Consider the following 46,429-nt stretch of genomic DNA (forward strand, 5'->3'; position numbering starts at 1 on the left):
CGACCCGGAGCACGTCGGCCCCGCCGAACTCCTCGTACACGACAGCTCTCATACCGGTGCGAACGGGCCGCCGGTCCGGGGCATTCCGGGCCGTGGCGCGGGTCACGGCTCATCCCGACCGGGTGGTCCGGCCCGCGACCGCCCGTCCTAGCGTGCGGGGCAGGGGCGCCGTCCGGCGCCGCCCGCCGTCCCGGCCGGATCGCCGGCCTGTCGCACGAGGAGCGTGGTGGCGGTGGAGTTCTGGTCCGACTTCTGGGACATCATCTGGTGGTTCGTGTGGGCGTTCGTCTTCATCGCCTACCTGTTCGCGCTGTTCTCGATCATCACGGACCTGTTCCGGGACCGGGAGCTCAGCGGGTGGTGGAAGGCGGTCTGGCTGATCTTCCTGCTGGTGCTGCCGTTCGTGACCGCGCTGGTGTACCTGATCGCGCGTGGGCGCGGGATGGCCGAGCGCAGCACCCGGGCCGCGGTGTCGGCGCGGAAGGCGGGCGACGCCTACATCCGGGAGGTCGCCGGCTCGGGGTCCCCGGGCCAGCAGATCGCGCAGGCCAAAGCGCTGCTGGACGAGGGCGCGATCAGCGCGGAGGAGTTCGCCGCGCTGAAGGACCACGCGCTGGGGCAGGCGCGGGCGGCGACGACGGGCGCGGACGGGACGGGCGCGCACCGCGCACCCGCCTGAGGCCGGCGCAGGCCCGGGCGCCGGCGCGGGCTCGGTCGGCGCGGACGCGCGCTCAGGCGCCGCTCGCCGGCGGCGGGCCCGGGGGTGGCGGGCCGCCCGCGCCGTCCTGCCCGTCCTGCGCGCGCCGGACCGCCGCCAGGAACTCCCGCCCCACGAGCGCCGCGAACGCGAACCCGCACACCATCTGGAGGGTCACGACCATGCGCGCGGGGCCCGTGACGGGCGTGATGTCGCCGAACCCGACGGTCGCCAGCACGGTCATCGTGAAGTAGATCGCGTCCAGCCGGTCGACGGGCTCGGTGAAGGAGCCCGGCGTCGACTCCGACAGCGAGGTGTACCCGGCGGCGAACAGCACGACGAACAGCACCGTCGCGGTCACGAAGGCCTCGATGGCGCGCAGCACCGGGTACGGGGACCGGACGACGCTGCGGATCTGCCAGCCGAGCAGCAGCACCAGCAGCGTGAGGCCGGCGACGAGCAGCACGAGCGTCGCCGGCGTCGCGCGGTCCAGCGGCCGGCCCAGGTACAGGCCGACGATCAGCGCCGTGCTGCCGACGGTGCGCAGGGCGGTGCGCAGCCGGGCGCGTCGGCCGGACGGCCGCGTGGCGTCGTGCGGTCGGGACGGTGCGGGCGGGGCCGGCTGCGCCTCCATCCGGCCATCGTGGTGTCGCTGGGGCGGTGGCGGCATCGCCCGCCGCGGGCGGTGTCGTCAGGCGGTCAGGCCGTCAGCCCGTGCGTGCTCGCGGGGGTCTCGAACCAGACGGTCTTGCCGCGCCCCGGGTGCAGCTCGATGCCCCACGCCGTGGCGAGCGCGTCGACCAGGCGCATCCCGTGGCCGCCGATCCGGCGCGCGTTGCCCGGCTTCACCAGCGGCAGCGTGGGGTCGGGGTCGGTGACCTCGACCCGGACGCAGTCGTCGTGGCACTCGGCGGTGAGGGCGATGTGCCGGTGCGCGCGGGTGTGCACGACGGCGTTGGTGAGGATCTCGCTGGTCAGCAGCTCGACGGTGCGGGCCGCCTCGGCGGTCGCGTGGCCGAGCTCGGCCTCGTGCGCGGCCCAGCGGCGGCCGGTCGCGACGGAGCCGGGCTCGGGGTCGAGCACGAGGCGGTGCGGTCGGTGGCCCACGCGCGCTCCCTCCTCGTCGTGCCCGGTCCCGGCAGGCTGGCAACAGGGTGGGGCACGGAGGCGCCGCGCGCATCCCGGACGCGGGTCAGCCGCTGATCTCCCCGGGCCCGCCCGGGTCCGGCGCCGCCGGCTCCTCGGGCGGCGGCACGACCCGCACCCGCGCGATGCGCCGGCCGTCGACCGCGGTGACCTCGACCCGGTGCCCGTCGACGTCCACGGCGTCGCCGACCTCGCCCAGCCGGCCGAGCCGCGCGATCACGAACCCCGCGACGGTCTCGTACGGCCCGTCGGCGAGCGGCACCCCGGTGAGCTCGGTGAACTCCTCGATGGTGATGCCGGCGTCGTAGGAGCCGGGCGCGCCCTCGCGGGCCTCGGCCCCCGAGGACCCGGGCATGTCGTACTCGTCGCGGATGTCGCCGACGAGCTCCTCGACCAGGTCCTCGAGCGTCACGATGCCGTCGGTGCCGCCGTACTCGTCGACGACGACCGCGATGTGCACGCCCTCACGGCGCATGGACGACAGCGACGGCAGGAGCTTGTTCGTGCCGGGGAGCACCACGATCTCGCGCATGACGTCCCGGACCCGGACGCCGGTGCGGTCGGTGGCCTCGAGCAGCTCGCGGATGTGCAGGAACCCCAGGACGTCGTCGAAGTCCTCGCCGATGACGGGGTACCGGGACCAGGGCTGCTCGCGGACCTGGTCGAGCGCGTCGGCGAGGGTGAGGTCGGCCTCGAGGAAGTGCACCTCGGGCCGCGGGCGCATGACCTCCGCGACCGAGCGGTCGGTCGCGGCGAACACGTCGCCGAGGATGCGGCGCTCGTCCTCGGGCAGGCCCTGGTGGGCGATGACGAGGTCGCGGAGCTCGGCCTCGGACATCTCCTCGCTGGTGGCGTGCGGGTCGCCGCCGAACAGCCGGACGAGCAGGTTCGTCGACTTCGAGAGCAGCCAGATCACCGGGCGCATCAGCGTGGCGAACCGGTCCAGCGGCGGGGCGACCGCCAGCGCGACCCGCCCGGACTGCTGGAGCGCGATGCGCTTGGGGACGAGCTCGCCGAGCACCAGCGACAGGTAGGCGATCACGAGGGTCAGGGCGACGAGCGCGATGGTGCCCGCGAGGCCCTCGGACACCCCGAGCGCCTCGATGACGGGCGCGAAGTCGGGGGCGATCGTGGAGGCGCCGTACGCGGCGGAGAAGAACCCCGCGACCGTGACACCGATCTGCACCGCGGCGAGGAACCGGTTCGGGTCCCTGGCGACGGACGCGACCCGCGCGCCCCGGGCGCTCTGCCGCTCGAGGTGGTTGATCTGGCTCTCGCGGAGCGAGACGAGCGCGATCTCCGTCCCGGCGAACACGCCGCCGATCAGGATGAAGAGCAGGACGAGGGCGATGTTGCCCCAGGTCTCGGAGTCCATCAGCGGCGAGCCCCCGGGCGGTCGGCGCGGGCCGTCGGGCCGGTGCGCGGGGTGGTGCGGGCTCGCCGCACGGGACTGCAGGGCTGGTCGGGAGGCGACATCGCACCATTCCAGAAACGTCCGGGGCTGTCGTCAACCGCTGGCGGCGCGGGACCCGGTGCGCACAGGACGCGCACAGCACGTCCCCGGATCGGCACGCGGAACGGCCCGTCCGTGCAGGTCGGGGTCCCTAGGCTGACGGTGCCGGCGGCGCGTCGCCCCCGGTGAGGCGGCGGACGACGGGGTGAGGCGTGTGAGGTCGGTGCGGGTCGCAGGGGGTCGGGGCGCCGCGCGGCGCGGGGTGGCGGTCGGCGTGCTGCTCGCGCTCGTCGGGACGCTGGGGGCGTGCTCGGGCGGGCCGGACGACCGGCAGCGGACCGCGGACGCCCTCGCCGACGCCCTCGCCTCGGGCGACTTCGCGGACGTCCCGCTCGACGGCGCCACCGCCGCGGAGGCGGGCGAGGCGCGCACCGCCGCGTACGCGGGCCTGGACCCGTGGCAGCCGGAGGTCGCGGCCGGCGACGTGGTGGCGGCGGACGACGACGCGGCGGCGTCGGTCGAGCTGACCTTCACCTGGGACGTCGGCAGCAGCGCCACCGCGTGGACGTACACGACGCACGCGAACCTGGCGAAGGTCGACGACGAGTGGCGCGCCCGCTGGTCGCCGATGCTGCTCGCGCCGGACCTGGCCGCCGGCGAGGCCCTGCAGGTGCACCGGGTGCAGGCGGAGCGCGCGGACGTGCTCGGCGCCGGCGACGCGGTGCTCGTGGAGTCCCGGCCGGTGTTCCGGATCGGCATCGACAAGACCCGGGTCCCGGCGGAGCAGGCGGACGGGGCGGCGCGCGAGCTCGCGGCGGCCCTCGGCCTGGACGCCGACGCCTACGCGGCCCAGGTCGCCGCGGCGGGCGAGAAGGCGTTCGTCGAGGCGATCGTGGTGCGCGCGGACGACCCGGCGTACGACCGTGGCGCGCTCTCGGTGGTGCCGGGCGTGAACATGATCGAGACCGCACTGCCCCTGGCGCCGAACCGCGCGTTCGCCCGCCCGGTGCTGGGGACGGTCGGCCAGGCGACCGCCGAGATCGTCGAGGACTCGGACGGCGCCGTCGTCGCCGGCGACCTCGCGGGCCTGAGCGGCCTGCAGGCGCAGTTCGACGAGCAGCTGCGCGGGGAGCCCGGGCTGACGGTCGTCGCGACCGCCGGCGGCGCCCAGGAGCGCGAGCTGTTCCACGTGGAACCCCAGGTGGGTGCGCCGCTGCGCACGACGCTCGACCCCGCGGTGCAGCAGGCCGCGGAGGACCTGGTGGCCACCGTGGCGGGCAGCGCGAGCGCGATCGTGGCGATCCGGCCGTCCACCGGCGACGTGCTCGCGGCGGCGAGCGGGCCGGGAGGCGGCGGGATGTCGACGGCCACGCTGGGCCTGTACGCGCCCGGCTCGACGTTCAAGGTCGCGACCTCGCTGGCGCTGCTGCGCGCCGGCCTGACCCCGGACAGCACCGTCACGTGCCCGGAGACCGCCACCGTCGACGGCCGGTCGTTCCAGAACTACCCGGGCTACCCGGCGGACGCCCTCGGCGACATCACGCTGCGGACGGCGGTCGCCGAGTCGTGCAACACCGCGTTCCTCACCGCGGCGGACACGGCGCCGCAGGAGGCGCTCGCGGCCGCCGCGGAGTCGCTCGGCCTGGTGGCGGGCGCCGACCTCGGCTTCGCGGCGACGCTCGGCGAGGTGCCGGCCGAGGCGACCGGCGGCACCGACCACGCCGCGTCGATGATCGGGCAGGCCCGCGTCCAGGCGACGCCGCTCGGCATGGCGACGGTCGCGGCGTCGGTGGCGGCCGGCGCCCGGGTCACGCCGCGGCTCCTGCTCGACGCGGCGGCGGAGACCGCGACGGCCGTGCCGGAGCCCGCGCAGCCGCTGACGTCCGCCGAGGCGGACGCGCTGCGGTCGATGATGCGCGCCGTGGTGACCGAGGGCGGCGGCGACTTCCTGCAGGACGTCCCAGGGCCGGAGGTCATCGCCAAGTCGGGCACGGCCCAGTACGGGTCGGGCGAGGACCTGCAGAACCACGCGTGGATGATCGCGGCGCAGGGCGACCTCGCGGTCGCGGTGTTCGTCGAGACCGGGGACTTCGGCTCGACGACGTCGGGGCCGCTGCTGGAGTCGTTCCTGCGGGCGGTGGCGGTGCCGGCCGCCTGAAACGCGGTGTGACCTGCGCATTCACCGGAAAGCGGCGTCCCGCCGGCGGGGTACGTGCTCGCCGCGCGTTTTGTCCGCTTTGGCCCGAGTGGGTGAAATGCGTGTTCTGGGCTGAAGTTTCCCGTCCGCCCCCTTCCGCTCGGCCCGGCGCCGGGCCTACAGTCGCCGTGTCAGCGACAAGGGCAAACCCTCCGCGAGGAGGGGACGCAAAGCCACGGGACCCCCGCAGGTCAGCCGGGCTGCCGAACGAAGGATCTGCCATGGAACAGCGCGGCTTCTACGAGCCGGCCGAGCGTGAGGGCTCCGACCTCCGCTCCGACGTGACGGGGCGCAGCGCGACGCGCCTGTCCTCCTGGTCCCGCATCGCGGCGACCCTCGCGACGCACGGGGACCTCGTGCCCGCGCAGCGCGAGTGCACCTCCGCCTCCTGATCGCACGCCCCACGGGCGCCCGCGCCGCCGCGCGCCGGGCGCCCGTCGGCGTGCCCGGGGGCCGGACGCCGCGAGCCGGCGCGCCAGGTCAGAGCTCGCCGACGCGCTGCATGTACCGCATGGACGCCCAGCCGACCGGGATGCGCAGCCAGTAGGTCAGCACCCGGAACAGCACCGCCACGGACGTGGCCACACCGGGGTTCACGCCGATGACCGTCAGCGCGCCCGCGAGGGCGATCTCGGTGGTGCCGATGCCGCCGGGCGTCGGGGCGATCGAGCCGGCGGTGTTGCCCGCCAGGTAGACGATCGCGACCTGCACCAGGGACAGGTGCTGGTTGAACGCCAGCAGGCACACCTCGAAGGCGAGGATGTAGCCGAACGTCGTGATGAGGTTGCCGGCCAGGCCGACCGCGAGCCGGAACGGCTGCCCGACCACCTCGATCAGCCGGGGCCAGGTCTGCTGCACCGTCGGCAGCGTCTTGGCGGCGACCCACTGCCGCACCTTCGGCACGAGCAGCGCGGCGCCGATCACGGCGGCGAGCACGCCGACCACGACGACGACGGTCGGGGACACCGTGAACCGCTCGAGCTGGTTCGTGCCGGACGCGACCGACAGCACCAGCAGCATCGGCAGCGTCACGACGAAGTGCGACACCTGGACGAGCGCCACGGTCGCCGTCGCCAGCGAGGTCGAGGTGCCGCGGCGGGTCAGCAGCCGCAGGTTGATCGCGGCCGGGCCGATGCCTGCGGGCGCGGCGAGCGCCACGAACGTCGACGCCGACTGCGCGACCGAGGCGCGCCACAGCGACAGCTTGACGGGCGAGAACGCCACCAGCGACAGCGCCGCCCCGAACAGCGTCGCCATGCCGAGCAGGAACGCGAGCACGCTCAGCCGCCAGTCCGTCGTCGACAGGGCGTCGAGGATGGTCTGCAGGTTGATCGACGTCAGCAGGATGATGACGGCGGCCGTCGTCAGCAGGATGGTCAGCACGGCGCGCGCGCCGAACCGGACCAGCTGCACGGGCTCGACGTCGGCCTCGGGCAGCCGCGCGACCAGGGCCGACCGGAGCTCGGCGAGCACCTCCTTGTGGACGCGCAGCTCCTCGCGCGTGCGGCGGGGGAGGGTGATCGTCTGCAGCAGCGGGCCGATCGCCGCGATGTCGCCCTCCGGCAGCACCGCCACGGCGGACTCCAGGGCGCGGGCGGGCCCGACGCGGAGCGCGAGGAGCGCGACCATCTGGGTCCGGTCCATCCGCTGCGCCAGCTCGGAGGAGGCGACATCGCCCTGGTCCCAGCCGACGAGCCACACGGTCGGGTCGTCCGGGCCGTCGGCCACCAGGATCACGTCGCTGGTCAGCGCCCGGTGCGCCAGCCCCGCCTCGTGGGCGGTGCCGAGCTGGCCCCAGATCGCGCGGAGCACGTCGTCGGTGATGACCTCGGGGTCGAGGTCCGCGAGCGAGGTGGCGGCCGGCACGGGGTCCTGCACGAGCAGCATCGACGAGTCGGCCTCGGCGATGCCGCGCAGCGCGGGGTTGTGGACGCCGGCCGCGGTCGCGGTGTACGACAGCAGCGCGGCGCGCTCGGCTGCCTGCCGCAGCGAGACCACCGACCGGCCGTCCAGGCCGCGCAGCCGGAGCGACCGCCACAGCCGGCTGAGGAAGCCGATCACCTGGCGGTCGCCGTCGAGCACGAGCACGTCGAGCTCCTGGCCGTCCTCGGTGACCATCTCGTACGCACGGTGCTCGGCGTACCGGACCGCGGCCCGCGCCCCGGCGCTGGCCGCGACGGCGGGGGTCCCCGGGGTGGCCTGCAGCGCGGCGGGGCGGTGGTCGGCGTCGTCCGCCGCGTCGTCGTCCTCGTCGGGCACCCGCACCAGGACCCGCGGCTGCCAGCCCGCGCGCCGCACGCCCGCGACGAGGCTCGCGCCGTAGGCGCGCTCCGAGCGGACGCCGGACACGTAGCGGACGGCGAGGCCGGACGCGCGGCCGAGCAGCAGCGCGACCGCCACGCCGGGCAGCGAGGCACCCGCGGTGATGACCATGACGCCGACCGCGACCCAGACCAGGTTCCACGACCAGGAGACGGTCCGGCGGCGGCTGCGCGGGCCGGTCGCCGTCAGCAGGCCGGCGATGAGCGCGAGGTACTCGGGGATGGACAGCGTCAGCTGACCGTTGAGCCGGACGGAGAGCCCGGCGACGAGCTGGTCCGAGCCGAGGTGCTGGACCAGCCACGCCACGCCCGCCGCGGCGAGCACGGCGACGATCGCGGCGATCGACGCCTCGACCATCTGCCGCCCGAGGCGGCGCAGCGCGAGCTCCGCCAGGACGGCGATCGGCACGAGGTAGGTGACGACGGTCTCGAGCAGGGTGACCGGCACGACGAGGATCTGCCGGAGCAGCGAGGCGAAGCCCTGCACGTCCTCCGCGACGCCGGACGTCGTGTTGTGCGCGTAGGTGGCCAGCGCCATGACCGCGACGGCGCCGACGAGGCTGAGCACCACGCCCAGGAGGTCGCTCGGGTGGTGCACCCGGACCGCGGGGGTGTCGAGCACCTGCGGGCGGCCGAGCCCGTCGAGCGGCACCTGCGTGCGCGCGCCCGCGGCGGGCCCGTCGGGTCGACCGGGCGCCGCCGGCGCGCTGGTCGAGGCGTCGGGCATGGTCGCGAGTCTAGGCAGCGCGGGTCGCCCCCCGGGGCCGCTGCACGCGTGCCGTGCGGATTCCGTCCGGGAGGATGACCCCCGGCGGGCGCCGTCTCCGTCGCGAGGATGACCCCCGGGGGCTAGCGTGACCGGCGAGGACGCCGCCGGACGGGCGGCGCCCCGACCGCACGACGACCGGGAGGCGCGCGTGGCTCAGGACGTGGAGGGCCGGGTCGCGGCGGTGCTGCGGTCGGTGTGGTGGCTGCCGGTGCTCCGGGGCGTGCTCATGGTGGTCCTGGGCCTGCTGCTCCTGGTCGAGCCGCTGGGCACCCTGGTCGCGCTCGTCTGGGTGTTCGGCGTGTTCGCCGTCGTCGACGGGGCCGTGGTGCTGATGCAGGCGCTGCTCGCGCGCGGCCGGCCCGGGTTCGGCTGGCTCGTCGCCGAGGGCCTGGTCAGCATCGGGTTCGGCGCGCTCATCATGCTGTGGCCGGACGTGACCGCGCTGGTGCTGTTCTACCTGCTCGCGCTCTGGGTGCTGGTGCTCGGCGTGACCGCCGTGGTCGTCGCGGTGACGCAGTACCGGGCGCGGGACCTGGCCTGGTCCGGGACCCTGGTGTTCGGGCTGATCGGGTTCCTGTTCGGCCTGCTGCTGGCGATCAAGCCGCAGGGCACCGTGGACGTGATCCTCACGGTGTACGGGCTGTTCGCGTTCGTCGCCGGCGTGGTGATGCTGGTGTCGGGGTTCGCGACCCGGTCGCTGAGCCGGCAGCTGGCGGCGGGCGGCCGGGCGCCCACGGGGTCGACGTCCGCCTGAGGCGTCAGCGGATCCCGAGCGCCTCGCGCCACGCCGCCGGGAGCAGCGCGTAGCCCACGAACGCCACGACGTCGAGCACGGTGTGGGCCACCACGAGCGGCATGGTGCGTCGCCTCCGCCGGTAGTACTCGGCGAACACCAGGCCCATGACGACGTTGCCGAGGAACGGACCGATGCCCTGGTACAGGTGGTACGAGCCCCGCAGCACCGCGGAGGTCACGAGGATCGCGGGGGTCCGCCAGCGCAGCTCGCGCAGCCGCTCCATCAGGTAGCCGACGACGATCACCTCCTCGAGCAGGGCGTTCTGCAGCGCGGAGAGGATCAGCACCGGCACGGTCCACCACGCGGCGTTCAGCGCGGCGGCCTGCACCTCGACCGTGATGCCGACCGCCCGGCCGACCACGTACAGCGCGAGGCCCGGCAGGCCGATCAGGGCGGCGAGCCCGAACCCGACGCCGAGGTCCCGGCCGGGGCGCGACCCGTCCAGGCCGATCCGGCGCGCGGCGCTCCGCCCGTTCGCGGACAGCAGGTACAGCGCCAGGGCGACCGGCACCAGCGCGAACCCGATCGACAGCAGCTGGTACGTCAGGTCGAGGTAGGGGCGCGGGGAGCGGCTGGCGTTGAGCGTGGTGCTCTGCGACGCCAGCGGGGTGCCCGCCGTGAGCCGCGCGGCGATGTTGACCACCGCGTACACGGCCGACTGGCCCAGCGAGAGGCCGAGGACGATCCAGATCTCGGCCGTCAGCCGGCGGCGCCGGGCGCGCTCGGAGACCGGCGGGGTGCCGGGGGGCTGCGGCGCCGTGGCGGCGACGCCCCCGGGTGCGATGGCGTCGGGTGCGAAGGCGGCGGGCGCGTCCGGGGCGGTCTCGGCGGGCGGGCGCGGGTCGCGGGCGGTCACGACCGGCAGCGTAGGCCCCGTCGCTGACCGTCGGCTGGACGTCGTCTGAGCGGGCGGCTCTTGTGCGCGCGGTCGTCGTGGCACTAGGTTTGCGGCGCAAAGTAGTTGGTGAGTCGCTCCCGCCCGGGTCCACCGCCGCCGAGCCGCACCGAGGACAGCCGCCATGCCGCACCCCGCCGACGCACCCGACGCACGCCGCGCCGCCACCGCGCCCGACGTCGCCGAGGCGCCGGACGCCCCCGACGGCCCCCTCGACCCGGCGCTCGCCCGGGCGATCATCGACGCGCAGCGCACCCGGGTCCGCACCACCGCCTACACCGACGACCGCGTGATCTTCGGCGTCTGGTCCGTCGCGTGGCTGGTCGGCTACGGCGTGCTGTGGGCCACGAGCGGCGACGGCGTGACGGCCATCCCGTGGTGGGCGTGGGCGGTGTTCGGCGTGCTGATCCTCAGCGGCGTCGCCACGACCGTGCTGCACTCCGTCCGCCGGATGTCCGGCATGGACGGCGTCAGCCGCCGCACGGGGCAGCTCTACGGCTGGTCCTGGTTCGTCGCGTTCGTCGCGGGCCAGACCCTCGTCGGCGGGCTCGCGGGCGCGGGCCTGCCGGACGAGGCCGTGACCCTCGCCGCGAACGGCATCTCCGCGCTGATCGTCGCGGTGCTCTACATGGCGGGCGGCGCCCTCTGGCAGGACCGTGCGCAGTTCGCCCTCGGGGTGTGGATGGCCGTGGTCGCCGCGGCCGCCACCGTCGTCGGGCTGCCCGGCACGTTCGTCGTCATGGGGCTGGCGGGCGGCGGCGGGATGGCCGTCGGCGCCCTGCTCGCGCACCTCGCGCAGCGGCGGGGCCGCGCGGCCCGCCGCGGGGCGGTCGCGTGACGGACGCCGACCTCGACCCGGTGATCCACGCGCAGTCCCGGCTGCGCGTCGTCGCCACCCTCGCGGCTCTCGCCCCCGGCGACCGGCTCGCGTTCCCCCGGCTGCAGCAGCTCCTCGAGATGACGGCCGGCAACCTGTCCACGCACCTGCGCAAGCTGGAGGAGGCGGAGTACGTGACCGTCGAGAAGACCTTCGAGGGCCGCACACCGGCCACCTACGTCGAGCTGTCGCCGGAGGGCCGGGCCGCGTTCGCCCGGTACACCCGCGCGCTCACCGACCTGCTCGGCGGTGCCCGGTGACCGGCGCCCTCGTCGAGCTGGACGGCGTCACCCGCCGGTACGGCGACGTGGTCGCGCTCGACGACGTGTCGCTGGCCGTCGGCGCCGGGGAGATGGTGGGCCTCCTGGGCCCGAACGGTGCCGGGAAGTCGACGCTGCTGTCGCTGGTGAGCGGCCTGCGCCGACCCGACGCCGGCACGGTGCGGCTGGCCGGCCGCGACCCGCGGGACCCGGCGGCGCGCGCCGGGCTCGGCACCACGCCGCAGGAGACCGGGCTGCCGTCGACGCTGCGGGTCGGCGAGGTCGTGGACCTCGTGGCCGGGCACTACGCCGACCCGATGCCGCGCGGGGAGGTGCTGGAGCGGTTCGGGCTCACAGACCTCGCCCGCCGGCAGACGGGCGGGCTGTCCGGCGGGCAGCGGCGCCGGCTGGCGGTCGCGCTCTCCCTCGTCGGGCGCCCGCGGGTCGTGCTGCTCGACGAGCCGACGACCGGGCTCGACGTCGAGGCGCGCCACGTGCTGTGGGACGCGCTGCGCGACTACCAGTCCGGCGGGGCGACCGTGATCGTCACGAGCCACTACCTCGAGGAGATCGAGGCGCTCGCCCGCCGGGTGGTCGTGGTCGGCGGCGGCCGGGTGCTCGCCGACGACGACCTGCCGACGATCCTCGCGATGGCGGCCGCGCGGCGGGTGCTGGTCGAGGTGCCCGAGGCCGAGGAGCCGCGGCTCCGCGCGCTGGCCGGGGTGCTGGACGTCCGGCGCGAGGGGCGGCGCACCGTGCTGCTCGCCGGGGACGCCGACGCCGTCGTCCGGGCGCTGGTCCGCGAGGACGTGCCGTTCCGCGACCTCGAGGTCCGGGGCGCGTCGCTCGAGGAGGCGTTCCTCGCGCTCACCTCGTCGGCGACGGGCGAGCCGACGCCGCCCACGACGTCCACCAGGACCGCCACCACCGACCGGGAGATCCGATGACCGCCGACGTGCCCGCCGCTGCCGCCGTCCCCGCGTCCGCCGGGACCCGGTCCTGGCTCTCGCTCGCGCTGCTGCACACCCGGTTCCAGCTGCTGGAGTCCGTGCGGGTGCCGATCGCCGTGATCGGCAACCTGCTGTTCCCGTCGCTCGCGCTGCTGTTCTTCGTGGTGCCGCAGCGCGCCGTGGCCGACGACCCGCTCGCCTCGGTCGCGGCCGTCGCCCAGCTCGGGACGTTCGCCGTGATGTCGGCGTGCCTGTTCACGCTGGGTGCGGGGGTGTCGGAGGACCGGCAGCTGGCGTTCGACCCGTACGTCCGCACGCTGCCCGCGGGCGCCGGGCCTCGGCTGGCCGGGCGGATCGTGAACGCGATCGTGTTCTGCCTCGGCGCGCAGGTGCCGGTGATCCTGATCGCGGTGCTGCTGACCTCGGCGTCGGTGACCCCGGCCCGCGGCCTCGGCGGGCTCGCGATGGTCCCGGTCGTGGCGGTGCCGTTCACCCTGCTCGGCCTCGCGATCGGCTACGCGCTGTCGGCCAAGGCGGCGATCGCGGTCGTGCAGGCGGTGCTGTTCCCGCTCGCGTTCGCCGGCGGGCTGTTCCTGCCGCCGGAGGCGTTCCCGTCCTGGCTCGACGCGCTGTCCCAGGCCCTGCCGTCCCGCGCCGCCCGCGACCTGGTCGTCGAGGTGACGACCGGGATCGAGGGCTCGCCCTGGGCGCTGCCGGTGCTGCTGGCGTGGACGGCGGCGTTCGCCGCCCTGGCGGTCCTGGCGTACCGCCGCGACGAGGGCCGCAGATTCCGCTGACCCGGTGCTCGCGGCGGTGGCCGGGTCGGGGTCAGGCGCGCGCGAGCGCGGCGGCCGCCTGGGCCACGAGGTCCGGGTCCGTGACCGTCCAGCCGCCCGCGGAGCCCCCGCCGCCCGGTCCGCCGTCGCCGGCCACCGCGCGGCTCGCGGACAGGTGCACGGCGTCCACACCGGCCGCGACGAGCACGCCGACGTCGACGGGTCGCACGCCGCCGCCGGCCATGACCTGCACGGCGCCCGCGGTGTGCTCGACCATCGCGGCGAGGCGCCGGACGCCGTCGATGCTGCGGGCCTCGCCGCCCGAGGACAGCACGCGGGTCACGCCCGCGGCGGCGAGGGCGTCCAGGACGGCGAGCGGGTCCGCCACGGAGTCGACGGCCCGGTGGAACGTGACCTGGCGGCCGTCCGCGGCCGCGACCAGCGCGGCGAGCGCGGGCTCGTCGACCCGGCCGTCCGCCGTCAGGGTGCCGACCACGACGCCGTCGACGCCGAGGTCGACCGCCGCGCGGACCTCGCGGACCTGCACGTCGAGCTCGTCGGCGTCGTAGACGAACGACCCCGGCCGCGGTCGGACCAGCACGTGCACGCCCGTCGGTGCGGCACCGCCGGCGGCGCGGGCCTCGCGCTCGGCGACCAGCGCCGCGAGCAGGCCGGCGCCCGGGGTCAGCCCGCCGGTCGCGGCGAGCGCGGCGCACACCTCGACGCGCGCGGCCCCGGCGTCGGCGGCCACGCGGTAGCCGGCCAGGTCCTGGACGGCGATCTCGAGGACGGGTCGGGACACGCTCACGGGCTCCTCCTGGGCGGCGGGGGTCGGTGCCGACCGTAGCGCCTCCGGGCGCCACCTCCTCGGGACGTCCGCACCGGACGCCTCCGAGGAGGTGGGCCGCCGGGTCAGACGAACCGGCGCAGCCGGAGCGAGTTCGCGACCACCAGCACCGACGAGAACGCCATGGCGGCGCCCGCGATCATCGGGTTGAGCAGGCCGAGCGCCGCGAGCGGGATCGCCGCGACGTTGTACGCGAACGCCCAGAACAGGTTCTGCTGGATGACCCGCAGCGTGCGGCGCGCGAGCCGGACCGCCTGCGGGGCGGACCGCAGGTCGCCGCGGACGAGGGTCACGTCGGCGGCCTCGATCGCCACGTCGGTCCCGGTGCCCATCGCGAGCCCCAGGTCCGCGGTGGCGAGCGCCGCGGCGTCGTTCACGCCGTCGCCGACCATCGCGACCCGCCGGCCCTCGCCCTGCAGCCGCCGGACCACGTCCACCTTGTCGGCGGGCAGCACCTCGGCCACCACGTCCGCCTCGGCGATCCCGACCGACCGGGCCACCGCGCGGGCCGCGCCCGCGTTGTCGCCCGTGAGCAGCACCGGCCGCAGCCCGAGTGCGCGCAGGTCCTCGACCGCGCGCCGCGAGCCCTCCTTGACGGGGTCCCGCAGCACGAGCACGCCGCGGGCGGCGCCGTCCCACGCGACCAGCACGGCGGTCGCGCCGTCGGCCTCGGCGGCGGCGAACCGCGCGCCCAGGTCGCCGTCGGCGGGGACGCCCTGCTCGGCGAGCCACGCGGGACGGCCGACGAGCACCCGCCGGGACAGCCCGACGCCGGCGTGCGCCGCGCGGACCACGCCGCTGACGCCGCGCCCCGCCTCGGCCCGGAACTCGTGCACCTCGTCGGTGCCGATCCCGACGCCGTCGTCGCCGACGCCCGCGGCCACCGGGCCGAGACCGGTGGCGGCCTCGGCGACCGCGCGGGCGATGGGGTGCTCGGCGAGCGCCTCGACAGCCCCGGCGTACCGGAGCACCTCCCGCTGCGCGTCGTCCCGGGCGGGACCGTCGGCCAGGGGGTCCGCGTCCCCGTCGCCGGGGGTGAGCACGGCGACGAGCGCCATGCGGCCCTCGGTGACGGTGCCGGTCTTGTCCAGCACGACGGTGTCGACCGCGCGGGTCTGCTCGAGGATCTCCGGGCCCTTGATGAGCACGCCGAGCTGCGCCCCGCGGCCGGTCCCGACGAGCAGGGCCGTGGGCGTGGCGAGCCCGAGGGCGCACGGGCAGGCGATGATCAGCACCGCGACAGCGGCGGTGAACGCCGTCTGCGCGGAGGCGCCCGACAGCAGCCACACGGCCAGGGTGCCGACCGCGAGCACGAGCACGATCGGCACGAACACCGCCGAGATCCGGTCCGCGAGCCGCTGCACCGGCGCCTTGCCGGTCTGCGCGGCCGCGACGAGCCGGCCGATCTGCGCCAGCCGGGTGTCCTCGCCGACGCGCGTCGCCCGGACCACCAGGTGGCCGCCCGTGTTGATGGTGGCGCCGGTGACGTCGTCGCCGGGGCCGACGTCGACGGGCACGGGCTCGCCGGTCAGCAGGCTGGTGTCGACGGCGCTGGTGCCGGACACGACCACGCCGTCCGTGGCGACCTTCTCGCCCGGGCGCACGGCGAACTCGTCGCCCACGCGGAGCCGGTCCACGGGGACGCGCTGCTCGGTGCGCCGGCCGTCGGGGCCGGTCACGAGGAGCGCCACGTCCTTGGCGCCGAGGTCGAGCAGCGAGCGCAGGGCGTCCCCGGCCCGGCGGCGCGAGCGGTGCTCGGCGTACCGGCCGGCCAGCAGGAACGTCGTGACGACGGCCGCGACCTCGAAGTACAGCTCGGGCATGTGCGTGCCCATGCCGTCGTCGGCGGCGGGCCAGAGCGTCGGCGTCATGGTCATGCCGAGCTCGCCGGCGCCGCCGAGCAGCAGCGCCCAGAGCGACCAGCCCGTCGCCGCGACGATGCCGATCGAGACGAGCGTGTCCATCGTCGACGCGCCGTGCCGGGCCGCCCGGACCGCGGCGCGGTGGAACGGCCAGGCCGCCCACGTCGCGACAGGGAGCGCGAGCGCGGTGACCAGCCACTGCCAGCCGGTGAACTGCCACGCGGGCACCATCGACAGCAGCAGCACGGGGACCGTGAGGACGGCCGCGACGCGGAGCCGGCGGCGCAGGTCGGTGCCGCGCGCGTCGGTCGGGGCCGAGGTGTCCTCGTCGGGGTCCATGTCGTGCCCCGGGGCCATGCTGTGGCCGGACAGCGCGTGCTCGGTCGGGTCCATGCCGGCCATGTCGTGCCCGGCGTGCTCCGCCCCGTGGCGCGCGGCCGTGCCGTGCGCGGCACGCTCGTCCGTCGCCGTCGCCGTCGCCGTCGCCGTCGCCGTCGCCGTCGCCGTCGCCGTCGCCGTCGCCGAGGGTGCGGTCAGGTCGCGGCTCCCGGTCACCGTCGCGTCGTACCCGGCGGCGCGCACGGCGGCGACCAGCGCGTCGACGTCCGGCGTGCTGCCGTCCTCGGCGGGGGACACCTCGACGTGCGCGCTCTCGAGCGCGAGGTTCACGGTCGCCCGGGCGCCGGGGACGCGGTTGAGCCGCTTCTCGACGCGCGCGACGCAGGACGCGCAGGTCATGCCCTCGACGGCGAGGTCGACGGTGCCGACCGGCGCGACGGGCGGGTCGGCGGTGGTGCGCGGGTCGTCGGCTGTCACAGCAGCGACTTCCGCGGGGTGACGGCGTAGCCGGCCTCGTCGACGGCGGCGGCGATCGCCTCGTCGGTCAGCGGCGCGTCCGAGGTGACGGTGACGGGCGACGACCCGCCGGCGACCAGGTCGACCTGCACGTCGGTGACGCCGGGCAGCGCGGTGAGCTCCTCGGTGACGTGACGGACGCAGTTGCCGCACGTCATGCCGTCGACGGCGAAGCTGGTGGTCTGGCTCATGGTGGTTCCTCTCGCGGTGCGGGTCGGGGGGATCAGGAGCGGACGAGCCGGGCGATGGCCTCGGAGGCCTCGCGGACCTTCTCGGCGCCGGCCTCCTCGGACTGCCGGGCCGCGTCGACGACGCAGTGGCCCAGGTGGTCCTCGACGAGGCCGATGCTGACGGCCTGCAGCGCCTTGGTCACGGCGGCGACCTGGGTCAGGACGTCGATGCAGTAGACGTCCTCGTCGACCATGCGCGCGATGCCGCGCACCTGCCCCTCGATGCGCTTGAGGCGCTTGAGGTAGTCGTCCTTGTCGCCGCTGTACCCGTGCATGTCCGCTCCCTCCGGGCGAGGCGCGACCGCACCCCGTCACGAGACGGAACGCTATACCCCGTGGGGGTATTCCGTGGGGACCGAGGTCCCGGTCAGCCGAGGGCGAGGAAGTCGCGGAGGTACACCGCCACGGCCGCCGTCGTGGCGTCGTCGGCGTAGCCGGCCCTCCCGGTGATCCGGGCCCGGTCGATCGCCCGGACCTGCTCGGTCATCGCCCAGCTCGGCGCGGGCAGGCGGAGAGCGCCCCGCACCGGGACGTGGTTCGGCCATCCGCGGTGCGCGGTGGTGAGAGGCACGACGACGGCCAGGGTGGTGACGACGCGGAGGTACGGCTCGGACGCCACGACCAGCACCGGCCGGTGCCCATCCTGCTCCCGGCCCCTGACGGGCCCGAGCGCGGCCCACACCACCTCGCCGGGGACGGTCGCCACGTCCTCGGCTCCGGCGGCGTCCGGCGTCATCGGGCGTCGTCCTGCACGGCTCCGTAAGGCGGCTCGTCGGCCAGCCCGTCCGCCGCGGTGGTGTCCCAGAGCGCGACCTCCCGGCGGTACGAGTCCAGCTGCTCGGTCGGCGTCCGCGCCATCGCCTCGCGCATCGCGGCGAACCGCTGGTCCCGGAGCCACCGCTCGAACAGCAGCTCGACGAACGACCCCGCCGTCACGCCCCGCTCGCGCGCGGCGCCGTTGATCCGGTCCCGCAGGTCCGAGTCGATCTTGATCGTCGTCATGGTCATGCGCCGAGGATACGATCGGTATACCGGGCGCGGAAGACCCACCTCCCCGGCCGGGGGACCGCCGGCGTCCTAGAGACCGCTGCGGCGGGCGAAGGCGCGGGCGTCGACGCCGCGGAGGTCGCAGAACTCGCGCACCGGGCCGGTCAGCAGCAGGTCCACGTGCCGGAGGTCGGCGACGGTGCGGGCGCCGAGCAGCGTCATGATGTCGCCGACCTGGGTCAGCCAGGACTCGATGCGCGCGACCAGGGCGGCCTCGCCGTCGGTGAGCAGCGTGCGGAGGAACCCGCCCGCGACGCCGACCGCCGTGGCGCCGAGCGCGAGCGCGCGGACGACGTCGAGCGGGTGCCGGACACCGCCGGACGCCAGGAGGTCGACCCCGTCGACCGACGCGGCGTCGAGCAGACCCTCCACGGCGGACTGGCCCCAGGACGCGAGGTAGTCCATGCCGCCGTCGGTGCGGCGCGCGGACTCGATCGCGGTGAAGTCGGTGCCGCCGCGGCCGGAGACGTCGACGGCGGCGACGCCGAGGTCGCGCAGCCGCTCGACGGTGCCGCGGCTCATGCCGGCGCCGACCTCCTTGACGACCACGGGGACGTCCACGCCGTCGACGATGGCCGCGATGTTGTCGGCCCAGCGCGTGAAGTCGCGGTCGCCCTCGGGCATGACGATCTCCTGCGCCGGGTTCACGTGCACCTGGAGGCCGTCGGCGCCGAGGATCTCGACCGAGCGACGCGCCTGGGCGGGCGTGAGGTTCGCGTTGACGTTCGCCAGCACGAAGCCGTCCGGGTTGAGGTCGCGCAGCACCCGGAACGACGGGATCGCGGCGGGCTCGCGGTGCAGGATCCCGGTGGAGCCGGACGCGATCGGCACGCCGGTCTCCCGCGCGGCGACCGCGAGGGCGCGGTTGATCGTCGCGGTGTGGGCGGTGCCGCCGGTCATGCCGTTGATGTAGAGCGGCACGGGCCAGTCCAGCACCCGGCCGGTGGTCCGCAGGGACACCTGCGCGCGGTCGCCCGCGGCGAGCGGGTGGTTCATCGGGCGGACGTGGTCGAAGTCGCTCGGTCCGGGCTCCGCGTGCTGGGCGACGGCCAGGCGGACGTGGTCGTCCTTGCGGCGCGCGTCCTGCTCGGCGGGGGTCGCCACGTCGGCGTCGGCGACGGGCTGGTCCTGGCCCGACAGGGGGGCCTCGTCGCGGCTCATCGCACGTCCTCGGCGTCACACGGCTGCTGGACCCGCAGGGACAGGTGCCGCACGTCGGACAGTGCCCAGTCGCGCAGCATCGGCTCGAGGTCGGTGTCGGCGTCGACGAGCACGATGCCGCAGTCGCCGCCGCCCGCCCCCGAGGACTTGGCCGCCGCGCCGACGCCCTCGGCGGTCTCGCACAGGGTGCGGAGCGCGGGGGTCTCGATGTCGACGCCGGCGGCGCGGGCGAGCGAGGTGAGCAGCCCGCGCGCGCGGTGGATCTGCGCCTTCGCGGCGGGGGCGTCGTCACGCTCGATGGCGTCGGCCAGCGCGTCCACGCACTCCCGGGAGGCGGCGAGGAAGTCGGGGTAGTGGGCCTCGGCGGCACCCTTGCGGGACTGCATGCGCTCGACCAGCCGGGTGGTCGACGCGGGGACCCCGGTCCAGCCGACGACGAGCCGCATGGTGCGGGGTGTCGGGAGCCGCCGGACGGACAGGCCGGGCCAGTCGGCGTCGAGCAGCGCGGACAGGGGCCGGCGGGCGCCCGAGGACTCGGCGGCGGCCTGGGCGGTGCGCAGCCAGTCGCGGTCGAGCGCGGCGTACCGGATCCACCCGCCGTACAGGCTCGCCGCGACGTCGCCGCCGGAGCCCATGGGGTTCACCGCCACGGTCGCGAGCAGCGCGAGCCGCAGGAGCCGGTCGGTCGGCAGGTCGAGCGCGTAGAACCGGTCGAGCGCCCGCACGGTCGCGGCGGTGACGGCCGCCGACGACCCGAGGCCGAACTTCCGGCCCGACTGGTCGTCGAGCTCGGAGGTGATCGTGATGTCGTAGAAGCCGAGCTCGCGGCCCTGCTCCGCGGCGAACCGCTCCACGACGTCGATCGCCGCGAGCACGTAGTCGAACGGGCGGCTGTCGTGGTCGAGCACGACCCGGCCGCCGTCGCGGCGCCACACGACGGGCAGCCGGCCGTACTGGTCGGACGCGATGGACCCGGCGCCCTCGGCGCGGGCCAGCCGCACGGTCACGTGCCGGTCGACGGCGACGAGCACCGCGGGGTACCCGGCCTCGACGACGGCGTACTCGCCGGCGACGAACAGCTTGCCGGGGGCGCTGACCTCGATGGGGGCCTCGGTGGGCGCCGGGGCCCAGGCGACGGGCGCGGTCACGCAGCACCTCCGGCGGTCACGCGCAGGTCCGGCCCGGGGCGCGCGGTCACCACGCGGCGGGTGCCGCCCTCGGACAGCGCCTCGGCGACGGCGGCCAGGTCGCGGCCGGCGCACAGCACCTTGACGTTCGGGCCCGCGTCGATGGTCGCCCAGCACGGCAGGCCGTCCGCGCGCAGCGTCTGCACCTGGTCCAGCACGCCGACCGTGTGCGCGGTCCAGTACCGGACCGGCGGGCGGGCGCCGAGCATCGTCGCGTGCATCCGCAGGGCGTTCGACTCGGCGAGCGCGCCGAGGGTCGGGAGGTCGCCGGCGCGCACGGCGTCGAGCATGAGCGCGACGTCGACCTCGGTCGACTCGGTCCAGGACGGGAAGAACGGAGAGGTCTCGACGGTCCGGCGCATGGCCTCGCGCGACGAGATCGACTTGGGCCCGGCGTCGAGCACGACCACGGCCATCGCCGGGTCGAGCGGACCGCCCGCCTCGCCGCCCGGCACGGGCTCGGCGAACGACGAGGCGTCGTCGGTGCCCGCGTGCCAGACCACCAGGCCGCCGAAGACCGAGCGCGCCGCCGACCCGGAGCCGCGGCGGGCCAGCCGGGAGAGCGCGCGGGGGTCGAGGTCCAGCCCGTACGCGGCGGCCGCGGCCCCGGCGAGCGCGGCGAACCCGCTCGCGGACGACGCCAGGCCCGCACCGGTCGGCACGGTCGAGACGGACGTGACCGAGGCGCGCACGGACGAGCCGGCGAGCGAGCGCACCAGGTCGAGGAACCGCCGGACCCGCACGACCTCGCCGTCGGACATCGGCCGGCCGTCGAGCGTGCCGGAGTCCTCCGACGCGGCGGCGTCGAGCGTCACCGTGGTCGTGGCGTGGAACGCGTCGAGCGTGAGCGACAGGCTGGAGGTCGCGGGCAGCGCCAGGGCCTCGTCGCGCTTGCCCCAGTACTTGGCGAGCGCGATGTTCGCGTGCGCGACGGCGGTCGCGGAGTCAGTCATCCGAGGGGCACCTGGGCGGAGGGGGCGGCGGGGCGCCGCGCGTCGGTCCGGTGCAGCCACGTGCGCGCCGCTCCCGCGCGGCGCAGGGCAGCGGCGATCGTACCAGCGGAGGCCGCGTCGGCCGCGAGCGCCAACATGCATCCGCCCTGGCCACCGCCGGTGAGCTTGGCGCCGAGGGCGCCGGCCGCGAGGGCCGCGCCGACCAGGCGGTCCAGCTCGGGGGAGGAGACGCCGAGCTCCGCGAGGGCGCCGTGCGCGCGGGTCATCCGGGCGCCGAGCTCCGCGGGCCGGTCGAGGGCCAGGTCGTCGACCACGTCCCGCGTGATGGCGCCGAGCTCCGCGATCAGCTCCGCGCCCCGCGCGGGGTGCCGGTCCCGGAACGACCGGACGTCGGCGACCGCGACCCGGGTGCGCCCGTGCACGCCGGTGTCGGCGACCACGAGGTGCGCGCGCAGCGCGAGGTCGAGCGGGCGGATCTCCCCGGCCTGGAACCACACGGGCTCGGTCGAGGCGGTGGTGCGGGCGTCCAGCCCGCTGGGGTTGCCGTGCGCCACCCGCTCGCCGACCTGCACGAGGTCGAAGTGCTCCTGCGGGGTCAGCGTGCGGCCGGCGAGGTCCGCCAGCGCGAGCGCGAGCGCCCCGGCGGTGGCGGCGCTGGACCCGAGGCCGCGCGCGGCGGGGATCGTCGACTCCGTGGACAGCACGATGTCGCGATGCGGCAGGCCGAGGTGGTCGAGGGTGGCCTCGACGGCGGCGACCGGGGCGGCGAGCTGCTCGGGGGCGTCGGACAGCGCGCCGGAGTACAGCACGGACTCGAGCGACAGCGGCCCCTCCTCGCGCCGGGCGACGGCGCGCATCGGCAGGCTCGCCAGCGGCAGCGCGATCGCGGGCTCGCCGTACACGACGGCGTGCTCGCCGACCAGGATCGCCTTCGCGCGGGTGTGCCCCGTCCCGGTGGCGCGCGGGGCGCCCGGGCCGGTGCTGCGCGGGTTCGAGCTCGAGATGGTCCGACTCCTCACATCAGGTGCGCCACGAACCACGGGGCCGCGTACAGCGACATGAACTGCACCCCGAAGTTGACGCCCAACCGGTTCAGCGTGCCGCAGGTCAGCCCGACCAGCAGCACGGCGAAGACGTTGACGAGCCCTGCGTCCAGGTAGGCGAGGAGCAGGACGAACACGATGAACAGCGCCAGCACGGCCTCGTGCGGCACGTACCGGGTCACGAGCGCGGTGAGCCGGAACGAGTACCGGACGGCCAGCACGTAGGACAGCACCAGCGCGAGCGCCCCGCCGACCAGCACCGCGACCACGAACTGCGACGTGGACAGCAGCTGGTGCAGGTTGTTGTCGAGGGTCAGCACCGGCGGAGCGTTGAACAGCGCGTTCGCGGGGCCGACGGCGACGGGCGACAGCGGCAGCCCGACCGCCAGCAGCGGGATGATCACGCCGGCCAAATACGTCGAGTGCGCGAGCGCGGCCATCGAGGTGATCGCCCGCGACGACCGCTCGACGGGCTGCTGGGCGCGGGCGCCCGACGCCTCGCCCATGAGCAGCGTGAGGGCGACCGGGCTGAGGAAGAACAGCGGCGTCGACGCGGCGGACACCGTGGCCGAGGCGCCGAGCTCGGCGCGGGTCAGCAGGCGCCGCGGGTTGAGCGGCGCGCCCTTCAGCTCCGACCGCGTGATGACGACGGGCGTCCGGCCGGCGCGGGGGAGCGCGGCGCGCAGCGTCGGGTTGAGCAGCGTCGCCAGGCTGAGCAGCAGCGGGCCGGCGGTGATCGACAGGAAGAACGACACCGTGATCGTGCCGTCCTCGGGCAGCACGCCGGTCTGCCGGTACAGCGCCTGCACGCCCTGGAACAGCAGGCCGAGCGGGATGATCGCCAGCAGCGACAGGACCTTGTTCTTCCCGATCAGCGCCAGGACCACCGCGCCGCCGACGAACAGCAGCGACCCGTACTCCCGCAGCTGGTCCGCGAACGGCGTGATCGCGCTCGCGATGAGCAGCGCCAGCGGCACCGAGATCAGCGTGCCGACCACCGACCCCGCCGCCATCTTGCGGATCGTCTCCGCGGCGCGGCCCTCGCGCTTGAGCAGGAGGGCGTGGTCGATCATCGGCGCGGAGAGCACGCCGCCGGGCAGGCCGACCAGCGCGGTCGGGATCGAGTTCGTGAGGTTCAGCGTCACGACCGCGGCGATGAAGAACGCCAGGACGACCTGCGGGTCGGTGCCCGCCAGGACGAGCGCGAGCGTCACGGGCAGCAGCACCGAGGTCTCGTCGGTGCCGGGGATGAACCCGATCAGCGTGTACAGCGCGACGGCCGCGAGGGCGGCGGCGACCATCGGCAGCAGCAGGGAGAGGTCCACGGAGGTCTTTCGGTGCGGGGCGCCCGTCCGGATGGGTGGCGGCGGGCGCGGCGGCTGGCGCGCGGGGGGTGCGGCGCGCGGCGGGGTGCGGGCGGCGTCAGGCCGGTGGCGGCCCCGCGTCCACGTCCTCGTCGGCGACGATCCGCACGTCCCGCTTGGGCCGGATCAGCGCGACCGCGGCGACGAACCCGACCACGGAGCCGCCGAGGCCCCAGAAGAACTCGGACGAGCCGAGCGCGCGCCCGACGACGACGGCGCCGACCGTCGCGGCGGCGGTGATCGCGAGCGCCAGCAGCAGGTCGCGCATCGACACGCGGTCGCCCCAGATCTCGACGTACTGCTCGTCGCCTTGGCTCACGTTCCTCCTCAGGTCCGGACCGCCACCCTAGGACTCCCGCTGCGGGGAGCCTGTGCGGCGGTTGTGCGCGCGACGTGGACGTGCGGGTCGGAGCGCGGGTGGCCGACGGCCACTGTGGGGTGACCCGGCCCGTGGGGGCAACTCGGGGCGACGCGCCGGGGGCCGACACGCCGACGGTTCACCCGCTCCGGTGGCGGTCCGCCGCGGGGTGCGGACGATGGATGAGCATGAGCGACCAGACGACGCCCCAGGACCCGCAGACCCAGCACCCGGAGCCCGAGCAGCCGGCCCAGAACATCCCGCACCCCGGCCTGACGGACGACATGCCGCAGCAGCCCGACCACGGCGAGGAGTCGTACGTCGGCTCCGGCCGGCTCGAGGGGAAGCGCGCGCTGATCACCGGCGGCGACTCCGGCATCGGCCGCGCCGTCGCCCTGGCGTTCGCCCGCGAGGGCGCGGATGTCGCCATCTCCTACCTCCCGGACGAGGAGGAGGACGCGCAGGAGACGGTCCGGCTGATCGAGGACGCCGGTCGCCGCGCCCTCACCCTGCCCGGCGACATCCGCGACGAGGCGTTCTGCTCGGAGCTGGTGCAGCGCACCGTGTCCGAGCTCGGCGGGCTCGACGTGCTCGTCAACAACGCGGCCTTCCAGATGTCCCAGGACAACGGGCTGCTGGATCTCACGACCGAGCAGCTCGACCGCACGTTCAAGACGAACCTGTACGCGATGTTCTGGATCACCAAGGCCGCGCTGCCGCACCTGCAGCCGGGGTCGAGCATCATCAACACCACGTCGGTGCAGGCCTACGAGCCCAGCCCGCAGCTCATCGACTACGCCACCACCAAGGCCGGCATCCTCAACTTCACCAAGGCGCTGGCGCAGCAGGTCGCCGAGCAGGGCATCCGGGTCAACGCGGTGGCACCCGGGCCGATCTGGACCCCGCTGATCCCCGCGACGATGCCGGCGGAGAAGGTCAAGGAGTTCGGCGCGGACACCCCGCTGGGCCGCGCGGGCCAGCCGGCGGAGCTCGCCCCGGCGTACGTGTTCTTCGCGAGCCAGGAGAGCAGCTACATCACCGGCGAGCGCATCGGCGTCACCGGCGGCCGCTCCCTGGCCTGACCTCGGCGTCACGCGGCCAGGGCGCGGGCGCGGAGCAGGACCGCGTCGAGCATGTCCTCGGTCAGGCGGCCGGTGAAGGTGTTCTGCTGGCTGACGTGGAAGCAGCCCAGCAGGGTCAGCCGATCACCGGTCGCCGGGCGCTCCAGCACCACCTCGGCGCCGTGGCCGAACCGCGGGCGCGGGCGCGGCACCGCCCAGCCCTGCTCGGCGAGCGTGCGGAGCAGCGCGTCCCAGCCGAACGCCCCGAGCACGAGCGCCACCCGCGGCCGCACGATCTCGAGCTCCCGCGCCAGCCACGGCCCGCAGCGGTGCCGCTCCTCGGGCAGCGGCTTGTTGTCCGGCGGCGCGCAGTGCACGGGCGCCGTGATCCGGACGCCCGTGAGCGTCAGCCCGTCGCCGACGTGCGTCGAGTTCGGCTGAGAGGCCATGCCCACGCGGTGCATCGCGGCGAACAGGAAGTCGCCGGACCGGTCGCCGGTGAACATCCGGCCGGTCCGGTTGGCGCCGTGGGCGGCGGGCGCGAGGCCCACGACCAGCACGGGCGCGTCGGGGTCCCCGAAACCGGGCGCTGGGCGGGCCCAGTACTCCTGGTCCCGGTAGGCGGCGCGCTTCACGGTCGCGACGTGCTCCCGCCAGGCGACCAGCCGCGGGCAGGCGCGGCACTCGACCACGGCGCCGTCGAGCTCGGCGAGGTCGCGCGCGCCGGGCGCGGTCGCGGCGGGGAACCCGGGGTCGTCGGGCAGTGCGGACGGGACCACGCGCGTCAGGCGAACCGGTCCGGGTCGCCCGCGCCCGCGCGGACCACCTCGGGGTAGCCTTCCGACCAGTCGACGACCGTCGTCGGCTCCGCGGACACCTCGCCCGCCTCGATCACCGCGTCGACCACGTGGTCGAGCTCCTCCTTGACCGTCCAGCCGTCGGTCTGCGGCTCGGTGTCGCCCGGGAGGATCAGGGTCGAGGACAGCAGCGGCTCGCCGAGCTCGCGCAGGATCGCCTGCACCACCCGGGAGTCCGGGATGCGCACGCCGACGGTCTTCTTCTTGGGGTGCGCCAGCCGCCGGGGGACCTCCTTGGTCGCCGGGAGGATGAACGTGTACGGCCCCGGCGTCGCGGCCTTGATCGCCCGGAACGGCGCGTTGTCGAGCCGCACGAGCTGCCCGAGCTGGGCGAAGTCGGTGCACATGAGCGTGAAGTGGTGCTTGTCCGTCAGGTGCCGGATCGCGCGGATCCGGTCGGCGCCGGTGTGGCTCTCCATCCGGCAGCCGAGCGCGTACCCGGAGTCGGTGGGGTAGGCGATCAGCGCGTCGTCGCGCAGCAGCTGCACGACCTGGCCGATCGACCGGGCCTGCGGGTCGTGGGGGTGGACGTCGAAGAACCGGGCCATGCGGTCGAGGGTGGCACGGCGCCCGCGAGCCGACCACCCCGGGATCGGCGGCCGCGGCTCAGCCCAGCACCGCCACCAGGAAGTCGGCGTCCGGCCCGAACGGCCGCAGGTCCCAGGTCGCGAACCGGTGCTGCACGACGAACCCCGCGGCCGCGGCGTCGGCGTCGAGCGCCTCGAACGCGTACCCGCGCCCCGCGCCGAACCCGACGACCAGCCGCCCGCCGGGCGCGAGGTGCGCGCGGATCCGCCGCAGCACCTCGGCCTCCGTCCCCGGTGCGACGAACGTCAGCACGTTGCCCGCCATGACCGCGACGTCGAACGGCTCGGCGACGCCCGCCGCCGGCAGGTCCAGCTCGGCGAGGTCGCCGACGTGCCAGTCGCCCTCGGGGTGGTCGGCGCGCGCGGCCTCGACGAGCAGCGGGTCGACGTCGACCCCGACGACGGTGTGGCCCCGGAGCGCGAGCTCGCCGCCGACCCGGCCCGGACCGCAGCCGGCGTCCAGGACGCGGGACCCGCGGGGCACCATCGCGTCGATCATCCGGGCCTCGCCGGCCAGGTCGGCGCCCTCGGCCGCCATGGTGCGGAACCGGTCGACGTACCAGGCGGACCGGTCGGGGTTCTGCTGGCCGATCTGCTCCCACCGGGTGGGCTGGCGCATGACGCTCCTTCGGACGCGGCGGACGCGGGGCGGCACCGAGCCTAGGGCCAGGGCCGCCCCGTCGTCCGGGACCGCCGGGACGTCAGCGGTGGACGGCCCTCGTCGCCTTCTTCGCCGCCTTCGCCCCGGCCTTCTTGGCGGACGACGTCAGGGTGTCGATGAGGTACGACGCCGCGGCGCCCAGGATGACGACGTCCTTCGCGATCCCGACCCCGTCCGGGTTCGGCCGCGGGTCGCCCTCGCCGCGGTGCAGCGCCGGCGTGCGGAGGTACATGCCGACGAGCGCCGCGGAGAACGCGGTGAACCCGGTGGCGACGACGACGCGAGGCAGCACCGGGACCAGCAGCGCGGTGCCGAGGCCGACCTCGGCCGCGGCGAGCCCGGTCGTGAACGTCTTCGGGTCCACGCCGGACAGGAACGGGTACGCGCCCGCGGCGGTGCCGTGCAGGCCCTTGGCGGTCTCCTCGTCGGCGCCGAGCTTGTCGAGGCCGGAGTTCAGGATGTACGCGCCGGCGCCCAGGCGCAGCGGCAGGTGGCGGAGCTTCACGCGGTCCTCCTCGGGGGTGGGTGGTGCCTCGACGCTACGACCGCGCGCCGGGAGCCGCAGGGCGACGCCTTGACTTCGAGCGCACTCCAAGGAGGACCGTCGCGGACATGAGCCTCACCACCCGCACCCTCGGCAGCGCCGCGCACGGCACCGCCCTCACCGTCTCCGCCCTCGGGCTCGGCTGCATGGGCATGTCCGAGTTCTACGGGGCCACCTCCGCGCCCGGCTCCGACCAGGAGCGCGAGTCGGTCGCCACGATCCACCGCGCGCTCGACCTCGGCGTCACGCTGCTCGACACCGCCGACATCTACGGCCCCCACACCAACGAGCGCCTGGTCGGCCGCGCGATCGCCGGCCGTCGCGACGAGGTCGTGCTCGCCACCAAGTTCGGCATCGTCCGCGACCCCGACCCGACGGTGACCCGCCGCGGCGTCGACGGGCGGCCCGAGTACGTCCGCGCGGCGCTGGACGCCAGTCTGCAGCGGCTCGGCGTCGACCATGTGGACCTGTACTACATGCACCGGATGGACCCCAAGGTCCCCGTCGAGGACACCGTGGGCGCGCTCGCGGAGGCGGTCCGGGCCGGCAAGGTGCGGCACCTCGGGCTGTCCGAGGCGGGACCCGCGACGATCCGTCGCGCGCACGCCGTGCACCCGATCACCGCCGTGCAGACCGAGTACTCGCTGTGGACCCGGGACGTCGAGGCGGAGGTGCTGCCGACGCTGCGCGAGCTCGGCATCGGCCTGGTGCCGTACTCGCCGCTGGGCCGCGGCATGCTCACCGGGGCCATCGCGGCGCCGGACGACCTCGCGGCCGACGACTTCCGGCGGGCGAACCCCCGGTTCGCCCGGGAGGCGTTCGACGCCAACCGCGCGCTCGTCGAGCGGGTGCAGGCGCTCGCGGCCGAGCGCGGCGTCACCGCCGCGCAGCTCGCGCTCGCCTGGGTGCTGGCCCAGGGCGAGGACGTCGTGCCGATCCCCGGCACCCGCCGGGTCCGCTACCTGGAGCAGAACGTCGCGGCCGCGGACGTGCGGCTCACCGCCGAGGACCTCGCGGCGCTCGCGGACGCCGTGCCGCCGCAGGCCGTCGTCGGCGACCGGTACCCCGACATGTCGACCATCGGGCGGTGAGCGGCGCATGCTGAGGGGCGTGACCGAGGAGAGCCGCACCCTCACCATCGCCGAGGCCGCCACCGCGACCGGGCTGACCCCGCACACGCTCCGGTACTACGAGCGCGACGGGCTGCTGCTCGACGCGGTCGAGCGCGCGTCCTCGGGGCACCGCCGGTACACCGAGCGCGACCTCGGCTGGATCCACCTGCTCACCCGGCTGCGCGCCACCGGCATGCCGATCCGGGAGATCCGGGAGTACGCCGACCTGGTCCGGCAGGGCGAGGGCACCGAGCCGCAGCGGATGGCGCTGCTGCAGGCGCACCGGGACGCGGTGCGGGCGCAGCTGGCGGAGGTGACCGAGCACCTCGCGGCGATCGAGATGAAGATCGACGTCTACGCGGGGCGGCTGGGGTCCGGGGCTCCGGTGCCGGAGGCGGCCGCGGCGGCGGGCTGAGGGGCGCCGCCGCGTCACACCGGCGCCAGGTGCCCCGGCCGGACCTCGTAGTCCCCGGGCACCAGCACCACCTCGCCCCGCCCGCCGGTCAGCGCGCGCAGGTCGAGCGCGTACCGGACGACCTCCGCCTCCGGGACGACCGCCTCGATCCGCACCCGGCCGTCGTCGGTCGTGCTGCTCGAGCTGATCCGCCCGCGCCGCCCGGAGAGGTCGCCGAGCACGTCCCCCTGCGCCTCGGGCGGCACGACGACCGTGACCCGCAGCGTCGGCTCCAGCAGCACGGTGCCGGCGGAGGCGAGCGCGGCGCGGACGCCGGCGGCGGTGGCGGTGCGGAACGCCATGTCCGAGGAGTCGACCGCGTGCGCCTTGCCGTCGTGGACTTCGACCTGGACGTCGACGACGGGGTGCCCGAGCGGCCCACCCGCGGCGAGCGCCTCCGCGGCGCCGCGCTCGACGGCGGGCAGGTAGGACCGCGGCACCGCGCCGCCGACCACCGAGTCGACGAACGCGAAGCCGGAACCCGGAGGCAGCGGGCTGAGCCGCAGCTGCACGACGGCGAACTGCCCGTGCCCGCCGGACTGCTTCTTGAGCCGGCCCTCGGCCTCGGCGGCGCGGGCGATCGTCTCCCGGTACGCGATCCGCACCGGCTCGGTGGCGACGTGCACGCCGAACACCCGGGCCAGCCGCTCGACGGCCACCGCGAGGTGCGCGTCGCCGAGGCCCCGGAGGACCGCCTGGTGCGCGGTGCGCTCCACGACCAGGGTCGGGTCCTCGGCGGCGAGCCGGGTGAGCGCGCCGGACAGCTTGTCGTCGTCGGCCTGGCTGACCGGGACCAGCGCGAGGCCGAGCACGGGCGGCCGGGCGGGCAGCGTCGCGGGCCGGACCGGCTGGGCGCGCGAGGCGAGCAGCGTGCCGGTCGGGGCCGAGCCGAGCTTGGCGACCGCGGCGATCCCGCCCGCCGCGACCGCGTCGACCGGCAGGTGCTCCCGGCCCCGGAGCCGGAACAGGCCGTGCAGCCGCTCCTCGGTGCCGCCGGCGGTCGTCAGCCGGTCGCCCGAGCGCACGGTGCCGGACAGCACCTTGAACACCGACACCTGGCCGACGAACGGGTCGGCCACGGTGCGGAACACGTGCAGGACGGTCTCGCCGGCCGGGTCGGCGGGCAGCTCGGTCTCCGCGCCGTCGTCGGGGCCGCCGCCGCCGACCCGCAGCCGCGCGGGCCGGTCGGTCGGCGCCGGGCCGATCTCGCACACGAGGTCCGCGAGCCGGTCGATGCCGACCCCGGTGGCCGCGGAGGCGACCAGGACGGGCACGGCGCCCCCGGAGGCGACCTCGCGGGCGAGCGTGCGCTCGAGGTCCACCGGGCCGGGCTCGTCGCCGGACAGGTACCGCTCCAGCTGGTCGTCGTCGTGGGCGACGATCTCCTCCGTCACCTCGCCGTGCAGGCGGTGCTCCTCGTCGGCGACGTCGGCGGGGAGGTCGCAGTCGCGGTGCCGGCCGTCCGCCCCGTAGTCGAACCCGCGGTCCGAGAGCACGTCGGCGACGCCGTGCAGCGCCTGCTCCTCGCCGAGCGGCAGCTCCAGCGGCAGCACCGCGGCGGCGTCGTGCCCGGTGCGGACGGCGAGGTCACGCACCTGGTCGAGCACCCGGTGGAAGTCGGCGCGGGCACGGTCCTCCTGGGAGACGACGACGAGGCGGGGGATCCCCGCCTCGTCGCACCTGCGCCACGCCGCCTCCGTCCCGGACTGGACCCCGTCGACGGCACTCACCACCACCACCGCGAGGTCCGCGACCGCGAGGGCCGCGTCCACCGCCCCCGCGAAGTCCGGCGCCCCCGGGGTGTCCAGGAGGGTCATGCGGTGCGGGCGGCCCTGGCTGCACGTCCAGTCGAGGTCGGCCACGCCGAGCGCCACGGAGGAGCCGCGGGCCACCTCCTCCGGCTCGTGGTCGCAGACCGTCGAGCCGTCCTCGACCCGGCCGGCGCGGGGGACGGCCCCCGCGCGCAGCAGGAGGGCCTCGGCGAGTGTCGTCTTGCCGGATCCGGCGTGGCCGACGAGCGCCACGTTCCGGACCGTCGGCGTCGTTGCCGCGTCCATCGCACGTCCTTCTGGATCGGTGCCGGGACGGCCAGGCTAACCACGCGGGTCGCGGGAACGACAGGGACCTCGGTCGCTGGTGCGACCGAGGTCCCTGTGCTGCGCGTGCCCCCGCCGGGTGCGATCAGGACGCGGAGAGGATGTCCACCACGAAGACCAGCGTCGAGTTCGCCGGGATGCTGCCCGACTCCTGGTCGCCGTAGCCCAGCTCCGGCGGGATGATCAGCAGCACCTGGCTGCCGACCGTCTGGCCGACCAGGCCCTGCTGCCAGCCCTGGATGACGTTCGTCAGCGGGAAGGTCGTGGCCGAGCCGCGCTCCCAGGACGAGTCGAACGAGGTGCCGTCCCAGAGCCAGCCGCTGTACTGGACGGTGAGGGTCTGGCCCGCCTCGACGGCCGCGCCCGCGCCCTGGATCAGCGGCTGCACGACCAGCTCGGTCGGCGGGTCGGTGTCGAGCGGCTCGATCGACGGCGCGCCGTCCTCGTCGAGCGTGACGGTCGGCAGGCCCTCGGGCAGCGGGGTGACCGCGGTGCCCTCGGCGCGGGTCGGGACCGCCTCGGTGCCGACGACCTCGACCGCGAGCAGCGACGTCATGCCGTTGGCGGGGTTCGCGAACAGCAGGCGGGCGCCGATCTGCTGGCCGACGAGCTCGTCCAGCAGCACCGGCGGCAGGTTGTCGCTGGTCGCGAGGTACTGCTGCGGCTCGGCGCCGTAGGTGCCGCCGAGGGTGCTGCCGTCCTCGCCGCTCACCGCGGCGATGTTGACGGTGACCAGGTCGCCCTCGGCCACGGTGTCGCCCGTGCCCGGGGTGACGACCCGCGCGACCGGGGCGGACACCGAGAACGGCTGCTCGAAGTCGAACGCGGGCTCCTGGCCGGCGTCGCCGGTGAGGGTCACGGCCTCCAGCGCGGCGACGTCCTCGGCGGACGCGGTCGCGGCGGCCGTGGCGGACTCGGAGGCGCTGGGGGAGGCGGAGTCGTCGGAGCCCCCGTCGCTGCACGCGGCGAGCAGCAGCAGGGACGCGGCGAGGAGGGTGGCGGCCGTACGGCGCACGTGCTCGTCCTTCGGTCGGGTGCGGGGTTGCGGTGGGCCATCGTAGGCGCCCCGGCTGTGGCACTCCCGGGCCCGGTGCCCGGGGGCCGTGGTTCAGGGCCGCGCGACCATCGCGTCCGCGTGCCGCACGATCCAGCCCATCAGCGGCAGCAGGTGGTCGGCGAGCTCGCGGCCGAGCGGGGTGAGCGAGTAGTCGACCCGCGGCGGGATCGACGGGGTGGCCTCGCGGAGCACCAGGCCGTCCGCCTCGAGCGTGCGGAGCGTCGAGGCCAGCATCTTCTCGCTGATGCCCTCGACCAGCCGGCGCAGCTCGCCCCAGCGGAGCGTGCGCTCGGACAGCGCGACCAGGACGAGCACGCCCCACTTGCTGGTCACGTGGTCCAGCACGACCCGGCTCGGGCACGCGGAGGCGAGGACGCCGTCGGTGAGCAGGTCGCCCAGCACGGATCCAGGGACCGCCGGGGCCGTGTCCTCGATGCTTACCGCCATGCCAGTACCTTACGCGAAAGTGGGTACCGGCGACCGGGAAGGGTGGGCAGGGGTCGGCCGTTGGGGCAGGTGCCGGACGCGTCAGGCGGCCGGCCACGTCCACCTCGGAGGAGCTCCACCATGTCGATCGTCGTCACCGGCGCCACCGGCCACCTCGGCCGCCTCGTCGTCACCCACCTGCTCGCCGACGGCGTCCCGGCCGACCAGATCGTCGCCGCCGGCCGCCGCACCGAGACCCTCGCGGACCTCGCCGAGCGCGGCGTGCGCGTCGCGACGCTCGACTACGGGCAGCCGGAGACGATCGCCGCCGCGCTCGAGGGCGCCGAGACCGTGCTGCTGGTGTCGGGCAGCGAGGTCGGGCAGCGCGTCGAGCAGCACCGCGCCGTGATCGAGGCCGCGAAGGCCGCCGGCGTGGGCCGCCTCGTGTACACGTCCGCGCCGAAGGCCGACACCTCGCCGCTGGTGCTCGCCCCGGAGCACAAGGCCACCGAGGAGATCCTCCGCGCGTCCGGTCTGACGTACACGATCCTGCGGAACGGCTGGTACACCGAGAACTACCTCGGCGACGTGCAGCAGGCGCGGGAGACCGGCGAGATCGTCGGCTCGTTCGGCGACGGCCGGGTGGCGTCCGCGCCGCGCGACGACTTCGCCGCGGCGGCCGCCGTCGTGCTGCGCACCGAGGGCCACGACGACGCCGTGTACGAGCTGTCCGGCGACGAGGCGTGGGGCTTCGACGAGCTCGCCGCGGCCGCGTCCGAGGTGCTGGGCCGCCCGGTCGTCTACCGCGCGGTGTCGCCCGAGCAGCGCGCCGCCGACCTCGCCGCCGCGGGCCTGGACGAGGGCACCGTCGGCTTCGTGGTCGCCCTGGAGGGGAACACCCGCGACGGCCTGCTGGCGGAGACCTCGGGCGACCTGTCCCGCCTGATCGGCCGCCCGACCACCCCGCTGGTCGACGCCCTCCGCACGGCGCTCGCCCAGGCCTGACCGCTGGGCCGGCCGCTCCGGATGCCGGGGCGGCCGGTCGGTGTGAGGCTCGATCGCATGACGCGATTCGGGTACACCCTCATGACCGAGCAGTCCGGGCCCAAGCAGCTCGTGGGGTACGCGGCCGACGCCGAGGAGACCGGCTTCGACTTCGTGGTCTCCTCGGACCACTACTTCCCGTGGGTCGACGAGCAGGGCCACGCGCCGTACGCGTGGTCGCTGCTCGGCGCCGTCTCCCAGGTGACCTCCCGCGTCGACCTGATGACCTACGTGACCTGCCCGACCGTGCGGTACCACCCGGCCGTCGTCGCGCAGAAGGCCGCCACCCTCGGCGTCCTGTCCGACGGCCGGTTCACCCTGGGCCTCGGCGCGGGCGAGAACCTCAACGAGCACGTGGTCGGCGAGCGCTGGCCCGCGGTCGGCGAGCGGCACGACATGCTCGAGGAGGCGATCGAGATCATCCGGTCGCTGCTCGACGGCGACCGCCTGACGTTCGACGGCGTGCACTTCCGCACCGACTCCGCGCAGCTCTGGGACCTCCCGGACACCCCGGTCGAGATCGGCGTGGCGGTCTCGGGCGCGCAGTCGGTGTCCCGGTTCGCCCCGCTGGCCGACCACCTGGTCGCGACCGACCCCGAGGCGGACCTGCTGCGGTCCTGGGACGAGGCCCGTGCCCAGGCCGCGGACGCGATCGGCGGGCAGACCCCGCCGCCGTCCCGCAAGATCGGCCAGATCCCGATCTCGTGGGATCCTGACCTGGCGACGGCCAAGGAGCGGGCGCACGAGCAGTTCCGCTGGTTCGCCGGCGGCTGGAGCGTGAACGCCGACCTGCCGACGACCGAGGCCTTCGCGGCCGCGAGCCAGTTCGTCCGGCCGGACGACGTCGCCGAGACCATCCCGTGCGGCCCCGACCTCGACGCGATCGTCGCCAAGATCCAGCCGTACTGGGAGGCCGGGTTCACCGACATCGCGCTGGTCCAGGTCGGCGACCAGGCGCAGCAGCGGTTCCTCGACGAGGTCGCGGGCCCGCTGCTCGAGAAGCTCCGGGACGCGGCCCCGACGTCCTGAACCCCGCCGTTGCGCAACCGTACGGTTTCACACCCGAGCAGTTGAGAGGGAGGTGCGGCCGATGGCCGTCACCGCGTTCCAGGACCTGCCGCTGGCCGACCGCGACCGCGAGTGGGACGGCGCCGCCGCCGAGAAGCGCGTCCGCGCGTGGGCGGACGCCGCGGACGAGCCGAACGAGAAGTACCGGGACGCGCACGTCTGGTACGACGCCGACGCGAAGCAGAACTTCACCGCGTACAAGCTCCTGGTCGCCGACGTCGTGGGTGGGAAGCTCGTCGCGGTGCCGCGGGGCGTGTTCGCCGCGGCGGCCGTGATGCAGGGTTCGCGCGGCGGGGTCGACCTGCCGTCGAAGGACGTCGACCGGGTGAAGAGCCACCTCGCGAAGTACTACGCGAAGCTCGACGAGACGCCGCCCTGGGAGGACTGAGGTCGGCTCGGGCGGCCGCGGCCGTGCGCACCGCCTCGCCGCACCCGCCGGCGGGGGCGTCCGGGGCCGGGGCCGACGGGGGAGCGGACGTGCCGATTCGGCCGCCCGAATCGGCGCGGATCGCGTGACTCGGGGCTCCGGTGCGCCCACCATGGGGCACCGTGCCACCCACCGACCGGGCCCCCGGGGCCCCCGCCGTCGCGCCCACCGCCCGCCAGATCCGCCGCTGGCGCCGCTACCTCGCGGACGAGCGCGCCGAGGCCGCCGCCTACCGCGACCTCGCCTCGCGCCGCACGGGCGAGGAGCGCGCGATCCTGCTCGCCCTCGCGGATGCGGAGAAGCGGCACGAGCAGCACTGGCTCGACCTGCTCGGTGACCGCGTCGGCCGCCCGCTGCCCGGCGACATCCGGTCCCGGGTGCTCGGCGCGCTCGCGCGGCGGTTCGGCGGCGTGTTCGTCCTCGCGCTCGCCCAGCGCGCCGAGGCGAGGTCCGGCTACGGCGACGAGGCCGACGCCACCCCGACCATGGCGGCGGACGAGCGGATCCACGAGGAGGTCGTGCGCAGCCTCGCCATGCGCGGGCGCAGCCGGATGTCCGGCACGTTCCGCGCCGCGGTGTTCGGCGCCAACGACGGCCTGGTGAGCAACCTGGCGCTGGTGCTCGGCATCGGGGCGAGCGGCGTCGCGACGTCGACGGTCCTGCTGACCGGCCTCGCGGGTCTGCTCGCCGGCGCGCTGTCGATGGGCGCGGGCGAGTACGTGTCGGTGCGGTCGCAGCGCGAGCTCCTGGAGGCGTCCCGGCCCAGCGCGCAGGCGCGGGACGCGCTGCCGCACCTCGACCTCGACGCGAACGAGCTCGCCCTGGTCTACCGCGCGCGGGGCATGGGCGCCGACGAGGCCCAGGCCCGGGCGGCCATGGTGCTGGCGGACCTGTCGGCGGTCGGTGGTGCCGCCGCCGCGCTTCCGGCCCAGGACGCGGCGAGCGCGGGCGAGGAGGTCGACGAGCACGAGACCGTCGGCAGCGCGATGGGCGCGGCGCTGGCGTCGTTCTGCTTCTTCGCCGGCGGCGCCATCGTGCCCGTCGTGCCGTACCTCATGGGGCTCGAGGGCTGGGCCGCGGTTGCGCTGGCCTCCGGCCTCGTCGGCATCGCGCTGCTCGGCACCGGCGCGACCGTCGGGGTGCTGTCGGGCTCGTCGCCCGCGAAGCGCGCCCTGCGGCAGCTGGCGATCGGCTTCGGCGCCGCCGCGGCCACGTACCTGCTGGGGCTGGCGTTCGGGACGTCGGCGGCCTGACGCGGTCCCGCGTCGCCCGGGATGTCCACCCTGTGGGATGTCTCACAGAGGGGGTGAGGTAAGCCTTGCCTTCGGGTTACGGTGACGACATGACAGCGTCCACCGCCGCACCGGCCGTCACCACGCCGTTCCGGTTCTTCGACGTCCGGGTGTCGCGGATCGTGGACCTCAGCCCGTCGTTCCGCCGGTTCACGTTCACCGGCGAGGACCTCGACCAGTTCGCCGACAACGGCTTCGACCAGCGCATCAAGCTGCTGCTCCCGCTGCCCTGCGGCTACGACGTCGTCCCGACCGGCGAGTCCTGGTACCTGCAGTGGCGGGAGCTGCCGGACGAGCTCCGGCACCCGATCCGCACCTACACGGCGCGGACCGCCCGCAACGACCTGCGCGAGCTCGACGTCGACATGGTGCTGCACGGCGACGCCGGCCCGGCGTCCGCGTGGGCCGGCTGCGCCCAGGTCGGCGACTCGCTCGTCATCCTCGGCCCGAACCGCGAGCACGAGGGCCCGTCGGGCGGCGTCGACTTCGTCCCGCCGGCGCACGCCGACCGCCTGCTGCTCGCCGGCGACGAGACCGCCGCGCCCGCCATCGCCGGCATCCTCGAGCGGCTGCCCCGCGACGCCCGCGGCGAGGCCCTGATCGAGGTCCCGGTCACCGGCGACGCCATCCCCGTCGACGCCCCGGCCGGCGTGACCGTCCGCTGGCTGCCGCGCGACGGTGCCGCGCACGGCTCGCTGCTCGTCCCCGCGGTGCAGGCCGCGTGCAAGCGGCTCATGCCGCACGACGCCCCGCTGCCCGAGGGCATGGAGCTCGAGGACGTCGACATCGACTCCGGGATCCTGTGGGAGGTGCCGGTCGACTTCGAGACCGGCGAGCCGTACCGGCAGTCGGCGGCGCTGTACGCGTGGCTCGCGGGGGAGGCCGGGGCGATCAAGACCCTGCGCCGGCACCTCGTCGGGACGTGCGGGGTGGACCGGAAGGCCGTGGCGTTCATGGGGTACTGGCGCGAGGGGCGGGCCGAGGGGGCCTGAGAGGCCCTGCCGACCTGATCGACCCCGCCGCGGCGCCGAGCGGCCCGGGCTGCGCCGACGTCAGACGCACGCCCAGCAGTACAGCGCCTCACCGCGCTCGCGCGCGCCCCGCGCGAGCCTGGCCAGGTCGCGCAGGAACTCCGCCAGCGACTGCGGGTCGGAGATCCCGGCGAGCTCGTCGGTCCGGGACCACGGGACGGCCACCGCCGCGAGCTCCGCGGCGTCCGCCCGGGTGAGGGCATCCACGACGACGTCGTCGACCCGCAGGACCACCTCCGCGCCGTCGTCCTGCACCGCCACCGGGTCACGCCGGTCGGCGGCGGCGAGCACCTCGTCGAACGTCCGCCCGGTCAGCAGGGCGGTGACGGTGCCGAGCACCACCACCGGGTCGATGCTCCCGCCCGCCACGGTCGGGAACCCCGAGCCCGCGGCGGCCGCGGCCGGGAGGGGTGCCCCGTGCGGCCACCCGGCCGGCGCCGGGACGCCGGCCGGTCCGCCGTCCCGGTCCACGACCTCGGCGGCGGACTCGTCGGACGGCGCGGCGAAGTAGTCGCAGATCAGGCCCATGCCGACCATCCTGCCCGGTCACGCGGCCGGGGACGAGGCGCCCGTCGCCGCGCCGCGGGCGCTACACCTCGACCAGCTCCGCCCCGTCGGTCGGCTGGTCGCCCAGCGCGGCGCTCCGGACCGCCGGGTCCTCGTAGGTGTTCCAGTAGTACGTCCCGGTGCGCGACGAGAACAGCCCGGTGTAGATCGTCTTCTCGAACTCGCCGGAGGCCATGGCCGCGGCACCGTCCACCATCGCCACCTGCTGCAGCGTGTGGAACGCGCGGCTGACGTTCTCCTCCTCCGTCGCCTTCTCGGGGTAGTGCGCGTGCACGTAGGCCGCGCGGACGAACCGCGACGGCGAGGAGTAGTCGCCCGGGACCCCGCGCATGTGCGAGCCCGAGCCGAACGGCGTCAGCTTCGCCCGGCCGACCACGGTCTCGTCGGGGAACTCCGGCGAGACGTTGAGGTAGTTCCGCAGGTTCTCGTGGTGCCAGCCGAAGCCGGGCTGGTTCGTCAGGACGTCGACGTCGTCGTCGAAGACGTGCAGGCCGTCGCTCGTGTGCTCCAGGACGATCGCGCGGTCCGCGTCCCCGACGAGCCAGTGCAGCAGCGAGCTCGGGTAGCGCTCGTCGACCGGCCGGTCCACGACGACGACGTCGCGGAGCGCCGCCTCGACCTCGTCGACCGACGAGAACTGCGCGGCCACCCAGAACGGCAGCTCGAAGGCGGCGACGTTCGTCGCGCCGTCGACCGGTCCCGGGGCGTACCGCGCGTACCCCGGGAAGTTGAGGCCCGCGACGGCGAGCCCGGCGTCGTTGCCGCAGTCGAAGTACAGCGGCGTGCCCGCCTCCACGATCCCCATGCCGATGACCGCGTGCCGGACCGCCGTGACGGCGCCGAACGGCGACCGCGGGCGGTACCCCGTCGGCGTCACCACGACGTGCTCGCCGTAGCCGCTGGTCCAGTCGAGATTCCGTGCCAGGTAGAGATGGCCCTGGCCGTCCGAGAACCGGATTCCTGTGCACATGTCGAAGCCCCCTGCCGGAGCGGCGCCTCGACCCGGAGCGTCTCGCAGCCGCGGTCGGGCTCGCTCGTCGTCGGCGTCCGAGCCCCCTGCGTACCGCCCGGACGCGCGCGTCGAGCATCCCGCGGGAGAGTGCGGTCGGCATCTGGGCGAGTGCGTCGACCCGCGCCGCGGGCCAGAGTGGAGCCCGTGAATCGGAAGCACCAGCGACTCCTCGGCGCGGTCGGCGCCGTCGTCTTCGCCGTGCTCGCCGTGACGTTCGCGGTGCGCGGCGGGACGCTCGACCTCGTGATGGCGGTGCTCGCCACGGCGGTGGCGGCCGCCCACGCGTACACGGCGGTCAGGGGACCGAGGCCGCCGCGCTGACGCGCCCCGCCGACCCGGGCGCGGGTGTGGCCTACTCGCGCGGCAGCGGCGCCTCGCCCCGGGCCGCCCTGCGGCGGGCGTCGAGCTCGGCGAGCACCTGACCGAGGATCACGCACGCCATGCCGGCAGCGGTCCACCAGTTCTGGAGCACGACCGACACCACGCCGATGACGACCGCCACCACCACGAGGCCCAGCCGGAATCCGCGCACCTCGTCAGCCTGCCACGCCCGGGGGCGCCGCGGGGCCGGAACGCCGGCGGGGACCGGCTGCGTTCCGACGCGCCCGTCAGCCCGCCGGCACCCGCAGCCGCGCGCTCGTGCCCTGCCCCGGCCGCGACCGCAGGTCGACCGCCCCGCCGTGCCGCTCGGCGACGACACGCACCAGCGCCAGGCCGAGCCCCGACCCCGGTGTGCCCCGGGCCTGCTCGCCGCGGGCCAGCTCGTCGAACACCGAGTCGAGCTCGTGCGCGGGGATCCCGGTGCCCGAGTCGGCGACCTCGATCTCCACGACCCCGTCGTCGTCCCGCCCGCGCACCTCGACGGTCGACCCGGCGGGGGAGAACTTCAGCGCGTTCGCCAACAGGTTGTAGACGGCCAGGTAGAGCAGGTCGACGTCGCCGCGGACGTGCGGCAGCGGCCACGGCGCCTGCGGGAGCTGGACGGTGATCGTGCGCGGGACGCCGGACACGGCGGCCTGGTCCCGGAGGTCCGCGACCGCGTCCTGGACCACCTGTGCCAGGTCCACGTCCTCGCGCTCCAGCGGGCGGGTCTCGAGCTCGGCGATCTTGCGCAGCTCGGCGACCAGCGTCGACAGCCGGGCGGTCTGCTGCTGGAGCGTGTCGTGGGCGCGTGCCGCGGCCGGGTCGAGCGCCGACGGGTCCGGCACGACGCCCGGGAGCGCGGCGCGCAGCGCGGTGACCGGGTTCTTCATCTCGTGGTCGAGCCGCAGCAGGAACCGGCGGTGCGCGGCGCGCTCCTCCGCCCGGCCTGCGCGGTCGGCGACCTCCGCAGCGGAGGCCGCGGCACGGCGCCGGTCGCGCGCGGCCGCCAGCGCCAGCAGGACGACGGCGGTCAGCAGCAGGCCGGGCGCGGCGAGCGCGACGGGCAGGGGCGTGCCGACCACCACGCGCAGGGACCTGCCCGACGCGAGCGCGACGGCCGCCCCGAGCAGGCCGAGGACGGCGGGGACCAGGGCGAGCAGGACCGCGACGCGGCCCCTCACGGCCGGGTCCCGCGCTGCACCGGGCCGCAGAACCGGTAGCCGCCCGCCGGCACGGTCTCGACGTAGCGCGGCGCGGCCGCGTCGTCGCCGAGGACGCGGCGGATCTCCGCGACCCGGTGGTCGACGGCACGGCTGCTCACCGCCAGCTCGAAGCCCCACAGCGCCTGCAGCAGCCGCTCGCGGGTGTGCAGCTCGTCGGGGTGCGTCATCAGGTAGTCGAGCAGCAGCGACGCCTTGGGGGTCAGCGCGACCTCGCGACCGGCGACCCACACGCGCCGTGCCGTCCGGTCCAGGACCAGGTCGCCGCTGACCAGCCGCTCGGCCGAGGCGAGGGACGGCTGGCCCGGCACCGCCCGGCGGAGGACGGCGCGGACCCGGGCGTGCAGCTCCTGGGGGTCGAACGGCTTGTTCAGGTAGTCGTCGGCGCCCTCGTCGAGCGCCGCGGACCGCTCCGAGGACTCGCCGACCTGGGTCAGCAGGACCACGGGCGTCCAGTCGCCGGCCGCGCGCAGCCGGCGGACCACGGACCGGCCGTCGAGCCGTGGCATGAGCACGTCGCACACCAGGATGTCGGGGCGCCACCGGGCGTGCGCGGCCAGTGCGGCCTCGCCGTCGGCGGCGGTCTCGACCTCCATGCCGCTCCGGGTGAGGAACGAGGCGAGGCCGTCGCGGATCGCCTCCTCGTCGTCGACCAGCAGGACGCGCGGCGCGTCCGAAGTCACCGCGTCCCGCCCCACACCAGGAAGCCGGTGACGACGAGCGCGACGACCACGTAGGTCGCGAGCGCCAGGTAGCCGAGAACCAGGCCGATCACCGCGCACGCGGTGCCGCCCTCGCCCCGGGTCCGGATCTGGCGCAGCGCGACGTGCCCCGTGACGACCGGGACGACGGCGAACCCGAGCAGGCCCAGGACGAGGGTGACGACGGCGAGGGCGTTGGTCGGCCGGGTGACGATCTGCGGGTACGGCTGCGGGGCGGGCCGGTACGGCTGCGGGGTGCTCATCTGCGGGCTCCAGGCGTCGTGACGGGTCGGTCGGAACGGGCCGGGCGGGCGGCGGGGGTCATCCCGGCGCCACCGCGCCGTAGGCGCTGCCCGGGGTGTCGCCGGACACCGTCGGGGTGCCCTCCTCCCAGGTCACGGTCACGGCGGACGACTCGATGGTCACGGTGGTGACGCTGCGGACCGCGACCTGGGCGCCGGCGCCGGCGACCACCAGGTGCCCGACGTCGCCGGCCACGACGACCGCGGCCGCGCCGTCGACCGTGAGGGTGCCGCAGTCGTCCGTGACCTCGACGGCCGCCCCCGCCCGGCTCACGGCAGCGTCGCCGCCGGCGCAGGCGATCTGGGCGGTGGTGACCGGGAGGAGCGTGGCGCGGCCGGGAAGCGCGGGGCCGTCCGCGCCGTCGTCGGAGGCGGGGACGCGGGTCTTCGTGCCGCCGGACGGGCTCGTCCCGGCGTCCGGGGCCGGCCCGGCGTCCCGGTCGGGGGGCGTCTCGGACGTCGGGTGCGGTGACGCCGGCGCCGCGTCCGCGTCGACGACCTCGACGCTGCAGCCGGCCAGGACGAGGGCGAGGACGCCCGCGGCCGCGACGACGGGGCCCACCGACCGGCGCCTCACGACGTCACCCCGGGCAGCAGGATCTCCACGCGCCGGTTCAGCTGCCGGCCCGCCGGGTTGTCCTGCCCGTCGACCTCGTTCGGCGCGACCGGTCGGTCCTCGCCGTGGCCGACGACGTCGAACGCGGTGCCGACGCCGCCCCGGGCGAGGTGGTCGGCCACGGCCTGCGCGCGGTCCTCGGAGAGCCGCTGGTTGAACTCGGCGGACGACACGGAGTCGGTGTGCCCCTCGACGGACCCGGCGGGCGCCGCCACGCCCGCGAGGGCCGTCGCCAGCGCATCCAGGGACGCCTCGGCGTCCGGCCGGATCTCCGCGGACCCGAAGTCGAACAGCACCCCGGCGTCGAGGGTGAGCGTAGCGCCGCACGAGGGCACCGGGGCGATGGTCCCCATCGAGGGGAAGGCGCCGAGCCGGGGCACGCGCGGCAGCGGGTCGACCTCGACCGGCACGCCGTCCACGGTCCCGGTGCCGTCGCCGAAGTTCTGCACGGTCAGCGTGCCGTCGGAGTACATCCCCGAGCCGTCGCCGTAGTTGACGATCCGGGTCTCCCCGTCGGACGCGACGCCGGACCCGTCCCCGTAGTTGACGACCGACCGGTCGCCGCGGGACCAGCCGCCGCCGCCGTCGGTGTGCACGTAGACGTGGGTGGTCCCGTCGTCGTAGACGCCCGAGCCGTCGCCGTAGCTCACGACCGAGACCCCGTCGGCGGCGTAGGTGCCCGAGCCGTCGCCGTAGACGGTCACCGTGGTGCCGTTCAGCACGTAGGTGCCCGACCCGTCCCCGTAGTTCACGACCGACCCGTCCGGAGCGGTGAACACGCCCGAGCCGTCGCCGTAGGTCAGCAGCGCACCCCGACCGACCTCGACCGCGCCGCTCGCGTCGCAGTGCGTCGGCGTGACCGTCACGCCCGGGATGTCGCCGACGGCGGCGTCGACGTCGAGCGCGAACCCGGCGAGCGAGGCGTCGAGCATCGACAGGTCCGGCAGCACGATCAGCGGGACGGGCGGGATCTCCCCGGGCTCGTACCCGGCGACGGCGGGGAGCGTCGGCGTCGGCGCGGGCGCACGGGTGGTCGCCGCGGGCGAGGCGGCGGGGCGGTCCCGGTCGTCGGCCTTCTCCGGCGCGTCGGTGCCGCAGGCGGTCAGGACGACCAGGGCGGCGGCGGTGAGCAGGGCGTGGCGGCCTCGCGGCTGAAGCGGCATGGCAGCACCGTAGGGGAGCGCGGGCCGGCGCGGGTCGCCGGTCTGTCGCAGCGTCGTCGCAGGTCTGCGACACGAGCGCGGAGGTCGCGGCGGGGCTCAGGTGGGTGGCTCGGTCCCGGTCACGTGCACGTCCGCGATGTGCACGTCGACCGTCACCCGCGCCGGCTCCAGCGGCACGCCGAGCGTCCGCTCGACCTCGGCCAGCACCGCCGCCCGCGCGGCCTCGGCGTCCGGCCCGATCGGGGACCCGTAGGCGACGCTCAGCCGCAGCGCCACGCCGTCGAGCTCGACCTCGGGGCCGACGTCGACCTGGACGTCGAGCACCCGCGCCGGGGTCGCGCCGTCGACCGCCCGCCGCAGCCGGTCGACGAGCACGGGCGTCGCGACGGTGAACCGCCCGTCGGAGTGCCGGCCCGCCACGTGCGGCGCGGGGCGGAGCGTGCGCCGGACCCGTTCGAGCACGGCCTCCCGCGCCCGCACCCAGCCCGCGTCGGTGATCTCCCGGAGCGTGCCGGCGGCGCGCGCGACCACCTCGTCGGGGTGGTCGTGGTCCGCCGGTCGCCCGGAGGGGTCGCGGTCTACCGCCATGGCGCCAACCTCCTCCCCAGCGTGGTCCGCGCCCGGTGCACGGCGCCGCGCACCGCGTCGGCCGTCGTCGCCTGCACTCGCGCGACCTCGGCGTAGGACATGCGCTCCACCTCCACCAGCATCCAGCACGCCCGCTGCATCGGGGGCAGCTCGCGCAGGGCGATCTCGAGGGCGGCGCGCAGGTCCGCGGCCTCGACCACGGCGATCGGGTCCCCCGGGTCCGCGGGGAGCGCCGCCTCCTCGGGCAGCGGGGACGCGGGGTGCCGTGCGTCGGTCCGGACGCGGCGGCGGACGGTGTTCGTCAGGATGCCGAACAGCCAGGTCCGGACGGCCGCCTCGCCCCGGAAGCGGTCCGCCGACAGCCACGCGGAGACGAGCGCCTCCTGGACGCAGTCCTCGGCCGCGCCGTCGTCGTGCAGCATCCGCCGGGCGTACCGGTACATGGCCGCGCCGTGCCGATCGACCAGGGCCGCGAACGCGTCCCGGTCGCCGAGTCGCGCGCGCCGGACCAGCTCGGCGTCGTCCTCACCGGGCCTCACGAGCGTGAACCTAGCGTGTGACCCAGATCACAGCCACCGGAGCGTGAGGACCGGTGGTGCGCGGGCACCCACTCCTGTCAGGACGGTGCGGACGAGCCGCCATCCGGGCCCGCGACCGGCGGGCCGGGCCGCCGCACCCGACGAGGAGGACGACATGACCGGCACCACGCCCACCCAGGCCGGGACCAATGACGCCCAGGAGCTGACGCCCAAGGACCGCACCCGAGCCGTCGCGAGCGCGCTCAGCACCGAGCGCGGGACCACCACGATCGCCGACACTGTGGTCAGCAAGATCGCCGGGATCGCGGCGCGCGACGTCGCCGGCGTGCACGACGTCGGCGGCGGCGCCCAGCGCGCGTTCGGCGCCCTCCGCGAGCGCATCCCGGGCGGCTCGACCAACTACTCGCAGGGGGTCAGCGTCGAGGTCGGGCAGTCCGAGGCGGCCGTCGACGTGGACATCGTGGCCGAGTACGGGGTCGCGATCGCCGACGTGGCCGAGGCGGTGCGTCGCTCGATCGTCACGGGCATCGAGCGGATGACCGGGCTCCGCGTCATCGAGGTGAACGTCAGCGTGAACGACGTCTGGCTGCCGCAGGACGACGAGCAGGACGGCGAGCCCGCGCAGCCGCGGGTCCAGTGACCGGGCACGCGCTGCCGGTGCCGACGGCGGACCCGGCGGCCGCGGCCGCCCACGCCGTGCGGGCCGCCGCGCTCGCGGTGCCGGGCGTCGTCCGGCTGAGCGCCGGCCCGCTCGGCGAGGTCGGGACGTACCTGGCGGGGGAGCGCGTCGGGGGCGTGCGCCTGGCGCCGGACGGGGTGCACGTGCACGTCGTCGTGGTCGCCGACCTGCCGATCCCGGGGACCGCCGCCGCGGTGCGTGCCGCGGTCGCGGCGGCCGCCGGCGACGGGTCGCCGGTGCACGTGCACGTCGAGGACGTGGACCCCGCGGGGCAGCAGTCCCGCGGGTCGCAGGTCCCGCTCCGCGGGACCGGGAAGGACGCGTGATGAGCTCGATGACGACGACCGGCCTGCTGGCCGGCCTGCTGCTCGCGGTGGCGATCACCACGGGCGGCCTGGTGGGCTTCCTGCTCGCCCTGGTGCTCGGCGGCCTCGGCCTGGTGGTCGGGGCGCACGCCGACGGGCGGATCGACCTCGGGGCGGTGCTCGGGGGGCGGCGCCGTGGCTGACGTCCTCGCCCCGGCGGCGTCGTCGGCCCCGGCGTACGCGGGCGGGGGCCGGGTCACGGTCGCCGACCGCGGCGTCGCCCGGGTGGCCCGGCGGGCGGCCGAGCGCGCCTCGACGCCGGTCCGCCGCGGCCCCGTGGGCACGGACCTGCCGCACGTGGACGTCGAGGTGGCCGGTCGGCGGGTGCGGGTGGCGGCACGGGTCGCCGGGACCTGGCCCGAGCCGGCCGCCGACGTGGCGTCCCGGGTCGCGGGCGCGGTCCGCGGCGAGCTCGAGGAGCTCGTCGGGGTCCGGGTCGACGACGTGCTCGTCACCGTCGAGGCCGTGGTGGCCGCGGCCGAGGCGCGCCGGAGGGTGTCGTGAGCGCGGCGGCCCACGTGGCGCCGCCGGCCGCGGCGGCGCGCCCGGCCCG

At 76.0% G+C, this 46,429-nt stretch carries 56 protein-coding genes and 1 riboswitch (1 of these 57 cut by a window edge); of the genes, 21 read left to right on the plus strand and 35 right to left on the minus strand.

Annotated features, from left to right (window positions below):
• On the minus strand, nt 1-52 hold the 5' end (the start) of the coding sequence (locus tag KVT14_RS05690) for an NADP-dependent oxidoreductase (RefSeq protein WP_217614786.1). Its footprint begins 872 nt before the window's first position; the window shows 52 of its 924 coding nt (coding positions 1-52); its start codon is at nt 50-52; its stop codon lies beyond the left edge, outside the window.
• Between the two features lie 180 nt (nt 53-232).
• On the opposite strand from KVT14_RS05690, the gene KVT14_RS05695 reads away from it, so the two are divergent.
• Nucleotides 233-679: an SHOCT domain-containing protein gene (locus KVT14_RS05695; protein WP_217614787.1), complete on the plus strand. Its 447-nt coding sequence runs from the start codon at nt 233-235 to the stop codon at nt 677-679.
• A 52-nt stretch (nt 680-731) separates the two neighbouring features.
• Here the strand turns inward: KVT14_RS05695 and KVT14_RS05700 are convergent, their stop codons facing one another.
• From KVT14_RS05700 to KVT14_RS05710, 3 genes are all read right to left on the minus strand, one after another.
• Nucleotides 732-1,331 carry a potassium channel family protein gene (locus KVT14_RS05700; protein ID WP_217614788.1) on the minus strand — a complete coding sequence of 200 codons (600 nt, stop codon included), beginning with the start codon at nt 1,329-1,331 and terminating at the stop codon, nt 732-734.
• A gap of 65 nt (nt 1,332-1,396) precedes the next feature.
• On the minus strand, nt 1,397-1,804 hold the full coding sequence (locus tag KVT14_RS05705) for an ATP-binding protein (protein ID WP_217614789.1): 408 nt from the start codon (nt 1,802-1,804) through the stop codon (nt 1,397-1,399).
• Between the two features lie 85 nt (nt 1,805-1,889).
• Nucleotides 1,890-3,218: a hemolysin family protein gene (locus KVT14_RS05710; protein WP_217614790.1), complete on the minus strand. Its 1,329-nt coding sequence runs from the start codon at nt 3,216-3,218 to the stop codon at nt 1,890-1,892.
• Nucleotides 3,219-3,519: 301 nt separating this feature from the next.
• Between KVT14_RS05710 and KVT14_RS05715 the strand changes: the two genes are divergently transcribed.
• Nucleotides 3,520-5,454 carry a penicillin-binding transpeptidase domain-containing protein gene (locus KVT14_RS05715; protein WP_308160910.1) on the plus strand — a complete coding sequence of 645 codons (1,935 nt, stop codon included), beginning with the start codon at nt 3,520-3,522 and terminating at the stop codon, nt 5,452-5,454.
• A 171-nt stretch (nt 5,455-5,625) separates the two neighbouring features.
• Nucleotides 5,626-5,701, plus strand: a riboswitch (cyclic di-GMP riboswitch).
• 13 nt (nt 5,702-5,714) lie between these two features.
• The gene (locus KVT14_RS05720) at nt 5,715-5,885 is read left to right on the plus strand and encodes a hypothetical protein (protein WP_168216933.1); all 171 of its coding nucleotides are present in this window, start codon (nt 5,715-5,717) and stop codon (nt 5,883-5,885) included.
• Between the two features lie 88 nt (nt 5,886-5,973).
• Here KVT14_RS05720 and KVT14_RS05725 read toward each other — a convergent pair whose 3' ends face one another.
• A complete protein-coding gene (locus KVT14_RS05725) occupies nt 5,974-8,541 on the minus strand; it encodes a lysylphosphatidylglycerol synthase transmembrane domain-containing protein (RefSeq protein WP_217614791.1) in 2,568 nt (855 codons plus the stop codon).
• A 190-nt stretch (nt 8,542-8,731) separates the two neighbouring features.
• Between KVT14_RS05725 and KVT14_RS05730 the strand changes: the two genes are divergently transcribed.
• On the plus strand, nt 8,732-9,337 hold the full coding sequence (locus KVT14_RS05730) for a DUF308 domain-containing protein (protein ID WP_308160911.1): 606 nt from the start codon (nt 8,732-8,734) through the stop codon (nt 9,335-9,337).
• Nucleotides 9,338-9,341: 4 nt separating this feature from the next.
• On the opposite strand, the gene KVT14_RS05735 is transcribed toward KVT14_RS05730, so the two are convergent.
• Nucleotides 9,342-10,163 (minus strand): CPBP family intramembrane glutamic endopeptidase, encoded by an 822-nt coding sequence (locus tag KVT14_RS05735; RefSeq protein ID WP_217614841.1) that lies wholly within the window; start codon nt 10,161-10,163, stop codon nt 9,342-9,344.
• A gap of 235 nt (nt 10,164-10,398) precedes the next feature.
• On the opposite strand from KVT14_RS05735, the gene KVT14_RS05740 reads away from it, so the two are divergent.
• From KVT14_RS05740 to KVT14_RS05755, 4 genes are read left to right on the plus strand one after another with little or no spacing between them, the layout of a single operon-like run.
• Nucleotides 10,399-11,112, plus strand: coding sequence for a hypothetical protein (locus KVT14_RS05740; RefSeq protein ID WP_217614792.1), 714 nt, complete (start codon nt 10,399-10,401; stop codon nt 11,110-11,112).
• A complete protein-coding gene (locus tag KVT14_RS05745; protein WP_147794996.1) occupies nt 11,109-11,411 on the plus strand; it encodes a transcriptional regulator in 303 nt (100 codons plus the stop codon). The genes KVT14_RS05740 and KVT14_RS05745 overlap by 4 nt, the downstream gene beginning before the upstream one ends.
• Nucleotides 11,408-12,358, plus strand: a complete 951-nt coding sequence (locus tag KVT14_RS05750) for an ABC transporter ATP-binding protein (protein WP_217614793.1) — start codon at nt 11,408-11,410, stop codon at nt 12,356-12,358. Before KVT14_RS05745 ends, KVT14_RS05750 begins: the two co-directional genes overlap by 4 nt.
• Nucleotides 12,355-13,158 carry an ABC transporter permease gene (locus tag KVT14_RS05755; protein WP_217614794.1) on the plus strand — a complete coding sequence of 268 codons (804 nt, stop codon included), beginning with the start codon at nt 12,355-12,357 and terminating at the stop codon, nt 13,156-13,158. The genes KVT14_RS05750 and KVT14_RS05755 overlap by 4 nt, the downstream gene beginning before the upstream one ends.
• A gap of 31 nt (nt 13,159-13,189) precedes the next feature.
• Here KVT14_RS05755 and KVT14_RS05760 read toward each other — a convergent pair whose 3' ends face one another.
• From KVT14_RS05760 to KVT14_RS05815, 12 genes are all read right to left on the minus strand, one after another.
• Nucleotides 13,190-13,945, minus strand: coding sequence for a copper homeostasis protein CutC (locus KVT14_RS05760; RefSeq protein WP_217614795.1), 756 nt, complete (start codon nt 13,943-13,945; stop codon nt 13,190-13,192).
• A 104-nt stretch (nt 13,946-14,049) separates the two neighbouring features.
• Nucleotides 14,050-16,662, minus strand: a complete 2,613-nt coding sequence (locus KVT14_RS05765; protein ID WP_308160912.1) for a heavy metal translocating P-type ATPase — start codon at nt 16,660-16,662, stop codon at nt 14,050-14,052.
• Nucleotides 16,659-16,892, minus strand: a complete 234-nt coding sequence (locus KVT14_RS05770; protein ID WP_217614796.1) for a heavy-metal-associated domain-containing protein — start codon at nt 16,890-16,892, stop codon at nt 16,659-16,661. Before KVT14_RS05770 ends, KVT14_RS05765 begins: the two co-directional genes overlap by 4 nt.
• 32 nt (nt 16,893-16,924) lie before the next feature.
• Nucleotides 16,925-17,206 (minus strand): metal-sensitive transcriptional regulator, encoded by a 282-nt coding sequence (locus KVT14_RS05775; protein ID WP_147794991.1) that lies wholly within the window; start codon nt 17,204-17,206, stop codon nt 16,925-16,927.
• 92 nt (nt 17,207-17,298) lie between these two features.
• Nucleotides 17,299-17,667: a type II toxin-antitoxin system PemK/MazF family toxin gene (locus KVT14_RS05780; RefSeq protein WP_217614797.1), complete on the minus strand. Its 369-nt coding sequence runs from the start codon at nt 17,665-17,667 to the stop codon at nt 17,299-17,301.
• Nucleotides 17,664-17,939: a hypothetical protein gene (locus KVT14_RS05785; RefSeq protein WP_217614798.1), complete on the minus strand. Its 276-nt coding sequence runs from the start codon at nt 17,937-17,939 to the stop codon at nt 17,664-17,666. The genes KVT14_RS05780 and KVT14_RS05785 overlap by 4 nt, the downstream gene beginning before the upstream one ends.
• 69 nt (nt 17,940-18,008) lie before the next feature.
• Nucleotides 18,009-19,139 (minus strand): type 2 isopentenyl-diphosphate Delta-isomerase, encoded by a 1,131-nt coding sequence (gene fni, locus KVT14_RS05790; RefSeq protein ID WP_217614799.1) that lies wholly within the window; start codon nt 19,137-19,139, stop codon nt 18,009-18,011.
• Nucleotides 19,136-20,287 (minus strand): phosphomevalonate kinase, encoded by a 1,152-nt coding sequence (locus KVT14_RS05795; protein WP_308160913.1) that lies wholly within the window; start codon nt 20,285-20,287, stop codon nt 19,136-19,138. Before KVT14_RS05795 ends, fni begins: the two co-directional genes overlap by 4 nt.
• Nucleotides 20,284-21,279, minus strand: a complete 996-nt coding sequence (mvaD, locus tag KVT14_RS05800) for a diphosphomevalonate decarboxylase (RefSeq protein ID WP_217614800.1) — start codon at nt 21,277-21,279, stop codon at nt 20,284-20,286. The genes KVT14_RS05795 and mvaD overlap by 4 nt, the downstream gene beginning before the upstream one ends.
• Entirely contained in the window at nt 21,276-22,298 is a 1,023-nt protein-coding gene (gene mvk, locus KVT14_RS05805) for a mevalonate kinase (protein WP_217614801.1), read from the minus strand. Before mvk ends, mvaD begins: the two co-directional genes overlap by 4 nt.
• Complete coding sequence (locus tag KVT14_RS05810) at nt 22,295-23,647, minus strand: tripartite tricarboxylate transporter permease (protein ID WP_217614802.1); 1,353 nt, start codon at nt 23,645-23,647, stop codon at nt 22,295-22,297. Before KVT14_RS05810 ends, mvk begins: the two co-directional genes overlap by 4 nt.
• Nucleotides 23,648-23,744: 97 nt before the next feature.
• Complete coding sequence (locus KVT14_RS05815; RefSeq protein WP_217614803.1) at nt 23,745-24,005, minus strand: hypothetical protein; 261 nt, start codon at nt 24,003-24,005, stop codon at nt 23,745-23,747.
• A 227-nt stretch (nt 24,006-24,232) separates the two neighbouring features.
• Between KVT14_RS05815 and KVT14_RS05820 the strand changes: the two genes are divergently transcribed.
• On the plus strand, nt 24,233-25,126 hold the full coding sequence (locus KVT14_RS05820) for an SDR family oxidoreductase (protein WP_217614804.1): 894 nt from the start codon (nt 24,233-24,235) through the stop codon (nt 25,124-25,126).
• Nucleotides 25,127-25,134: 8 nt separating this feature from the next.
• Here the strand turns inward: KVT14_RS05820 and KVT14_RS05825 are convergent, their stop codons facing one another.
• The 4 genes from KVT14_RS05825 to KVT14_RS05840 form a co-directional block, all read right to left on the minus strand.
• The gene (locus KVT14_RS05825) at nt 25,135-25,884 is read right to left on the minus strand and encodes a uracil-DNA glycosylase (RefSeq protein ID WP_308160914.1); all 750 of its coding nucleotides are present in this window, start codon (nt 25,882-25,884) and stop codon (nt 25,135-25,137) included.
• 5 nt (nt 25,885-25,889) lie between these two features.
• Nucleotides 25,890-26,510 carry an L-threonylcarbamoyladenylate synthase gene (locus tag KVT14_RS05830; RefSeq protein WP_217614805.1) on the minus strand — a complete coding sequence of 207 codons (621 nt, stop codon included), beginning with the start codon at nt 26,508-26,510 and terminating at the stop codon, nt 25,890-25,892.
• A 58-nt stretch (nt 26,511-26,568) separates the two neighbouring features.
• Nucleotides 26,569-27,168 carry a bifunctional 2-polyprenyl-6-hydroxyphenol methylase/3-demethylubiquinol 3-O-methyltransferase UbiG gene (locus tag KVT14_RS05835; protein WP_217614806.1) on the minus strand — a complete coding sequence of 200 codons (600 nt, stop codon included), beginning with the start codon at nt 27,166-27,168 and terminating at the stop codon, nt 26,569-26,571.
• Between the two features lie 82 nt (nt 27,169-27,250).
• The gene (locus KVT14_RS05840) at nt 27,251-27,715 is read right to left on the minus strand and encodes a hypothetical protein (protein WP_147794982.1); all 465 of its coding nucleotides are present in this window, start codon (nt 27,713-27,715) and stop codon (nt 27,251-27,253) included.
• A 107-nt stretch (nt 27,716-27,822) separates the two neighbouring features.
• Here KVT14_RS05840 and KVT14_RS05845 point away from each other — a divergent pair, with 107 nt between their 5' ends.
• Nucleotides 27,823-28,845: an aldo/keto reductase gene (locus KVT14_RS05845; protein ID WP_217614807.1), complete on the plus strand. Its 1,023-nt coding sequence runs from the start codon at nt 27,823-27,825 to the stop codon at nt 28,843-28,845.
• A 19-nt stretch (nt 28,846-28,864) separates the two neighbouring features.
• Nucleotides 28,865-29,281, plus strand: a complete 417-nt coding sequence (locus KVT14_RS05850) for a MerR family transcriptional regulator (protein WP_308160915.1) — start codon at nt 28,865-28,867, stop codon at nt 29,279-29,281.
• Between the two features lie 14 nt (nt 29,282-29,295).
• On the opposite strand, the gene KVT14_RS05855 is transcribed toward KVT14_RS05850, so the two are convergent.
• From KVT14_RS05855 to KVT14_RS05865, 3 genes are all read right to left on the minus strand, one after another.
• A complete protein-coding gene (locus KVT14_RS05855; protein WP_217614809.1) occupies nt 29,296-31,377 on the minus strand; it encodes an elongation factor G in 2,082 nt (693 codons plus the stop codon).
• 124 nt (nt 31,378-31,501) lie between these two features.
• Nucleotides 31,502-32,431: an FKBP-type peptidyl-prolyl cis-trans isomerase gene (locus KVT14_RS05860; RefSeq protein WP_217614810.1), complete on the minus strand. Its 930-nt coding sequence runs from the start codon at nt 32,429-32,431 to the stop codon at nt 31,502-31,504.
• Between the two features lie 93 nt (nt 32,432-32,524).
• Nucleotides 32,525-32,920: a helix-turn-helix domain-containing protein gene (locus KVT14_RS05865; RefSeq protein WP_217614811.1), complete on the minus strand. Its 396-nt coding sequence runs from the start codon at nt 32,918-32,920 to the stop codon at nt 32,525-32,527.
• Nucleotides 32,921-33,040: 120 nt separating this feature from the next.
• Here KVT14_RS05865 and KVT14_RS05870 point away from each other — a divergent pair, with 120 nt between their 5' ends.
• The 5 genes from KVT14_RS05870 (at nt 33,041) to KVT14_RS05890 (ending at nt 37,722) form a co-directional block, all read left to right on the plus strand.
• Entirely contained in the window at nt 33,041-33,904 is an 864-nt protein-coding gene (locus KVT14_RS05870) for an SDR family oxidoreductase (RefSeq protein ID WP_217614812.1), read from the plus strand.
• A gap of 57 nt (nt 33,905-33,961) precedes the next feature.
• Nucleotides 33,962-34,972 (plus strand): TIGR03557 family F420-dependent LLM class oxidoreductase, encoded by a 1,011-nt coding sequence (locus KVT14_RS05875; RefSeq protein ID WP_217614813.1) that lies wholly within the window; start codon nt 33,962-33,964, stop codon nt 34,970-34,972.
• 61 nt (nt 34,973-35,033) lie between these two features.
• Nucleotides 35,034-35,399 carry a hypothetical protein gene (locus tag KVT14_RS05880; RefSeq protein ID WP_217614814.1) on the plus strand — a complete coding sequence of 122 codons (366 nt, stop codon included), beginning with the start codon at nt 35,034-35,036 and terminating at the stop codon, nt 35,397-35,399.
• A 161-nt stretch (nt 35,400-35,560) separates the two neighbouring features.
• Nucleotides 35,561-36,691, plus strand: a complete 1,131-nt coding sequence (locus tag KVT14_RS05885) for a VIT1/CCC1 family protein (RefSeq protein WP_217614815.1) — start codon at nt 35,561-35,563, stop codon at nt 36,689-36,691.
• Between the two features lie 89 nt (nt 36,692-36,780).
• Nucleotides 36,781-37,722 carry a siderophore-interacting protein gene (locus KVT14_RS05890; RefSeq protein WP_217614816.1) on the plus strand — a complete coding sequence of 314 codons (942 nt, stop codon included), beginning with the start codon at nt 36,781-36,783 and terminating at the stop codon, nt 37,720-37,722.
• 60 nt (nt 37,723-37,782) lie between these two features.
• Here KVT14_RS05890 and KVT14_RS05895 read toward each other — a convergent pair whose 3' ends face one another.
• Complete coding sequence (locus tag KVT14_RS05895) at nt 37,783-38,289, minus strand: hypothetical protein (protein ID WP_217614817.1); 507 nt, start codon at nt 38,287-38,289, stop codon at nt 37,783-37,785.
• Between the two features lie 61 nt (nt 38,290-38,350).
• Entirely contained in the window at nt 38,351-39,298 is a 948-nt protein-coding gene (bsh, locus tag KVT14_RS05900; RefSeq protein WP_217614818.1) for a choloylglycine hydrolase, read from the minus strand.
• A 186-nt stretch (nt 39,299-39,484) separates the two neighbouring features.
• Between bsh and KVT14_RS05905 the strand changes: the two genes are divergently transcribed.
• Complete coding sequence (locus tag KVT14_RS05905) at nt 39,485-39,661, plus strand: hypothetical protein (RefSeq protein ID WP_217614819.1); 177 nt, start codon at nt 39,485-39,487, stop codon at nt 39,659-39,661.
• Nucleotides 39,662-39,692: 31 nt separating this feature from the next.
• Here the strand turns inward: KVT14_RS05905 and KVT14_RS05910 are convergent, their stop codons facing one another.
• The 8 genes from KVT14_RS05910 to KVT14_RS05945 all read right to left on the minus strand — a co-directional run bounded on the left by KVT14_RS05910 (nt 39,693) and on the right by KVT14_RS05945 (nt 44,832).
• On the minus strand, nt 39,693-39,872 hold the full coding sequence (locus tag KVT14_RS05910) for a hypothetical protein (protein ID WP_217614820.1): 180 nt from the start codon (nt 39,870-39,872) through the stop codon (nt 39,693-39,695).
• Nucleotides 39,873-39,948: 76 nt separating this feature from the next.
• Entirely contained in the window at nt 39,949-40,884 is a 936-nt protein-coding gene (locus tag KVT14_RS05915) for a sensor histidine kinase KdpD (RefSeq protein ID WP_217614821.1), read from the minus strand.
• Nucleotides 40,881-41,606, minus strand: coding sequence for a response regulator transcription factor (locus tag KVT14_RS05920; RefSeq protein ID WP_217614822.1), 726 nt, complete (start codon nt 41,604-41,606; stop codon nt 40,881-40,883). Before KVT14_RS05920 ends, KVT14_RS05915 begins: the two co-directional genes overlap by 4 nt.
• On the minus strand, nt 41,603-41,887 hold the full coding sequence (locus tag KVT14_RS05925) for a DUF4190 domain-containing protein (RefSeq protein ID WP_217614823.1): 285 nt from the start codon (nt 41,885-41,887) through the stop codon (nt 41,603-41,605). Before KVT14_RS05925 ends, KVT14_RS05920 begins: the two co-directional genes overlap by 4 nt.
• Nucleotides 41,888-41,945: 58 nt before the next feature.
• Entirely contained in the window at nt 41,946-42,488 is a 543-nt protein-coding gene (locus tag KVT14_RS05930) for a DUF3060 domain-containing protein (protein ID WP_217614824.1), read from the minus strand.
• 11 nt (nt 42,489-42,499) lie between these two features.
• On the minus strand, nt 42,500-43,705 hold the full coding sequence (locus KVT14_RS05935) for an OmpA family protein (protein ID WP_217614825.1): 1,206 nt from the start codon (nt 43,703-43,705) through the stop codon (nt 42,500-42,502).
• A gap of 96 nt (nt 43,706-43,801) precedes the next feature.
• Nucleotides 43,802-44,293, minus strand: a complete 492-nt coding sequence (locus KVT14_RS05940; protein WP_217614826.1) for a hypothetical protein — start codon at nt 44,291-44,293, stop codon at nt 43,802-43,804.
• Nucleotides 44,284-44,832: an RNA polymerase sigma factor gene (locus tag KVT14_RS05945; RefSeq protein ID WP_217614827.1), complete on the minus strand. Its 549-nt coding sequence runs from the start codon at nt 44,830-44,832 to the stop codon at nt 44,284-44,286. Before KVT14_RS05945 ends, KVT14_RS05940 begins: the two co-directional genes overlap by 10 nt.
• Before the next feature lie 154 nt (nt 44,833-44,986).
• On the opposite strand from KVT14_RS05945, the gene KVT14_RS05950 reads away from it, so the two are divergent.
• Genes KVT14_RS05950 through KVT14_RS05965 form a run of 4 tightly spaced genes read left to right on the plus strand, consistent with a single transcriptional unit; the run spans nt 44,987 to nt 46,380 of the window.
• Nucleotides 44,987-45,472, plus strand: coding sequence for an Asp23/Gls24 family envelope stress response protein (locus KVT14_RS05950; RefSeq protein ID WP_217614828.1), 486 nt, complete (start codon nt 44,987-44,989; stop codon nt 45,470-45,472).
• Complete coding sequence (locus KVT14_RS05955; protein ID WP_217614829.1) at nt 45,469-45,837, plus strand: hypothetical protein; 369 nt, start codon at nt 45,469-45,471, stop codon at nt 45,835-45,837. The genes KVT14_RS05950 and KVT14_RS05955 overlap by 4 nt, the downstream gene beginning before the upstream one ends.
• Entirely contained in the window at nt 45,837-46,019 is a 183-nt protein-coding gene (locus tag KVT14_RS05960) for a DUF2273 domain-containing protein (RefSeq protein WP_217614830.1), read from the plus strand. Before KVT14_RS05955 ends, KVT14_RS05960 begins: the two co-directional genes overlap by 1 nt.
• Entirely contained in the window at nt 46,012-46,380 is a 369-nt protein-coding gene (locus KVT14_RS05965; RefSeq protein ID WP_217614831.1) for a hypothetical protein, read from the plus strand. Before KVT14_RS05960 ends, KVT14_RS05965 begins: the two co-directional genes overlap by 8 nt.
• Nucleotides 46,381-46,429 lie beyond the last annotated feature (49 nt).

This window comes from Cellulomonas sp. GbtcB1, from assembly GCF_019091725.1.
Lineage (GTDB): Bacteria > Actinomycetota > Actinomycetes > Actinomycetales > Cellulomonadaceae > Cellulomonas.

What these genes read in the sequence shown, in the direction of transcription:
- KVT14_RS05875 (WP_217614813.1), top strand. Translation starts at nt 33,962, where the DNA reads ATGACGCGATTCGGGTACACCCTCATGACCGAGCAGTCCGGGCCCAAG.
- KVT14_RS05925 (WP_217614823.1), bottom strand. Translation starts at nt 41,887, where the DNA reads ATGAGCACCCCGCAGCCGTACCGGCCCGCCCCGCAGCCGTACCCGCAG.
- KVT14_RS05950 (WP_217614828.1), top strand. Translation starts at nt 44,987, where the DNA reads ATGACCGGCACCACGCCCACCCAGGCCGGGACCAATGACGCCCAGGAG.
- bsh (WP_217614818.1), bottom strand. Translation starts at nt 39,298, where the DNA reads ATGTGCACAGGAATCCGGTTCTCGGACGGCCAGGGCCATCTCTACCTG.
- KVT14_RS05770 (WP_217614796.1), bottom strand. Translation starts at nt 16,892, where the DNA reads ATGAGCCAGACCACCAGCTTCGCCGTCGACGGCATGACGTGCGGCAAC.
- KVT14_RS05895 (WP_217614817.1), bottom strand. Translation starts at nt 38,289, where the DNA reads ATGGGCCTGATCTGCGACTACTTCGCCGCGCCGTCCGACGAGTCCGCC.
- KVT14_RS05700 (WP_217614788.1), bottom strand. Translation starts at nt 1,331, where the DNA reads ATGGAGGCGCAGCCGGCCCCGCCCGCACCGTCCCGACCGCACGACGCC.
- KVT14_RS05855 (WP_217614809.1), bottom strand. Translation starts at nt 31,377, where the DNA reads ATGGACGCGGCAACGACGCCGACGGTCCGGAACGTGGCGCTCGTCGGC.
- KVT14_RS05960 (WP_217614830.1), top strand. Translation starts at nt 45,837, where the DNA reads ATGAGCTCGATGACGACGACCGGCCTGCTGGCCGGCCTGCTGCTCGCG.
- KVT14_RS05835 (WP_217614806.1), bottom strand. Translation starts at nt 27,168, where the DNA reads ATGCGCCAGCCCACCCGGTGGGAGCAGATCGGCCAGCAGAACCCCGAC.
- fni (WP_217614799.1), bottom strand. Translation starts at nt 19,139, where the DNA reads ATGAGCCGCGACGAGGCCCCCCTGTCGGGCCAGGACCAGCCCGTCGCC.
- KVT14_RS05785 (WP_217614798.1), bottom strand. Translation starts at nt 17,939, where the DNA reads ATGACCATGACGACGATCAAGATCGACTCGGACCTGCGGGACCGGATC.
- KVT14_RS05780 (WP_217614797.1), bottom strand. Translation starts at nt 17,667, where the DNA reads ATGACGCCGGACGCCGCCGGAGCCGAGGACGTGGCGACCGTCCCCGGC.
- KVT14_RS05940 (WP_217614826.1), bottom strand. Translation starts at nt 44,293, where the DNA reads ATGGCGGTAGACCGCGACCCCTCCGGGCGACCGGCGGACCACGACCAC.
- KVT14_RS05880 (WP_217614814.1), top strand. Translation starts at nt 35,034, where the DNA reads ATGGCCGTCACCGCGTTCCAGGACCTGCCGCTGGCCGACCGCGACCGC.
- KVT14_RS05830 (WP_217614805.1), bottom strand. Translation starts at nt 26,510, where the DNA reads ATGGCCCGGTTCTTCGACGTCCACCCCCACGACCCGCAGGCCCGGTCG.
- KVT14_RS05775 (WP_147794991.1), bottom strand. Translation starts at nt 17,206, where the DNA reads ATGCACGGGTACAGCGGCGACAAGGACGACTACCTCAAGCGCCTCAAG.
- KVT14_RS05820 (WP_217614804.1), top strand. Translation starts at nt 24,233, where the DNA reads ATGAGCGACCAGACGACGCCCCAGGACCCGCAGACCCAGCACCCGGAG.
- KVT14_RS05890 (WP_217614816.1), top strand. Translation starts at nt 36,781, where the DNA reads ATGACAGCGTCCACCGCCGCACCGGCCGTCACCACGCCGTTCCGGTTC.
- KVT14_RS05725 (WP_217614791.1), bottom strand. Translation starts at nt 8,541, where the DNA reads ATGCCCGACGCCTCGACCAGCGCGCCGGCGGCGCCCGGTCGACCCGAC.
- mvaD (WP_217614800.1), bottom strand. Translation starts at nt 21,279, where the DNA reads ATGACTGACTCCGCGACCGCCGTCGCGCACGCGAACATCGCGCTCGCC.
- KVT14_RS05740 (WP_217614792.1), top strand. Translation starts at nt 10,399, where the DNA reads ATGCCGCACCCCGCCGACGCACCCGACGCACGCCGCGCCGCCACCGCG.
- KVT14_RS05935 (WP_217614825.1), bottom strand. Translation starts at nt 43,705, where the DNA reads ATGCCGCTTCAGCCGCGAGGCCGCCACGCCCTGCTCACCGCCGCCGCC.
- KVT14_RS05720 (WP_168216933.1), top strand. Translation starts at nt 5,715, where the DNA reads ATGGAACAGCGCGGCTTCTACGAGCCGGCCGAGCGTGAGGGCTCCGAC.
- KVT14_RS05865 (WP_217614811.1), bottom strand. Translation starts at nt 32,920, where the DNA reads ATGGCGGTAAGCATCGAGGACACGGCCCCGGCGGTCCCTGGATCCGTG.
- KVT14_RS05845 (WP_217614807.1), top strand. Translation starts at nt 27,823, where the DNA reads ATGAGCCTCACCACCCGCACCCTCGGCAGCGCCGCGCACGGCACCGCC.
- KVT14_RS05755 (WP_217614794.1), top strand. Translation starts at nt 12,355, where the DNA reads ATGACCGCCGACGTGCCCGCCGCTGCCGCCGTCCCCGCGTCCGCCGGG.
- KVT14_RS05870 (WP_217614812.1), top strand. Translation starts at nt 33,041, where the DNA reads ATGTCGATCGTCGTCACCGGCGCCACCGGCCACCTCGGCCGCCTCGTC.
- KVT14_RS05710 (WP_217614790.1), bottom strand. Translation starts at nt 3,218, where the DNA reads ATGGACTCCGAGACCTGGGGCAACATCGCCCTCGTCCTGCTCTTCATC.